Source organism: Pedobacter sp. Leaf250 (assembly GCF_920984735.1).
Lineage (GTDB): Bacteria > Bacteroidota > Bacteroidia > Sphingobacteriales > Sphingobacteriaceae > Pedobacter.
Genome location: NZ_CAKLBU010000004.1, coordinates 230,685 through 271,469 on the forward strand (window position 1 = coordinate 230,685; position 40,785 = coordinate 271,469).

Sequence of the window (40,785 nt, forward strand, 5' to 3'; positions counted from 1 at the left end):
TAGTGAGTGAGAGAATGCTTAACATTCAATCAATAAAACATTCACTAATTCAATCATTATTTTTGGCACGGGAACAAGGATTCGAACCCTGATCAAAGGTTTTGGAGACCTCTATTCTACCGTTGAACTATTCCCGTGTGTATAAAAAAGAGCTAGCCTAAACTAGCTCCTTTTATATTATTATAGCTTAAAATTAAGCTAAGATTTCAGTTACCTGACCAGCACCTACTGTTCTACCACCTTCGCGGATAGCGAAACGTAGACCTTTTTCCATTGCGATAGGAGAAATCAATTTCACAGAAATTGTAACGTTATCACCTGGCATTACCATTTCAGTACCTTCAGCTAATGAAATTTCACCAGTTACATCTGTAGTACGGAAATAGAATTGAGGACGGTATTTGTTAAAGAATGGTGTGTGACGACCACCTTCTGCTTTTGATAACACATAGATCTCAGCTTTGAAATCAGCGTGAGGAGTTACTGAACCTGGTTTACAGATTACCATACCACGACGGATATCAGTTTTCTCAATACCACGTAACAATAAACCTACGTTATCACCAGCTTCACCGTAATCTAAAATTTTACGGAACATCTCAACACCAGTTACTGTAGATTTTAAGTTCTCAGCACCCATACCTAAGATCTCAACTGGATCTCCAGAGTTGATTACACCACGCTCAATACGACCAGTAGCAACAGTACCACGACCAGTAATTGAGAATACATCTTCAACAGGCATTAAGAAAGGAAGATCAGTTAAACGTGGAGGAATTGGAATGTAGCTATCTACAGCATCCATTAATTCCATGATTTTACCAACCCATTTAGCATCACCGTTTAATCCACCTAATGCAGAACCTTGGATTACTGGAATATCATCACCTGGGAATTCGTAGAAAGATAATAATTCACGAACTTCCATTTCAACTAGTTCTAATAATTCTGGATCATCAACCATATCCACTTTGTTCATGAATACAACCAATGAAGGTACACCAACCTGACGAGCCAATAAGATGTGCTCGCGAGTTTGAGGCATTGGACCATCAGTAGCAGCAACAACGATAATTGCACCGTCCATTTGAGCAGCACCAGTTACCATGTTCTTCACATAATCAGCGTGACCTGGACAATCAACGTGTGCGTAGTGACGGTTAGCTGTTGAATACTCAACGTGAGCTGTATTGATTGTAATACCTCTTTCTTTTTCCTCTGGAGCAGAGTCAATTGAATCGAATGAACGTGCCTCAGTTAAACCAGCATCAGCCAAAACTTTTGTAATAGCTGCTGTTAAAGTTGTTTTACCGTGATCGACGTGACCGATTGTACCGATGTTTAAGTGCGGTTTACTGCGGTCAAATTTTTCTTTTGCCATTTTATTTATAACTAATTAGTAGGTTAACTTTTTATTATTTTTATTTTTTGTTATTTCAACACAAAAAACCTTGTCTCTTCTGTATATCTAACAGATTTAACAAAGCTTTATTATACTCGAGCCAACTATGGGAATTGAACCCATGACCTCTTCCTTACCAAGGAAGTGCTCTACCGCTGAGCTAAGTCGGCTTTTCCAATTATCAATCTCCAGGTATCAGTTATTATAAACTGCAAACCTTCAACTGCCAACTGCTCAACTTTATTGGAGCGGAAGACGAGGTTCGAACTCGCGACCTATAGCTTGGAAGGCTATCGCTCTACCAACTGAGCTACTTCCGCTTTTTAATTAGCTAATTATCAAATTAGTGAATTAGCCAATTAATTGTGGGGAGAGAAGGATTCGAACCTTCGAAATCTTGCGATAACAGAGTTACAGTCTGTCCCATTTGGCCGCTCTGGAATCTCCCCTACTTTTTATCTCGGATTTCGACTTAAGAATTACGATTGAGTTTGAACCAAATCTAAAATCTAAAATTTACAATCGTAAATAAAAAGAGCCTCCTATCGGAATCGAACCAATGACCTACTGATTACAAGTCAGTTGCTCTACCAGCTGAGCTAAGGAGGCTTTTAATTTTGTGCAATGATACGAAAAATCTTCATTTTTCATACTATTAACGTGTTTTTTAAAAACTTTTATCTTTTAAAAGAACTAACCTTTTCTTCTTTGGCTAACACCGTTTCCGAAAGGGAATGCAAATATACACACTTATATTTCACTTCAAAATATATTTGAAAAAAAATAGCGAACATTTTTTGTCCGCTATCTTATTAACTATATTTTACTTTAATATTTACTTAATAATCAGTCGCTTCGCTTTCGCTTAAAATCGCTTTATGTTCACTTAATTTTGCACGTGTTTTTTCTTTATGCTTAGTGATTTGTTTTCTTAACGACTCGATTGCTAAATCCGTCGCCTCTTCAAATGATTTACATTGTTCTTTAGCGAAGAGTGTTCCACCGGGCACAATAAGTTTAATCTCACTTATTTTATTGGCTTCGTCCTCTACGTTCTCTAATTTTAAATACACTTCGCCGCTTATAATCTGATCAAAATACTGGTCGAGCTTGTTAGCCTTCTTCTGTATAAAATCTAACAACTTACTGTCTGCACTGAAGTGGATTGATTGAACTCCGATTTTCATTTTTCCTCCTTTTTTTACGCCTTTGGATGGGCTTGTTTATAAATTGTTTTTAATCTTTCGATTGAATTGTGGGTATAAACTTGGGTGGCCGCCAAACTGGCATGACCCAAAAGTTCTTTAATGGCATTTAAATCTGCGCCTGCATTTAACAGGGTAGTCGCATAACTATGTCGCAATACGTGTGGACTTTTCTTGTCATTGGTTGATACATGGTTTAGGTATGAGGTAACAATACGGTATATTAATTTTGGATATGCCGCTGCACCTGTATTGGTAACGATTAAATTAAGCAAATTGTTATTAAAATTTTGCAACTTTTTTTGGTCGGTATAGTTATTTATCTGATTAATAAGCTGTTTATTTACAGGGATGATTCTTTCCTTATTTCGTTTACCCAAAACCTTAATCGTTCCTGAATAAGTATCTACATCATTCTCTTTCAGTTGAATAAGTTCAGCCAAACGCATGCCGGTACCAAAAAGCAATTCAATTACCAAATGATCCCGAACAGATTCAAAACTATTATCAAAATAATTTTCCGAATCGAGCAGCACATCCATCTTTTGTGAGTCGATAAAAACGGGTAACCGTTTCGGGATTTTTGGTGCCTTAATTAAAAGTGTAGGATTTTGATCAACTTTCTCTTCCCGTAACAAAAATTTATATAAACTCCTTAAAGCAGATATTTTCCTGTTGATGGTATTCTCCGAAGTTTTCTTTTCCATCAAATCAACCATATAACTTCTGATATGGGTATGCTTAACTTCAGGGAAATTTAGTTCAAATGTGGTATTGATGTATTCTTCAAACTGATCCAAATCGGTTTGATAGGATGTAATGGTATGTGGAGAATAGCGCTTCTCGTGAGTTAAGTAAGTGATAAAACTTTTTAGCAACATTTAATATCTCCTGCTAGGTATAGATATGAAGTTACAAATAGTTTTGATATAAAGAAATCATTAATAAATTGTTTAATGTAAAGATTTCGATGGGGCAAAAAACAAAAAAGCCTTTAAGAAAAATCCTAAAGGCTTTAAAAATTTATGTCGTGAACAACTTATGAAGTTGTATCTTGATTCATATTCTGAATGTAAACAGCATGTTTAATTTCAGTACGGCGAGCAACGGATTTTTTCTCGTATGCTTGGCGACTACGTAGTTCTCTCAATACACCAGTTTTTTCAAACTTTTTCTTGAAACGTTTAAGGGCTTTATCTAATGATTCGCCGTCTTTAATGTTGATAATGATCATAACGCTGAAATACCTCCTCTCGTGGTTTTTAAATTATTCCCCTGCTATCGGGGCTGCAAATGTAAGTAAATAATTGAAAATGAGAAAGATTTTTGAAAAGAAAATTTTATTAAACATTGATTGATTTATAATGATCTTTAATTACTTTTAATGATACATTATATATATGACAACAGGAAAAAAAACAATCTCCATTATTGCCGTTTTAGTGATCATCGTTTTAGTAATCGTAGGTTACTATCGCTATTTCTTTGTTTTTGCCGATGGGGTGAAGGCTGGAGACTTAAACTATGTGGTTAAAAAGGGTTATATTTTTAAAACCTATGAAGGAAAAATAATCCAGAGCGGCATTAAATCGAGAACCACAGGGAGCGTTCAAAGTAATGAATTCGAATTTTCCATTTCAAACAAAGAACTTGCTGAAAAAATGATGGCCAATAGTGGTAAATTTTACCAGCTACATTATAAACAATACAACCATCCTTTACCATGGAGAGGTTTTAGCGAATATGTAGTGGATAGCATTATAACGGCTGAATAGAATTGGTTTAGGGTTTAGGGTTTAGGGTTTAGGGTTTAGGGTTTAGGGTTTAGGGTTTAGGGTAAACCACTTCAATACTATTATGTTTAAATAAAAAATCCGGAGGTGGTTAAGCACTCCGGATTACTCATAAAATATATTTGGTTTGTTGTTTCTGATTAAATTCTGCTTTAACCTTTCAGCTTTCAGCTTAATTTAATATCTCTCTCGCAATTACAATCTTTTGTATTTCTGATGTTCCCTCTCCTATTGTACATAATTTGCTGTCGCGATAAAATTTTTCTACCGGGAAATCTTTGGTATAACCGTAACCTCCAAATATCTGTACAGCTTCAGTAGCTACTTTAACCGAAACTTCTGAAGCAAAATATTTTGCCATTGCCGATTCTTTCGTCATAGGCAAATGCCTGTTTTTTAAATCAGCTGCCTGGCGGATTAATAATTCGGAGGCTTCAATTTCAGTGGCCATATCTGCCAGTTTAAAACTAATAGCCTGAAAACTCGAAATAGGCTGTCCAAACTGCTGACGCTGTTTCGAGTAGGAAACCGCAGCATCAAAAGCACCTTTTGCAATCCCTAAAGCTAATGCGGCAATAGAAATCCTTCCACCATCCAATACCTTCATGGCTTGTTTAAATCCTTCGCCAACATTACCCAACAAATTTGTCTTTGGCACACGGCAGTTATCAAAAATCATTTCGGTAGTTTCTGAAGCCCGCATACCCAGTTTATTTTCCTTTTTACCTGCAGAAAAGCCTGGTGTTCCCCGCTCTACCACAATTGCAGAAATGCCTTTCGAACTGCCTTGTTCGCCGGTTCTCACCATTACAACAGCCACATCTCCACTTTTACCATGGGTAATCCAGTTTTTTGCGCCGTTGATAACATAATCATCACCATCTTCAACGGCAGTAGTCATCATTCTCAAAGCATCCGAGCCGGTGTTTGCCTCCGTTAATCCCCAGGCACCAATCCATTCAGCAGTAGCTAATTTTGGTAGCCAGCGTTGCTTTTGTTCTTCATTTGCAAAAGCCAAAATATGGCCGGTACAAAGCGAATTATGAGCGGCTAGCGATAAACCTATTGAGCCACAAACGCGGGCCACTTCTACAATTACATCTACATATTCCTGATAACCCAGGCCCGAGCCACCATATTCTTCAGGAACCAAAACACCCATTAAACCTAAATCTCCCAATTGCTTAAACAACTCCACAGGAAAATGCTGTGCTTCATCCCACTCCATGATATTCGGACGTATGTTTTTCTCTGCAAAATCACGGACCATGGCCTTTACATTTTGTTGAGTTTCTGTTTCTGAAAAATTAAAGCTAACGCTCATTATTTTTATATTTAAAGTTAGTTCTGGCAATTATAAACAATTATTTTATAGTTAATTGCCATTATAAATTTGCAGCTAAGCAGAATGAAATGGTATTCAGTTCAATTAGTTTGATGATTAATTTCAAACCTTTAAATTCTGTTGCTAATGAGCCAATTATTTATTTTAACTTTTTTCAAATAATTTAAAAGCTTTGTCTTTAAATCAAAATAAAGAAGAGATGATGGGATATGTGGTTAATGGTATTGTCTTTAATTAAATAAACCCGATTGCAACAAAAATCCTTTTTTGCCTTCCGATAGTTGTTATCTGATGAATATTAGCATGTAAGATGTGTTCATCGGATCACTGATATTCCATCACCAAAAAAGATTGAAGCGTAAAGCGGGACTGACCAAACCGATTGATGCTGAAATTGCTTTACAAATAAAAATGATATACGTTCTTTCTGTAAATTGATCATACCATTTTTTTAAAAAGAGATATATGGCGTTATTTTATCAATAACCTGCTGATTGAGGATTGCGATTTTTTTCAAATCAGCCAGACTTGAATAATTACCATGCTGCTTTCTATATTGAATAATCGCATTAATTTGTTTGTACGAAAGATAAGGATTACCCTTCAAATCGTTGAATTGTGCGGTATTGAGATTAACAACCTTTAATGAAACCGTGCTGATAGTAATTTGATTTTTGATCTCCTCGTAACGGGTAGAATCCAATCCGTAAACTTCCATGAGCTGCTCTTTTTTATAAAAGCCACCCAAGCGCTCTCTATACTTTAAAATTCGATTAGCGAATGTACCACCAATCCCTTTAATTTCATCTAGCTGGGCAGAATCTGCCGTATTGATATCGACAATTACCAGTGGTTTTTTAACATACTCTTTCTTCTCATAAGTAAATTCTCTCTTCGGATAATTACTGGTCTGGTTTTCTATCCTGACGTAAGGAATCAACTTTTTATACATCTCTGGAGAAATGGTGTACATTTTTTGAAGATCTTCTGCTTTGTAAAACTTACCACCTTTGTTGGTGTAGTTTACAATTGATTGCGCTTGTTTACGAGATAAACCCAAACTTTGCCAGCCTTCGGCATTTAAACTATTTGGGTCAAAATTAAATAGTGTAACCTTTCTCGATCCGTTTGAAGTTTCTATTCGATCTCTGGTATACTGAAAATTTTGCTGATCGGTAATTTCTATTTTCTGAATTTTGGCTAAAAGATTTGGATCATCTTTCTCCAGCTGAATAGAATTAACATATATAATAGGTATAAGCTTGATGAAAACAATGATCAGAATCAAAATCAACAAACCATTGAATTCGCCCTTGCTGAAACCAAAATGTTTATTGAGCCAAATTCTCATGTGCGATATGACGTGTGTATTATAAATATAAATCTTATTTTTGGAATTGCAAAACTCTCGGGTTTTGGCTATCAACAATCTAAGAATAATATATGAAGATCATTACTACCTCTGAGTTTGCGAAAGCGACCAAGATAGATAAACTTGGTGTGCCAGGTTTAGCCGGCTTGATGATGGAGATCATGAAACTGAATGACATTAACGATGTTTTCGCTCAAAACCAACACTTTAAAGGCTTAGAATTTGTAGATAAAATTTTGGAAACCATTGGGGTTTCTATCGAATTTGACGAGGACGATTTAAAAAGCATCCCTAAAACAGGTCCATTTATCGCGATTGCAAACCATCCTTATGGCGGTGTTGAAGGCTTGGCTTTAGTTAAACTTTTATGCACTGTTCGTCCTGATGCGAAGGTAATGGTTAATTTCATCCTGAAAAAAATTCCAAACCTCGATGAATTTTTCGTTGCTGTAAATCCTTTTGAAAATGTACAGCATTCATCAAGCATTAGCGGTTTAAAAACAACTTTCGATTTACTGAGAAACGGAACGCCTATTGGAATTTTCCCTGCAGGAGAAGTTTCTACATTTAAATTAGATGCACAACAGGTTACCGATAGAATGTGGCATCCGGTAGTGGGGAAATTAATTGCAAAGGCAAAAGTTCCGGTTGTACCCATTTATTTTCATGGGAACAATGGGGTTCTTTTTAATATTTTAAGCTTTATACACCCTACATTACGCACAGCAAAACTTCCTTCTGAGTTTTTAAATAAACAAGGCTTAACCATTAAAGTAAGAATTGGTAAGGCTATTGCTCCGGCAGAGGTTTCACATATGAACAGCAGCAACAAATTGATGGATTTTTTGCGTGCCCGTACCTATGCCCTTGGTGTTGGTTTAGATCAGGAAAAGAGATTATTCAATCCGCTAAAACTCTTTAAAATAAAGAAAAAACCTGCTGAAGTAATTGAAGAAACATCAAGGGTTTTAATAAAAGCCGAGGTAGAAACGCTCGAAGATTTTAAGGTATGGACAGAAAAGAATTACGAGGTATATATCGTTCCCACTTTAAAAATCCCTAACATATTAAGGGAAATTGGTCGCTTGCGTGAAATAACCTTCCGTGAAGTTGGAGAGGGAACAAATAAAAAAATCGATCTGGATAATTACGACATCTACTACAACCACCTGTTTATTTGGGATAGGGATTTGGAAAATATAGTTGGTGCTTATCGCATTGGCAAGGGCGATGAAATTTTGGAAAGCATGGGCCGAAGGGGCTTTTACCTGTCCGAACTTTTTAAAATGAAAGATCAGTTTTACCCGATGCTGAAACAAGGAATCGAACTAGGCCGATCGTGGATTAGAAAAGAATATCAAGGGAAACCACTTCCATTATTTTTATTGTGGAAAGGTATTTTAAAATACCTGATTGATAATCCACAATACCGTTTCATGTTTGGTCCGGTTAGCATTAGCAACAGTTTTTCAAAGTTTAGCAAAGCTTTAATTGTAGATTACATTACCAAAAACCATTTCGATTATGAAATGGCAAAATATGTGAAACCAAGAAATAAATTTAAAGCAGATTTACTTCCAATATCAACCGATACTTTGGTTGATAGCAGTGAATCATTTAAGGATTTAGACAGTATTATCGGCGACATTGAAAATTCGCACATTAAAATCCCTGTTTTATTGAGGCAGTATATGAATCTGAATGCAAAGATTATTTCTTTTAATATCGATCCGAAATTTTCTGATTGTTTGGATGGCTTCTTAGTGGTTGATACACATAATATTCCGCCAGAGATGCTGGAGAAATTAGGCAAAAACTTATAGCTTTTAAATAAAAATACCCAGACATCCATCTGGGTATTTTTGTTATCAACTAACCTAAACTTTATAAATACTAACCAAATATTTATAGTGCAAATATGAGGTTGCAGTATTAAGAATAAATTAACTTAGCGTTATAAAATTCATTAATTACTCGGTTAAAATCGAAGATGAATGGCTGAATGCAATATTGAGCTAACCCAATATTTTGCGCATCATTAAATCGGTTTGTTCTTCATCGCCCATTTTAAAAATATGTTTGCTAAATGGCACAAAACCATTTTTTTCATAAAAGCGTATAGCCTTGGGGTTTTCTTCCCAAACACCTAACCAAATGGATTTCTTTTGATTTTCGATTGCAATTTCAATTGCTTTATCGTATAGCAGTTGACCAATTTTCTTTCCATGATAATCTGCCAATACATAAATCCGTTCAATTTCCAAAGAATCTTCTTCTTGAAGCTCTGTTTGAGCATCTGTAAAATTCACTTTTAAATAGCCTATTGCATCCTCTTCATCCCAGGCCATAAAAAATTGTGAATGCTCATTATTCAATTCTGATTTCACTTTGTCTACATTAAAACTGGTTTGCAAATAAGCTTCAATAACATCCCTCGGATTGTTTGGTGCAAAAGTTTCAGAGAAAGTTTTGCGGCCTATTTCCTGTAAAATTTTATAATCGGAAATTGTAAGCGATGAAATTTTAATATGGCTCATCAGAGTAAATTTAATTTTAGAAAATCAGATTTATTTAAACAAAAAAAGGTTACAACAATCGCTGTTGTAACCTTTATCTAAATTAACGCTCTCAATCTTTATGATTGTGATGCAAGGCTCTCACCCCTTGCTTCGACAAAAGTATAATTTTCATTTTAAATAACAACAATAAATTACTGTTATTTCATTTTTTTTTAAAAATTGTGTTAATCATGTTAATTTCCTGTAAACCACATTACATTTATTCACATAAAAAAATTGTTGCTTTTAAGTTAATATGATGTAAATTTAATGTAACCAAATATTGAAAATTGAAAACAGGCTATTCCATAGATCGATTTAAATCAGCAATGTTATTTTGCCTGCTTCTATGCGGTTTCTCCGTTGCAGCTCAAAATCGTTCCTTTGAGTTTTACGATGGAACATTTAATTTCAATTTAAATCCTTCATTAATCATCGCTGTCCATACCAAACCTACTGCTGCCGAGGCATTAAATTTTTACAGTCAAATTGAATCAAAAGATATTCAGAAAATAGTTTCAGCTTTACAAGCTTATCGGGAGGAACATCACCTCAACGACTGGATTTATTACCAACTGATTAGGAAAACAGCTGAAGAAATTAGTCCGAAAGCTGAAAATTATTTCGGCTACACACTCTACAAATGGTATTTATTAAGTAAATGTGGTTACGATGCCAGAATAGCAATTGGCAATGATCAGGTTGTTTTTTACATTAGAAATGATGAAGACATTAGTGATATTCCCTTTTTTATCATTGATGATAAAAAATACATGTGTTTAAATTATCACGACTATGGAAAGCTTTTTAAGCAAAGTGTTTATGTTCCTGTTAAAATTAAAATACCAGAAGCCACTAAATCTTTTTCTTACAAGGTTACGCGGATGCCTGAGTTTAAACCTGAAAATTATGAAGAAAAGGAGATTCAATTTAGCTATAAACAAAAGGTTTATCATTTTAAATTGAAAGTGAATGAAGACGTTCAAAAGATATTTAAAAATTATCCTGTGGTAGATTATGAAAGCTATTTTAATATTCCGCTAAGTAGAGAAACCTACAGCTCATTAATCCCTATTTTGAAAGAAAACACCAAACACATGGCCCAGAAAAAGGGCGTAGATTATCTGATGCGGTTTACCCGTTATGCTTTCTTGTATGAAGATGACGGACAGAATTTTGGTAAGGAAAAAAGATTATCGCCAGAACAGACCCTATTAAACAAATACAGCGATTGCGACGATAGAGCAGGATTATTTTTCTTTTTAGTGAAAGAGATTTACAATTTACCTATGATCGCTTTGCTTTATCCTACACATTTAACTATGGCGGTACAGTTCGATAAACCTGTTGGTAATTTCATCACCTACCAGGGCAAAAAATATTCATTTTGCGAGCCTACTCCACAAAGCCAGGATTTGAAAATTGGTCAGATTTCGAACAACTTAAAAAATATTAAGTACGAAATTGTGTATGCATACAATCCCCTAAAATGATCAAAGCAAAGTGATAATTGATGTTAACTTAATATTAACATAACGTAATCTTATTGCTAAAGAGAGAAATTACTGGTCTTTTGAGGTATTTTCGATTTCTAATATCTTTTAGAAGCTAAAAATCAATCGCTATGTCAGCAGTAATTTACAACGTAATCAAAGAATTTTTTGTTGAAATCCATGGTTATCCGGTTAAAGCAAGGATTATGTCGCCAATTAGTGATGAAAATAGTTTCAAATTTCAAATCAGTCACTATTTCAAAAGCAAAAGTGATTCGGATGCAAGCGAACCCGCTTCTACATTTACCTCATACGCCAATGCAGAAAGGCATTTATTAGCTTATTTGGAAGCATTTCAAAACACATTGGATTTAGGTGGTGAAGTAGCTGAAGGCAGTAAGTTTTAGCTGTTTTTCTTATCACCTTTTTCTGTTGGCAATTCCTCATCCATCAACTCCTGTTCGTATTCCTTTTTATCTTTATGGTTTCTAATAACTAAGAAGATAACCAAAACGATTACAAAAACAATTACAGCGACTACAACTGGCAAATTTATACCCATTACAATTTATTTAGTGATCATCAGATCAGAATGAAGATACGTGTAAATATTCTTGATGTTAACACACCATGCTAGGCTTAACATAATCATAATGTTAATTTAACTTCTCGAAATTTTATCTTTGGAGAAATCCATATTTTTAAATGAAGAAGAATAAATCCAAGTCGAAAAATCAATCGACAAGCAAAAAACTACGTAAAGAATTAGAATCAAAATTAGCATTAGCATTTAACGAAGTGGTAAGCCAATTTGGCAAAGCAAAGAAAACAGATAAATTAATCGAGAAACTTGCCAAGCAACTTTCGAAAAAGGTTGCACTTACTAAAAAAGATGATTCCATCACTCCGTTCATTAAAGAGGAAGATAACCTATCTTCACCAATTGAACAGGGGATTGAAAATAAAGTTGCGAGTAAAAAAGCTAAATCTGATACTACAAAAACAATATAAAAAAAAGGGCCAGAAATAAATTTCTGGCCCTTTTTTTTTATAGTTTAACGTTGTAATGTTTGTGATTACTTAACTGCTCCTGGAGTTGTGTAAGCCAAAGCTTGAGGATTGAAATGTGCCCAACCTGCAGCCCAGTTCTCAGATCCAAAAGCACCTTTGAAAGCTACACTAGTAAAACCGCTAGCCAATTTCGCATTTGTAAATAGTGCACCTGATGCAGCTGGTGAGTTTGCTACAACTGTAAAGTTTGGAGTTCCAACTCTTGTAACCGTAGAAGTATTTGCAACTAAGTCAGCAGAATATTTATATGGATCAGTAATTAATGCAGCAGCTAAACCAGTTGCGTCGAAAACATTCGCAGCAGTTAATATTGGTGTAATTACCGCTAAGGCTGCTGTATTTGATGCTTTAATCTGATTTGATTTACTATTGCTGTTATAAATTAAGTTGTTAGCAAAAACAGATCTGCCAGCTGATAAATTTGTAGAAGCAGCTGCAGCACCTGCAAGCAAAGCATCATCATAAAAAATACCTTCTGTGTAACCTACAAATACTGAATTAAAAATGCTAATGGCAGAGTTACGACGAATTTGTGCTGCATGTTGATAGTTTGCATTGATACTTGTAGTACCTGAACCAACCGGACCTAAGATAGTAACGTTTGAGAAAACAGCTGAAGTTTGAGGTGTAGAATTATCACCGGCAGCGTTGTTATCAGATTCAAATCCATTTGAACCAGAAACATCGGCAGTGTTAGCCAAACGTTGTGCTAAAGCAAACTGAATCTTACCCGAAAAACCATTATCTGTATCAAAATCATCATCCCATGAATCGATTGCCAATAAGTGAGAACAGTTAACTGAACCACCAAACCATTCAAAAGCATCATCACCAGAACGATAAACTTCTACATAATCAACAGTTGTACCCGAACCAACAGATCCGAAAGTGATACCATTAATTTCATTATCAGGGCTTAAAGCAATACCAGCATATTCTACACGTACATATTTAAGGGTACCAGAATTATCTGCATTATCAGTACCACCATGTTTACCTTTTTCCGAATCGCCAGAAATACCTTCGATTGAAACTGAAGTACCAACATTATTCTGTGCTTTACCTAAAAGGATTAAACCACCCCAATCGCCTTCTTTACGGGCACCGGCAGCAACACTAGAAGTAAATACAATTGGTTTATCTACCGTACCGGTAGCATTGATTTTAGAACCTCTGCTAATAATAAGTGCGCCTTTAGTAGACTTATCGCCTTTAATAATTGTTCCAGGCTCGATTGTTAATGTAGCATTGTTTGTTACAAAAACATTTCCTTTTAAAACATAAATTTTACTTGCAGACCATGTAGTGCTTGCGGTAAGGTCACCAGTAATCTCTACAGTATTTGCATCCGTTGGTGGGTTAACATCACCATCGTCAGTAGTTTTTGAGCAACTTGCTAATAAACCCAAAACACTAAGGGCGCAAAGTAATAGTTGTTTTTTCATCGTTTTTTATTTTACTTTTTTTACAAATTTATGGTCTGCATATAACTGAAGCATTAACCTATGTTTAAGCTATTGTTAAGTGCCGAAATTTTAATAGGAATTAAACTTAAAAGGTATAAGAGAATGATAATGAGTAATTACTACCTGGCTTGTAGCTTGCTATTGTTTCATCAGTAGTTGCACGGTCGTATTTATCGTTCAAATCTCTATCGTAATATTGCGTGATCCGCTGATTTAAAATATCTCCGGCATTGAATTTAATTTCACCTTTATTTTTAATCACTTTTAACGACAATTGAAGATCAATTACATCTCTCGGAACTTCCCAGATCTCAGGAAATAACACCCCACCGGCAACCACTAACCTGCGACCAACTTTATTGTACAATGCATTGAAGTTTAACCTATCATTTAAGAAACTATGTTGTAAACCCGCATTGATAATATATGGTGCTTGTCCAACCATTGGCCTGCTTGTGCGCAATAAATTGATACCACTATTATTAATTTCTACTTTTGATTTGATTAACGAGAGATTAGTGTAGAATGTAGTTTTCTTCATGAAATCTGTATTCGATATAAAATCTAAGCTCTTACGGAATTCGAATTCAATTCCATACACATTTACATTATCACTATTAATGTAGGTTACAATTCTGCTCGAGCCCGAATCTTGATTATATGATTCGATTGCGCCGTGAAACTTTTTGTAGAAACCAGATACTGAAATGATTTGACCAGCTTGTGGATAAAATTCGAAACGAACATCGGCGTTATCAATCTTCGCTTCTTTTAAGTTTGGATTACCTTGTTGAAGTGATAACAATTCGTAATCGTAAATTGCGGTAGAAGCTAATTCTCTAAACTCCGGACGGGCCAAAGTACGATAATACGAAGCTCTTAAATTAATTTTTGGCGTTAAACTATAAGTATAATTCGCTGACGGCAAAAAGTCAACATAATTATCATCAACAGATGTTTGTGGCGAAGGAATCTTTGCATCTAACTTAACGTTAAATTGCTCTACTCTTAATCCCCAAACCAATCTCGATTTTTCTCCAAATTTATTATTCAACATTAAGTACCCCGCATTGGTAATAGATGATGCGGTGTAAGCATCAGCATCACCAGAAATATCATCTAAAAAGTATGCGCCACTGTTTATTGCGTCAGTACCATAAAGTGTACTCAATGGTCTTTTGCTAATCTCATCAGCATTTTCAGCAGCAGTATTTGCTCTTAAACCTACAAATCTGGCATCGAAAGTTCTATCGCGATAAATTGAACTCAAACCGGTTTTAAACGTAGCCAATTGCCCAAGCATTTTGAATGGAAGCGAATAGTTAACACCACCACTGTAATTATTCTCATTTAATTTTGAAAATAAAGTAGAGTTTTCCTTACTTAAAGTTCCTGTACTGGCAACATATGCGTAGTTATCACTTCCAATATCTGCTGGATTTCTTTGATAAGAAACTTTCTTTTGATCAGGCTGATCGTTAAGAATATTGGCATAACTTACTGACCAATTAATCTTTGAATTATTTTCACCTAAGCCGTGATTACCTTCAACCGTTGATTTAAATAAAGATTTTTGCATCAAATCGAATGCAAAATAACGGGTATCGCGATTTCTATCGAAGTTGAAACCGGTTCTGGTTAAATATGAATCATCATAGTTTCTATTGTAAATGTTCTTGAATGTGATTTTACTTTTACCATAAGTGTAAGCAAAATTGGCAAGTGCACCTAAACTGGTAGAAAAACGGTAAATATTATCATGATAATCAACATTCACGTAATCCCTGATAACATCGTTGTTAATGGTTTGGGCATTTCTATATGTTAAAGAGAACAAGGCACCAAATCTATTGCCGTTATCTTTGAAGTTTTTAACCCTACCTAATGTAAACTGGTAATTTTGTGTTGGTAGCGCTGTATTATTATAGATATTCCAGTTTCTTGGCAGTGCTTTCATTCCAGCGGTTTGCTGAGCAGGAGTTAAGCCATTATTAAAATTAGCACGAGATGGAAAACTAGCAGGCAATGCCCGATCTCCATTATCAAATCCAAAATAATCAGAAATATTTCTTTGGCCACTTTTAAAATCTTTGAATGTAGATTCAGTATTATAACCCGCTCCTACCCCAAAGCTGATAAAGTTGTTATCTGGAATATCTTTCGTTGAAATTTGAATTGAACCTCCTGTAAAATCTGCAGGAAGATCTGGAGTAGCTGTTTTGCTGATCACTAAATTGTCAACCAGATTTGATGGAACAATATCAAAAGAGAAAGCTTTACGGTTTGGCTCTGTACTTGGTAGAGAGGCACCATCAAGCATTGCATTGTTATAACGATCACTTAAACCTCTAATAACAACAAATTTATTATCCTGAACAGTGGCACCACTTACTCTCTTTAAAACATCTGATGTAGTTCTGTCTGGCGATTTTCTTATCTGATCGCTTGAAACGCCATCTGAAACTACTGCACTATTTTTCTGCTTAGCATAAAGTGAATTTACAGACTCTTGTCTAAAGCTCGCTTTAACCACAACCTCACCAAGATTCTGACCGCTTGCTTCACTTAAAATTACATTTAATGAAGTAGTTGCCGGCGATTTAACTTCGATATCGGAAACCTCTTTACTTTGATATCCTACGTACGAAAATTCTAATGTGTATTTTCCGTTGGCCAAATTCTGAAGAAGATACTTCCCGTCTACATCTGTAGATAAGCCTTTGTTTGTACCTTTTATTTTAACTGATACCCCAATTAAGGTTTCGCCAGTTTTTTTATCGGTTACCGTTCCAGAAATTTTACCTGTTTGTGCATAAGCTATTATGCTTACAAATGAAATCAGCATTGTCAATGCCGACCTTTTAAAAATTGTGATTAAGTCCAATTTGCCTGTGTTTTATTTTAGGCAAAGCTATTACCACAATGTTAGCTCTATGTTAGATGTTAATTAAGCTTTGTTTAGCTAAAGGTTAATTTAATGTTACCCGCTTTTTGATTAGTATTTTATACCCACTTTCTTGCATATAAAGTGCAATAACCAAATCGGACCAATTAACAGGAACTTAACATCATCTAAAAATGATGGCTTCTTACCTTCAATTTTATGCCCGATGAATTGACCGACCCAGGCGGCTACAAATATAGCAGCATAAATGGCATAAGCTGTACCACTACCCAAACCAACAGCCTGCTCTATCTTTACGATAATATAACTCATTAAACCCACTACCCAAATCATCAAGAAAAATAATACTGGAGAAAGTGTGAAATAATAATATAAACTGAAAGCCAATAAAAACGATGCCCAATTGAAAAAGCCATTGTAACTGCCTAAAAAACCAATATGAGGAAATGGAATTTGCCAAATCAAGCCGAGTAAACTGAAAACGATTAAAGGAACACAAATCCAGTGAACCAGTTTATTGGTTGAATTTTGATGGCTCTCCGCATACTTATCAAAAAGTACATCAACAGGGCGTTTAGGTTCAATTTGTATCGTTGGCTTGCTCATGATGTAAAATTATGAAAAAATGTTGGAGATACTGTTATCATAAGCGTATCGTCATTGCGAGGTACGAAGCAATCTATCTCGCAATGACAGAAATGGTAAATCATTCCGATAAGATTTAGTGAGAAACTTTATAATCTATGGAAAACCCAAAACAAAAAAAGCGATGGAAAATCCATCGCTTAAATATATATCATTTCGTGAGGTCGCAAACTAAAATAACATTAACACAATCAATTTAATCTCATAATCTGTGTAATCAATCGCATTAGCGTAAAATCAGTGTAATCACCTTCTTTACTTCGCAAAAGCTACCGAACGTGTTTCGCGAATAACGGTTACTTTAATCTGACCAGGATAAGTCATCTCTGTCTGAATACGGGTTGAAATATCAGCCGCTAACAATTCTGCCTGTGCATCTGTGATTCTTTCACTTTCTACAATAACACGCAATTCCCTACCTGCCTGGATGGCAAAAGTTTTTTCTACACCTGGATAAGAAAGTGCCAACTCTTCAAGATCTTTCAATCGTTTAATGTAGCTTTCTACCACTTCTCTACGTGCACCCGGGCGAGCACCTGAAATCGCATCACAAGCCTGGATAATTGGCGAAATCATCGACGTCATTTCAATTTCGTCGTGGTGAGCACCAATGGCATTGCAAATTTCTGGATGTTCTTTATATTTTTCGGCCAGTTGCATACCCAAAATAGCGTGTGGCAATTCAGGATTATCATCAGGCACTTTACCAATATCGTGAAGTAAACCAGCACGTTTTGCCATCTTCGCATTTAAGCCCAATTCTGCAGCCATAGTAGCACAGAAATTAGCTACCTCACGCGAGTGATGTAAAAGGTTTTGTCCATAAGATGAACGGTAACGCATACGGCCAACCATACGAATCAGTTCTGGATGTAAACCGTGGATACCTAAATCAATTACTGTACGCTCGCCGATTTCTACAATCTCATCCTCAATTTGCTTTTTCGTTTTAGCAACAATCTCTTCAATACGGGCCGGGTGGATACGACCATCCGTTACCAAACGATGCAAAGCCAAACGGGCAATTTCTCTTCTCACCGGATCAAAACCAGATAAGATAATGGCTTCAGGTGTATCATCAACAATAATTTCGATACCAGTAGCCGCTTCTAAAGCACGAATATTTCTACCCTCTCTGCCAATTACACGACCTTTAATTTCATCACTTTCAATATGAAAAATAGAAACCGAGTTTTCAATTGCTGCCTCGGTTGCGGTACGCTGAATGGTTTGGATCACCACTTTTTTCGCTTCCTTGCTGGCAGTAAGTTTTGCCTCATCCACAATATCCTTAATTTGGATCATGGCTTGCGTACGGGCAACTTCCTTTAAATTATCTACCAATTGGTTTTTTGCTTCTTCTGCAGATAAGCCGGCAATAGTTTCCAATTGAGTTAAATGTTGATTTTTTAATACTTCAACTTCTTCTTGTTTTTTAACAGCAAGTTCTGTTTGTTTCTCTAGGTTAACTTTTTGCTTATCTAGCTCCTGCTCTTTTTTGTTGAAGTTTTCCATGCGCTGATTTACCGATTGCTCTTTCTGCTTCATGGTATTTTCACGCTGGTTTATCGTGTTATTTTTTGCATTCACTTCTTGCTCATGCTCTGCCTTCAACTGCAAAAATTTCTCTTTTGCTTCTAAAAGCTTATTCTTTTTTAAAATCTCTGCATTGTTTTCTGCATCTTTTAAAATCTTTTTAACCTTATTTTGGGCTGCTACTTCCTGCCCCTTCAATAAGTTACGCAGCAGGAACCTGCCCACCGCTATACCGATACCTAAGCCTGCTATTAGGGCAAATATGTATCCTAGAATTTCCGTTATCTCCATTTTGTTTTTTAAGTAAAAAAAAACCGCAACTAATTTTTTTAAAGTCTCATCATTTTAAACCTCAACTAAGCATAATTGGGATTTAAGCCATTTTCAGGTGCATAAAGCAGATGAAATACGCCCTCTTAACCCCATAGATATTGAAGTGTTAAGTTTTATAAATTTGAAACTCAAAAAACTAGCCGCGGCTATGTTTTTATGCTAATAATTATAAGCTATCGTCATGCTGAATTTATTTCAGCATATTATTAATTAAATTTTGGCTTGCGCCAAATGACGAATACTTAAAAAGAACGAACCTTTTTATTTTGTGAAAAAACCATTGAGTAAAACATCCAATTCTTCAACCTTATCGGCAACAGCGGTATCCTGGCTTTGTACTTTGTTTTCCGTTCTTAATACGGCGGTTGCATAATGCAAAACTGCCATAGAAAGAAGATCCTGCTTATCTCTAACCGCATAATTATCTTGATAATCCTTAATGCGCTCATTGATCATTTTAGCTGCCCGTCTCACAATTTCTTCCTCTTCTGTATTTACCTTTAACGGATAAATACGATCGGAAATGGTTATTTTAATCGAGATTTCTCCCATTTGTTAGCTTAGTTTCTGATTAATCTGCATCATTTATTTTTTTAACAATGCAATACTCTTATCAATCTCCCGCACAAAATCGTTAATTTTCTGTTTTATATCAAGCGATTTTTCACTTGTGCCCTCTATACTTTTAGCCAATTTTGTAACCCTTAATTTTTCATCAAGTTCTACATTTTTAACTTTTGAAGTATCAAGCGCAACTTTTAACGATTGATTTTCAAGCTTTAATAAATCATTTTCTTCTTGTAGTGCATTACATAACTCAATTAATTGAGCTGTTTTATGTAGTACTTTATCTAATTGATCTGCAACAGAAGTCATGAATTTATTTCTAAAAATACGAATTTAAATTTTATTTCCTAATTTCTGCGCCCGCTTGCTGGGTTAAATTCGCGATTAGTTTTTGCATGGTATGCTCAATCTGCTTATCGGTTAAAGTTTGCTCCTCATCTTGCAAAATAAAATTCAGTGCATAAGATTTTTTACCCTCGGGTAATTTATCACCTACATAAACATCAAAAACACCTACCTCTTTAATCAGCTTTTTATCTGTTTTAAATGCAATCCCTTTTAAGGTATCGAAGGTTACGGCCTGATCTATTAATAAAGATAAATCTCTACGCACCTGAGGATATTTCGAAACCTCTTTGTTAACGATTTTATTTTTCTTTACGATATCAAGAATTCCTGCCCAATCAAAATCTGCATAAAAAACAGCTGCATTCACATCAGCAACTTTACGATCAGCCTTACTTACAGCACCAAAACTTACTATGGTTTTATCGCCACGGAAATACTTAATGCCATAGGCAAAGTAATCATCATTCAAAGTATCGGTTTGATAACTGGAAATTCCTAAGCGGGAAATGATTGCATCAACAGCAGATTTTAAATTATAGAAACTTGCTGATTTAGAATTTTGGTTCCATTGTTCGCCTTGCTTTGCTCCAGAGATCAACAATAATAACCTCGGGCGCTCCACATATTTTTCATTGATTAGATGATAAGTTTTGCCGAACTCAAAAAACTTTACATCAGCATTCTTACGGTTCTGGTTATAAGCAACGCTTTCCAAAGCTGGCATCAACAGGTTTTGGCGCATCACATTTAAATCGCTACTTAAAGGATTCAAGATAAAAACTGCCTCATCCAGATTTTTAGAATAGGTAGATTTTGTTAAGGAGTTGCACATGATCTCGGCATAGCCATTTGCCGATAGCAGATCAGCAATTACATTGTGCGTATTTTCTTTTTCAGGCTTAACACTATATGATAATGATGCATTTACTTTCGATGGAATTTCGATATTGTTGTAACCATAAATCCTCAAAACCTCCTCCGTAATATCGCATTCACGTGTTACATCTACCTTAAATGATGGAACCCTCAACGCCAGCGTATCATCAGATGTACTGGTTGCGCTAATGCCCAGAGCAGTAATAATATGCTTGATTTCTGCTGATGGAATATTTGCACCAATTAATTTATTAATATTGGTATAACTTACCTCGAACTCAAATGGCTTGACATGGCTTGGATAGATGTCAGAAATGGATGAGGAGATTTCTCCACCTGCCAATTCCTTAATTAATAAAGCTGCATATTTTAAAGCCGTAACGGTAATTTCCGGATCAGTTCCACGCTCGTAGCGGAAAGAAGCATCTGTTTTCAACGCAAATCGCTTTGCTGTTTTACGCACCGAAACCGAATTGAAATAAGCACTTTCTAAAAAGATGTTTTTTGTTTCGGTATCAACACCTGAAGTTTTGCCACCAAAAACACCTGCAATACACATCGGCGCATCGGCATTACAAATCATCAAATCATCCGCACTCAATTTACGCTCTACATCATCAAGAGTAACAAATGGTGTTCCTTCTGCAACTTTCTTTACAATTACTTTTCCGCCATTGATTTTATCGGCATCGAATGCATGTAGCGGCTGACCTAAACCATGCAAAACATAATTGGTAATATCCACCACATTATTAATCGGGCGAAGACCAATCACTTTTAATTTATCTTTTAACCAATCTGGCGAATCTGTAACGGTAACGCCAGAAATTGTTAAGCTACTGTATCGCGGACAAGCTTCCGAATCATCAACCTCAACGGGGATAACTAAATTTTCGTTATCCGTTTTGAATGCAGAAAGATCGGGCATTTCATATTCACTTCTGAAATATGCGGCCAAATCTCTGGCCACACCTAAATGCGAAGCCGCATCGGCACGGTTTGGCGTTAAACCAATTTCGAAAACGTAATCATCATCCATTTTAAAATGATCTTTGGCACGAATTCCGATTTCGGTATCATCAGCTAAGATCATAATCCCATCGTGAGATTTCCCCAAGCCAATTTCATCTTCGGCACAAATCATTCCCTGCGAAACCTCTCCCCTAATTTTCGATTCCTTAATTTTAAAAGGCTCGCCCTCCAGAGGATAAACCGTTGTACCAACTGTTGCAACTACAACTTTTTGTCCGGCAGCAACGTTAGGCGCACCACAAACAATTTGTAAAGTTTCTTTTCCGCCAGCATTTACAGTGGTAACACGTAAACGATCGGCGTTAGGATGTTGAACGCAGGTTAAAACCTCGCCAATAACAAGTCCTTCAAGCCCACCCACAACTGGCTGAACTTGATCAACACTTTCTACCTCCAAACCAATGTTAGTTAGGATCAAAGAAAGCTCGGCAGGCGTTTTATCTATTTGAACGAATTGTTTTAACCAGTTATATGATATTTTCATTTATTAAGATTTGAGATTCGAGTCATGAGATTTGAGATATATCATGCCTAAAATAGCTATTCAAGAATTATAAAACGCAAAGATAATATTTAAAGACGAAAGGTTTTAGAAATTGAAAAACAGAATGATTTATAATTTTATTTATTAAGACTACCTTTTTTTTAAATTTAAGGAAGATTATTCCATGAGGAAATTGCTTTCCCGAAAAGTCTAGCCCGACTGTCGTACCCACGCCATCTGTGGGAAGGCAAAAACAATAATAGGAGCGTCATTGCGAAGCCGGGATTGTGTAAGCTGAAGCAATCTATTTTTTTGTTGGATATGCAACACTAATTAGGTTTGTATTAATGAGGAACTAAACGATCGCATTGCTATCGCAGTAAGATTGCTTCGTACCTCGCAATGGCGAAATCATTATGGAAAGTGTTCGCTTGAGCTCGATTATAATTGGTGTTAGTCTAAAGATTTCTCGGCTCCACCCAAACCAAAAACACTACCTACCAATACTCAAATTTGATAAAATTACAGCACAAGCACCTGCCCCAATAACCACCATAATTACCGAAGCAATTATTAATTTCAGACCAGGTTTTACAGATTCATTCTTGGTAGATTTTACAATCACCTGAATCACCCCAACAATAAACAGGATAACCACTGCAAGCCAATAAAGTATAAATATTTCCATGTCTTATCCGTTTGCAAGCAATACAGCACAGGCACCCCCACCAATTACAACCAAGATAATGGAGGCAATAAGCATCTGCACACCAGTTTTAGTCGGTTGGTTATTTGACGATTTTACAATGATCGTAATGATGCCCGCTATGAATAAACCAACAATGGCAAGTCCGTATAGAAATAACAGAATAATAATCATATCAATTCATATTTAGTTTTTCCCTTATGGTATCAATTTTATGATCACGATAAAAAATATTCATCGTTTCAAACGGCACCATTTTATATTTATCACTTACAATATGAACGCATGATTTTTTAACAGCTCTAACATCAAAATCAAGCGGATCCATAAAATTCATAATGATAATCCGGAAGAGATTATCGTAGCTTAAATGATCAGACTTTACTCTTGGCAAACAGCACATTAATTCTCCAAACGTATCTTCGGCGCAATCTACTGATACACCCGTACTAAATAAGTTTAACATGTGTTCCTTAAGCTTTTCATCATGTTCAAAAACGATAGTATTCTTCGAGTTATTCAATAAATCTTCCGGATTGATCAAGTGAGTCATTGGAATAACCTCATCGCCAATTTTTAGGGCATAAGCCATACAAAGTGCATCAGGGTTACATGGAACAGGAATTAAATCCTGTGGCGTAAATATGGGATATTGTTCGTAAATCTTCCTGCGAACCTCTGTTAATGTTATTCTCCCCTTCTGATCATTGTAATAATCATTTCGCCCTGCCACTTGCGTTGGCTGAAAAGTTACCCCGCGAACGCAGCGCTGTTTAAGTGCATAATCTAAAATATCGCCAATCTCATGGTCATTCAATCCATTCTGAAGCGTTACCACTAATGTTGTAGAAACATTAAACTGGTTTAAATGATCGATAGCTTTCTTTCTCACCTCGGTTAAATCTTCACCCCTCATTTTGGTTAAAACTTCCGGACTAAAACTATCAAACTGCAGATAAATTTCAAAATCTGGCATGTACGAAGCCAGCTTTTCGACGAAATGAATGTCTTTTGCAATTCTAATCCCGTTTGTATTCACCATTAAATGTTTAATGGGTTTGGTTTTGGCTAAATCCAGTATTTTAAAAAATTCGGGATGTACTGTGGGTTCGCCTCCAGAGAGCTGAACCACATCTGGCTCACCTTCATTTTCAACTACCACATCCATCATTCGCTCAATTTCTGCCAATGTTCGGTGCCTGCCATAATGTGGCGACGACATGGCGTAGCAAGTCGGACAAGCCAGATTACAACGATCGGTTACCTCGAGCACAGTTAAACAGGAATGTTGCTCATGGTCGGTACATAAACCACAATCGTAAGGACAACCATAATGCACCTTCGTGTTAAACTTCAGCGGCATTTCTGATTGCTTATTGTAATTCCTGATTTGCTTGTAATATTCAACATCATCCGCAATCATTACTTTACTATCGCCATGGGTTTTACAGTTTTTGAGCATAAAAACCTTGGCATCCTGAAACACGATTTTGGCATCGCAAAGCATCAGGCATTCAGGACATAAACTTTTGGTATAATCGTAATAAATATAATCTCTCGTATTAGCCATAATGTTGCGATCTGATAAAAATAGACTTCGATATTCTGATGATGAATTGATAATAATACGCAAAAATCAGCAATGCCGACCAATGAATACTGCTTAAATTTAAGAATAATGGTTGATATGGTTTTATAAATTCAACCAGAAAACGAAAAAGAAAATACAGAATCATGAACAATTTAAATCGATCTCCATTGATGAGCTTTTTATTTTTTATGGATCTGAAAAAGATAAGAAGTACCACCAAATAAAACATTTCATAGAGCATTATGGGATGCCTCTCAATACCATCGCCTAAATCCATACCAAATAACGAAGAGGTTGGAATCCCATACGTTGGCTCATCAATACCCATCGAAAAACATCCAATTCTCCCTATAAATAAAGCAGTTAAAATTGGGATAACATAAATATCTCCAGAAGCTATATTTACGCTAATGATCTTTTTAATAATTTCCACACCAAATAAGCCACCCAACAAACCACCTACAATGGTTTTGCTTTGATAAAGTACAGAAAAACTTAAATGGGCTACTACTTCTGGTGTTTCCAAAACGGCCACCACACGCGAGCCAATTAAAGCGCCCAACATGGCACCAAGCATAATCCACAATCGGTTTTCATCTGATATAGGATCTGAAATACCTTTCTTTAAATAATAGTAAACCCTAACACCTATAATAAAAGCAAGGGTTTCAAAGAGATAATGGTAGTGATACAGATTACCAAAAAGCTCGAACTGAAAAGGGAAAGGCGAATTAGATTTCAATATTTATACATTTAAAACCAAAGTCTGGCGAAAACCGGCAAATGATCTGATGGATATTTTTTATCCTTACTATCGCTTAAAACAGCAAATTTTTGAACCTTAAAGCCTTTATTCACAAATATATAATCAATTCTGTTTTTTAAATCGCTGTTAAAATCGAAAGCATTAAAGGTTCCATTCGGACCATAGGCCAGCTCCTGGCTGATTTCTTTTGCATCGGTTAAAAATGATTTTATGGTTGTGATGGCTTCGGTTTCGGGCGTTACGTTTAAATCGCCGGTAAATACCACGGGTAAGGCTGGCGCAATCTGCTGTATTTTTTGCTTCAATAATTTAGCCGATTCAATTCGGGCCTGCACACCAATATGATCGTAATGCGTATTAAATACCAGGAATTCTTTTTTATTGATTTTATCGTAAAGGCGTACCCAGCTGCAAACCCGGTTCAAAGCAGCATCCCATCCTTTCGATGGCACATCTGGCGTTTCTGAAAGCCAAAAAGTTCCACCATCCTTTTTGGTAAAGCGATCTTTATCAAAATATACAGCAGAAAATTCGCCTTTGCGTTTGCCATCTTCGCGACCAACGCCAACCACATCAAAATTTGAATTTTCCAGTAAGGCATCAAATTGTTCTGGTAAAGCTTCCTGTACACAAAGTATATCTGCGTCGTGAAATTTCACCAGGGCCTTCACATTATCTTTTCGGTTTGGCCAGGCATTTACACCATCAGATGCCACATTTAAGCGAATGTTATATGTGATGATATTAATGGGCATAGCCTTTTTTTGGGCCAAAGCCATCGTAGAGAGTAATACGAGTGAAAGTATAAGTTTAAAACTTTTCATAAGATGATTTAATTTTCAATTTGCCAATATTACTAATTTAGTGTTAATAGCGTTTTAAGTAGTCAAATTGTTATACAATATCTTTAAAACAATTCATGCTTTGTAAAAACCTTAAAATAAATCAGGGTAACAACTGCCATAAATCGATGTTTTAAATTACATCCTCATCTTTATAACTGTAATAATTATGGTTAGCGAAGATTAAATGATCAACCACATAAAGCCCAAGCATTTTTCCTGATGCCACCAGGTCTTTTGTAATTTTATTATCGCTTTCGCTGGGTTTTAAATTTCCCGATGGATGGTTATGTGCCAGAACGATGTAGGCTGCGTTATTTTCTAAGGCTACTTTAAAGATAATTTTTGGGTCGGCCACCGTTCCGGCCTGGCCACCCTTGCTAATTAAATGCTTCCCGATAATATGATTGGATCGGTTGAGCAATAAAATCCAGAATTCTTCATGATTGAGATCGGCAAAGGTGTGGTGGAGATATTTATAAACATCGCTCGATGCTGTAATTTGCGTAAGCTGTTCTTCCTTGGTTTCTTTTCTTCGAAGCCCCAGCTCTAAAGCAGCCACTATCGAAATGGCTTTAGCTTCGCCTATGCCTTTAAATCTGGAGAGATCCTGTATAGAAGCTTTACCCAACTTGGTGAGGTTGTTTTCATAAAAAGCCAGAATCCGCTTGCTCAAATCTACAGCAGTTTCAGTTCTATTTCCAGAACCAATTAAAATAGCAATCAATTCGGCATCAGTTAAATGCCTGCGACCATGTTGCAACAATTTTTCTCTGGGCCGGTATTCTTCAGCCCATAACTTTATCCCTAACTTTTGATCGTATGCTTCCATAATTTTTTACGCAAAAAAAAGGCATCCCAACGTTTGGTTGGGATGCCTTTTACTAATATCGTAAAAAACTTTAGCTTATGCTAAACCGTTAACGAATTTCGTTAATTTCGATTTGTTGTTAGCTGCTTTGTTTTTGTGAATGATGTTCTTTTTAGCTAAACGATCTAACATAGAGATTACTTTAGGCAATAAATCTGAAGCAGATTTTTTATCTTCTGCAGCACGTAATCTCTTGATGAAAGTACGGGTAGTTTTTGCCTGATATCTGTTACGTAAACGTTTTGTAGCGTTTGCTCTAATTCTTTTTAATGAAGATTTATGATTTGCCATTTCTATTTAGCCTTTTATTTTTTCTTAATCGTTTCCTATAATTCGGGTTGCAAATATAGAGTTTATGTTTTTAAATTACAAAAGAATTTAATTTTTTTATCCACATCAATACCTGCCCCTTTTTCAGCTACAAAAATACGTTAAATTTATTCATTAATAACACATTAGCGCAACGTAATAAAAATAAACTTCTATACAGAAAACATGCGTAAAAATACTATTTTTGGACAAAACGATTTTGAGTGAAAAAACGAATAGCCATCTTTGCATCCGGTTCTGGCTCCAATGCCCAAAAACTAATGGAGCATTTTAAACGCAGTAACGACATCGAAATTTCTTTAGTGTTAACCAATAATGCCGATGCCTATGTTTTACAAAGAGCTGATAACTTTGAAATTCCATCGCATATTTTCGATAAACAGGAATTTTACAAAACGGAAGAGATCATCGATTTACTCAAGAATTTAGATATTGATTTTATTGTACTGGCTGGTTTCTTATGGCTCATTCCTCAAAATTTAATCGCAGCCTACCCGGGAAGAATCATTAATATTCACCCTGCAATTTTACCAAAGTTTGGCGGAAAAGGAATGTATGGCGATCATGTACACCATGCTGTAATGGCAGCAGGCGAAAATGAAGGCGGCATTACCATTCATTATGTGGATGAAAATTATGATGAGGGCGAATATATTTATCAAGCCAAATACAAAATAGACAAGGGCGATAACCTGGAAATGGTCAAATTTAAAGGCCAGCAATTGGAACATTTGCATTACCCCCGAATTGTGGAGACTTTGGTAAAGAAGATAAAGAAATAATTATTAACAACTTTTCGAACTCATCCTTGATTCCATATCCACTTCAACCTTTATTTTGTTGGCGGGGAATTAAAGGCGAATGGTTTATGCTATTGAAAAAATTACTGAAGATACTACAGAATAAATTACTCTTTACCGAGCAAAACGCCCGAAACATTCCAGGCGCTTGAACTCGAACCCTGCGGCAGACCCATTGGAATGGTCACTTTTATCGTGTGGTCTCCTGCCTTTAAATCTCCCAAACTAATTATATTCGGGTTGGTAACCGTTCCTGGACACCAATTAGAACGGCTTAAATCGGATGATGATAATCCGGTTTCGAAATTGCCAGATGCCGGGTTTGACAGCCGGTAAGAGCCACAATCCTGTCGCCAGGGAATAAATGCAAAAGCTTCTTTCCCATCAAGCCAGATCGTATTTTTACGGGGCACAAACTCATCTCCGCCACCCCAGCCGCCATGACCAGTGGTGATATAACGCAATTTGGCATCTTTAACATCTTTAATTAAAGTGAATGAAACTTCCAGGCCTTTATCACTACTGAACATAGTTGCATATTCCTGTCCGGCCATTTCCATCACATTTGTCGAATTAAATAACGGCAAAATCAGGGCTTTATCCACCTTCTCCCGCCCTGCATTGTGCAACGTAATATTCAATGAAATTTTATGTCCGCCCTTATCATAATTGCCAATAAAAACCGCAATCCAAACTTCCTTTCCATTAACAAGTGGAAATAATTCTGAAACGTCCTGCCTGTAATAAACCCGATCTGCCCATTTCTTATCCTTCAATTTTAGATAGTTGTATTGCCCAACCCCAAATGGCGTGAAAAACCGCATCACTTCAATTACCGGACTGTAATTTGGCGTTGCAACTACACCCTGGTAGGTTTTACCATTTCCGTTATCGTAAACAGGCAAAACTTTAACAGAATTTTCAAGCGCATTCATTAAACTAAGCGGCTTATCCGTAGGGATAATAAACACAGAACCTGTCCTGTCGTAAGCATCGCCTTTTGACTGCTCTGTTAAATCCACAAATACATTTGTATTAGCAGTTAATTCTGGGAATTTCACCTTCCGGGCGATAACCGTTCCGCCGGCAAACCTGAAAATAGAATCCGTAGACTGCGGTTTATCTATAAAATTAATGGTTTGATTATTAAACACACTTAGGGTGGTAAATCGACTCTTCCAAAGCAAATCTTTATACGATAAACCATCTATAAGCCTGAGCCTGGTCAAATCTATTGGCTTTATGCTTTTTACTTCTTCAATTTTAGTAGCCGTCGTAAAACTGTTGCCATTGCGCACCTGCTCTAAAACCAAACCTAGGTCTTGCCCCAGAACCGTTGGTGCGGCCTTTATACTCGCTTCTGTTGTATACCACAATTCAATGGTATTCGAGTTTACAATGGTTTTTGCCTTTTTGCAAGTGTAACCTAAAATCACTTTCGTCTCATTACTGAATTCGAAAACCTGTTTCGCAATAGTAGTGCTATCTGAAGTGGAAAGCTGATCATTTTTACTTAAATCGGCCAGCTGAAACAGGATGTTCCCCGGTTTGGTAATCAGGCTTTGCTCATGAGGATATTTGGCCTGCTTGGCCAATATACTTTCGTTCGTTAATAAGTTCTGCTGCTCAGCGGCAATTACAACCGTTGGGTTTCGGTCTTCTTTCGGCTTCCCATCTGCAGAACGCCAATAAACTATCTTGTAAATAGCATTAACTTTTAATGCCTGCTGTGCCTGGCTGTAAGCACTAATAAGAACCGAAAAAATAAAGATGTACAGTTGCTTCATAAAATCGAAAACCCAAATATAAGTAATACCTGCCAGCGAAGCGATTTGTTTTTAGTGTTGAATCTATATTAGCGTTCCAAATACTGATTAATCTAATTTATATTCAAATCATATTTCAATATAAACACTATTTAAGTTGATATTAAATACCTGACAACCCCAACTCGTTCAAAAACTCTTTATGCCTTTTTTTGACATCCGTAATTTTCTTTTCGATTTCTACAAGTTGCTTATTCACTTCAGCTACAGTCTCTGTGCACCTCATCCAGTACCTCAAATTAAAGGTATGCATGTCTCTAGCTTTTTGGATGACTGAATTGATTTGTGATGCACAACTATGGTTGTAAAATAAAATCGCAATGACAATGAACTGAGGGAGATGAATAAAAGTCCTTCGACAAGTTCAGGATGACAAGTTGAAGTAGGTTTTTGAAGGGATTGCTTCGGCTCGTCCATACCTGGGCCTCGCAATGACAATGAACAGAGGGGTTAGATACAAAGCTTTCATCATCGATCACGCTGCTTAAAATGCATTGCAAAAAATCAGTTCAATCATATTTTCAACTGGCACAATTACGATTATCTTTGTACAATAAACAATCAGAAAAAACGGTCTAAGTCAATAAAGATAAAATAGAAGCACCTAAAATTAAATGAGATACAAAAAGCTGATCTTCCTTTTCATTTTAACATTTTCAACTGGCTTTAACCTGTTAGCGCAGCAAACTACAGATACGCTTACCAAAGAAAGTTTAGCCATCAACGAGGTAAAACTCATCAAAGATCAGCAGCAAAAGCAAATAGACTCCCTGGTAAAAATTCAGCTGGAAGAGCAACTCCGAAATGCAGTTGGCGACAAATCTAAAACACGTGAACTTGAAGAAAAGCTCCGAAAGATCGCCATTAGTGATTCGCTTAGAAATATTGCACAGGCAGAAGAAATTAAAAAACTCAAAGTTCATGCCCAAGGTTATCCCATAGTGCTAAATCATGATACGTTATTCAGTATATACACCAGAACGGGATCTTTTAGTGCACGTGAAAGGGCCTCAGCTATTGCTAAAAAAATCAACAACCTTTACGAGGATGCCTTTTACACTCCAGATTCATTACAAATAAAATCTTCAACAGATAATTTCGATATCGTTTATAAAAACCAGGAAATTATCATGACGATTTCAAATTTAGATGGCTTATGGTTTGGGAAAACAAATGCGAAACTGGCGGAAGAATACCTGATCACAATCAAAAGATCCATAAAAAGTGAAAGGGAATCACATAGCCTGGTAAACTGGGCGAAAAGAATTGGCTTGGTAATTTTGATTCTCATCCTACTCATTATCATGGTGGCGCTGATTAATTGGGTGTTCAGACAAATTCAAAAATACATCATCACCCGTACGCAAAAGCTAAAAGCCGGACTAAAACTTGGTTCCATAAAAGTTATTCCTGCCAAAGATCTTGAACTCATTTTTCTAAAGATAAATGGTGCAGTTAGACTACTTGTTACCTTGATCTTGATTTACCTCTCACTGCCTTTGCTTTTTAGTGTGTTTCCAGAAACAGAAAGCTGGACAAGCACTTTACTTAACTGGATTTTAGGTCCATTAAAAATTGCTTTAAATGGCGTTGTAACTTATTTACCGAACCTGTTTACCATTCTGGTGATCTACTTCATCTTTAAATTTACCCTTAAAGCAATCCGGTATTTTTTTAATGAAGTAAAACGAAGCAATATCCAGATCAATGGTTTTCATCCCGAATGGTCGGTTCCAACTTTTAACATTTTAAGATTTATTCTTTATGCCTTTATGCTGGTTATTATCTTCCCTTATTTACCGGGTTCAGGGTCAGCGGCATTTCAAGGGGTTTCTGTTTTTCTGGGGATATTAATTTCTCTGGGTTCATCGAGTGCCATAACCAATATTGTTGCTGGATTAGTGATTACCTATATGCGCCCTTTTCGCATTGGCGACAGGGTAAAAATTGGCGAGGTAATTGGCGATATTATCGAAAAGACAATGCTGGTTACCCGCATCAGAACGATCAAGAACGAAGACGTAACGGTCCCAAATTCAATGGTACTTTCCAGCAGCACCGTAAATTACTCTAGTCAGGCTAAAATTAACGGACTTATTATACACTACGAAGTTACGCTCGGTTATGATGTGCCTTGGCAAAAAGCTTATGAAATGCTCATAAATGCAGCGCTGAAAACCGATTTCATTATATCAGAACCTAAACCATTTGTATTACAAACCAAGCTTAACGATTTCTACGTTTCCTACCAGATTAATGCCTATACACATGAAGCAGGCAAACAGGCCCTGATTTACAGCAGCCTCTTGGAACACATTCAAGACGAACTTAATACCGCTGGCATCGAATTGTTATCGCCAAATTATAACGTGATACGGAAGGAATAATATATTGTTGCTCGTTTAAGTTTATTCGTTATTGCAAAAAACAAGACAAGAATATTTGCTTTTAATATCCTTCAGCTGAAAGACAAGTTTACTTCGAATGTTCTTCAAATAACATAATCATTTTTTACCTGCTTAACATACCAAAAAAACCATCGCGTTTTACTACCTTTGCGGCTCAAAATTTACAGTAGAATGAGTCAACCCATTAAAATCAAAAACGCTTTAATTTCAGTATATTATAAAGATGGTTTGGAACCATTGGTAAAATTATTAGCCGCCCAAGGTGTGCAATTATTCTCTACCGGTGGAACAGAGCAATTTATCAAAGATTTAAATTTACCAGTAACGGCAGTTGAAGATTTAACAGGTTATCCGTCAATTTTAGGTGGACGTGTAAAAACTTTGCACCCAAAAGTTTTCGGTGGAATTTTAAACCGCAGGGCTTTAGCTGGCGATCAGGAACAGATTGCAGAATATGAAATCCCTGAAATCGACTTGGTTATTGTTGATTTATACCCTTTCGAGGAAACCGTAAAAGCAGGTGGAACGCCAGAAGAAATTATCGAAAAAATTGATATCGGTGGCATTTCACTTATTCGTGCTGCTGCGAAAAACTTTAACGATGTGGTAATCATTGCATCGAAAAACGACTACCCTACTTTACAGGCACAATTAGAGGCGCAAAATGGCGAAACTACTCTGGCACAACGTAAAGCCTTTGCTAAAACAGCTTTCCATACTTCTTCTCATTACGATACGGCAATCTTCAACTATTTCAACCAGGAAGAGCCAATTGAAGTTTTCAAGCAAAGTGTAACGGATGCTAAAACCCTGCGTTATGGCGAGAATCCACATCAGGGTGCAGTATTTTATGGCGATTTAGATGCCATGTTTACTAAATTAAACGGAAAAGAACTTTCTTATAATAATTTAGTGGATGTAGATGCTGCCGTAGCTTTAATTGATGAATTCGAAGATCCAACTTTCGCAATTTTAAAACATACAAATGCTTGTGGTATTGCTTCTCGCCCTACGGTTAAGCAAGCCTGGATTGATGCATTGGGATGCGATCCGGTTTCGGCTTTTGGCGGAGTATTGATCACCAATGTAGAGGTTGATTTAGCAACGGCTGAAGAAATTAATAATTTATTTTTCGAAGTTTTAATTGCGCCATCTTATCAGCCCGAAGCGGTGGAATTGTTTAGCAAAAAGAAAAACCGTGTGATTTTGCAACGCAATAACGTTGATTTGAGCAAAAAACAATTCAAAACTTTATTAAACGGTGTAATTGAGCAGGATAAAGATTTAATTATCGAAGGTCCGGAGCAGATGACAACAGTAACCGAAAAAGCACCAACAGAACAGGAATTGAAAGATTTGCACTTCGCCAATAAAATTGTAAAACACACTAAATCAAATACCATCGTTCTGGTTAAAGATGATGTGTTGATAGCAAGTGGTGTTGGTCAAACTTCACGCGTTGATGCATTGAGACAAGCCATTGAAAAAGCGGCATCATTTGGTTTCAGCGTTAAAGGAAGTGCAATGGCTTCTGATGCTTTCTTCCCTTTTCCTGATTGCGTTGAAATTGCTGCTGATGCAGGCATAACAGCAGTTTTACAGCCAGGTGGATCAATTAAAGATGCAGATTCTGTAGCGAAAGCAAATGAAAAAGGCATTGCAATGGTAACTACTGGTGTGAGACATTTTAAACACTAAAAAGGTAAAAGGCGGAAGGTTTAAGGTTTAGCATATCTGTCATCCTGAGCTTGTCGAAGGACAAACAACATTGTCATCCTGAGCCTGTCGAAAGAATAACAAAATTGTCATCCTGAGCTTGTCGAAAGAATAACAAAATTGTCATCCTGAGCCTGTCAAAAGACAAACAACATTGTCAGACTGACACTTACTCGGGATTTTGAAAAACCAAACCCAGGTAAAATAAACCCGATTGAAGTGATAATACTTTTTGATGCTGGTTTAGTCATCCCATGAATATTAGCATGTGGCAGGTATTCACCGGATGACTTTGATTAGTTTCCTCAAAAAGATTATAACAAAGAGCGGGACTGTTTGAACCGATGAATTACAGGTTTTGATTTTCATATAATTTAATTGCAATGAAATGCATAATGAAAATCAAACTTAAAACAATAAAAATCCTATTTTTACATTAGGAATAGTATAGATTTAACAAATTAAAGAAAATATAACTCATACATGGGATTATTCAATTGGTTTACGCAGGAAGTTGCCATCGATTTAGGTACTGCGAATACCCTGATTATACATAACGACAAAGTGGTTGTAGATGAACCATCTATTGTTGCTTTTGATCGTACTACAAATAAAGTAATCGCTATAGGTCGTCAGGCGATGCAAATGGAGGGTAAAACCCACGATAATATTAAAACTGTTCGTCCACTTAAAGATGGTGTAATTGCTGATTTCAATGCTGCTGAAGCGATGATTAAAGGTATGATCCGCATGCTGAACGGTGGTAAAGGCTGGATGTTTCCATCTTTACGTATGGTGATTTGTATTCCTTCGGGTATTACAGAAGTTGAAAAACGTGCTGTACGGGATTCAGCTGAAATTGCCGGAGCTAAAGAGGTTTATTTAATTCACGAACCGATGGCTGCTGCAGTAGGTATTGGAATTGATGTAGAAGAACCAATGGGCAATATGATCATCGATATCGGTGGTGGTACTACAGAAATCGCGGTAATCGCTTTATCGGGTATCGTTTGTGATCAATCTATCCGCGTTGCGGGAGATAACTTCGACTCTGATATTGTGAATTACATCCGTCGCCAGCACAACATTATGATCGGTGACCGTACAGCTGAAAAAATTAAAATTGAAGTGGGCGCAGCTTTACCTGAATTACAGGATGCTCCAGCTGATTTCGCGGTTCAAGGTCGTGATTTAATGACTGGCGTACCAAAACAAATCACGGTTTCATACACTGAAATTGCGCATTGTTTGGATAAATCAATCTCTAAAATTGAAGAAGCCATTCTAAAAGCGTTGGAGATTACACCTCCGGAACTTTCTGCCGATATTTACCAGACTGGTATTTATTTAACAGGTGGTGGTGCTTTGTTAAGAGGTTTGGATAAACGTGTTGCTGCCAAAACAAAATTACCAGTTCACGTAGCCGAAGATCCACTTCGTGCCGTAGTTAGAGGAACTGGCATCGCCCTTAAAAACATTGGCGGTTATAAATTTTTAATGCAATAATCAAGTTTTACGTTGTAAGTTTTACGTTTTACGTTTTTGACTTACAACGTATTACCTATAACTTAGAACTTAAATGCGTAACCTTTGGATTTTCATCAGCAGATACAACGCATTTTTCCTGTTTATTATCTTTTTTATCATAGGAATTTATCTTACGGTAAAAAACAATGCCTATCAGCGTAGCGTAACCCTAAATTCTTCAAATGAAATTGTGGGCACCGCTTATGAGAGGTTAAATGTTTTTAAGAGATACCTTAATTTAGGAATGGTAAATGATAGTTTGGCTGCCGAAAACGCCAGATTAAAAACACATTTACTAAATCTTACTACTGTTGATACAGCAAAAGATGTAAAAGTAATTGATACTGTTACCAATCAACAATATACCTATTTAGCAGCAAAAGTAATTAAAAACTCCATCACGCTTCGCAATAACGTGATGACGATTAATAAAGGCAGTTTAGACGGAATAAAAAGTGGAATGGCCGTTATTGCGCCACAGCGTGGTGTGGTAGGCTTGGTTCGCGATGTTTCTGAGCACCTGGCAACCATCCAATCACTATTACATAAAGACACCCGAATCAGTGTAATGCTCAAAAAGAATACCGCTCTAGGCTCTTTAGTGTGGGGAGATTCGAATTTTGACATCAAAAAAGCATTGATCAAAGAAGTACCCAATCACATCAAAATGGTGGTGGGCGATTCTGTAGTTACATCGGGCTTTGGTTCTTTTCCAAAAGGGATTTTAGTGGGTAGGATTACAAAACCAAATGTACCCACCAATGATAACTTTTTATCGGGAGAGTTAAATTTATTTACCGATTTTAGTACGTTACAATATGTTTACGTAATAAAAGATAAACGAGCCGAAGAGCAAAAAGCTTTGGAGAGCTTAATTAAGCCAAATGAATAGTAGAATAATAATTGTAAATATAATCAGGTGGGTTCTGCTGCTTTTTGTTCAGATATTTCTGCTCAAAAACATGGGCTTTTATGATCTTTCTACACCTTTTGTATATGTACTTTTCTTATTGCTTCTCCCTTTTGGCATACCCAATATTTTATTATATACTTTAGCTTTTGCAACTGGCTTAACACTGGATGCATTTTACGATACCATGGGCGTTCATGCTACAGCATGTGTAGTGTTGGCCTTTGTAAGAATTTCTTTTATTTCCATCAGTTTAAACCGAGATGCAATTGACGACCCTGAACCTTCGTTAAGTTATATGGGTTTCCAGTGGTTTTCTCTTTATGCTTTTCTTTGTGTGCTTGCTCACCACTTGGTGCTGTTCTTTTTAGAAACATTTAGGTTAACCGAAATTGGCTATACCTTAATGAGATGCGGCTTAAGTTGTATCTTTACACTGCTTATTATTTTATTGGTAGAGTTTATATTCTATAAAAGAACATCCCGCTAATGGATCAATTATTTAACCGAAAATATATCGTTCAAGGATTATTTATTGTAATCGCCCTTATTTTACTAGGGAAATTATTTTATATCCAGATCATTAGCGATGCTGCTTTCGTTTCTGCAGAAAGTAACGTTTTGCGCAAAATTTATAAATATCCTGCCCGAGGTGCAATTTTAGATCGCAATGGGAAAGTGATAGTTCAAAATGAGCCTGTTTACGATTTGATGGTTACTCCAACCGAGGTTAAAGCATTTGATACACTTGCTTTGGCACAAGCCTTGGAAATTTCCGTTGATGATGTTCGAAAAAATTTACGTAAAGCCAGGGGAAAATCCACCTATCAATCTACTCCATTTTTAAAGCAGATTTCTGTTCAGAGTTATGCCCGTTTACAGGAAATTCTTTACCGTTTTCCTGGCTTTAGAACGCAGGATAGAACCATCAGGCATTATCCTGATAGTGTTGGCGGACAGCTTTTTGGTTTTGTAAAAGAGGTGGATAGTGCAGATATTGCCAAATCGGAAGGTTTCTACCGACCAGGAGATTATAAGGGTAAAAGTGGAATCGAACGTTCTTACGAAGATATTTTAAGAGGCGAAAAGGGTGTTGTAAATACAGTTTACGATGTGCACAATACGCCTCAGGGAAGTTATGCCGATGGCAAATATGATATTAATGCCGTTTCTGGTGAGCGCTTAATTTCGGGCATTGATATGCGGATTCAAAAACTCGGGGAAGAGTTAATGATGAATAAAGTGGGAGCAGTTGTGGCCATTGAGCCCGCCACAGGCGAAGTGCTGGCTTTTATCAGCAGCCCAGGTTATGATCCCAACTTATTAGTGGGAAGAAGCCAGGGGAACAACTACATGAGTTTAATCGGAAATCCCTATAAACCCTCTATGGTTCGGCCTATTCAGGGTAGATATCCCCCAGGATCTTCATTTAAGCCAATTGATGCACTGCTTGGTTTGCAGGAAGGTGTAATTGATGTTAATACCACATTCAACTGTCCGGGTTATTACATGGCCGGAAATCATAAGGTAAAATGCGAACACGTTGATGGAAATATCAGTATGCGTAGAGGCATTGCCAGATCATGTAACACTTATTTTTGTCACGTATTTCAAAAGTTGATTACCAGAAATGGCATGAAAAACCAGCGTCAAACCTATCAGGATTGGCGTGATAAAATTGCAAAATTTGGTTTTGGTGAGAAACTGGATATCGATTTACCTTTCGAAAAAGCTGGATATTTTTACAATTCCGATCACTACGATAAAATTTACAATAACCGCTGGGGCTACACTACGGTGATTTCTCAAGCCATTGGCCAGGGAGAAATTACGGCCACACCATTACAGATTGCCAATGCAATGGCCATTATTGCCAATCGGGGTTACTATATCAAACCTCATTTAATTAGAGCAATGGGCGATAAAATTAAAAAGGAATATGTTGATAAAAATTACGTAGGCATAGATACAAAGCATTTCGAACCGGTAATTGATGGCATGCAGGATTGTGTGAACAGTCCGTGGGGAACAGCAATTTTATCAAGAATTCCTGATGTAGTGCTTTGCGGCAAAACTGGTACGGTACAAAATCCACACGGGAAAAACCACTCGGTGTTTATTGGTTTTGCGCCGCGTGACAATCCTAAAATCGCCATTGCTGTAATTGTAGAAAATGCAGGTTTTGGAAGTACCTATGCTGCTCCAATTGCCAGTTACATGATCGAAAAGTATTTAAAAGGAACGGTTACGGGATCGAGGGCTGCACAAGTAGAATGGATGAAAAATCAAAATCTTTTGCCTGTATTAAAAGATAAAACAAAACCTGTAAAAGCCATTACCAAGGCCGATAGTTTATTGATTCAAAAAGCCGATTCAACCAAAAAAGTTAAGGATAGCTTAAGAATAAGATCTGCAACCATAAAGCAAAGTGTTGCCACTAAGCCAAAGCCAAATAAAACAGTTCAGTTAGAAAAACCTGTAACCGAAAAATAAGATGCAGCAACAACAGGGAAACCGTTTCTTTTTTAATGTAGATTGGATTACCGTTTTAATCTATATCGCCCTGTGTACCATTGGTTTTGTTAATATTTATGCTTCAATATATAATCCAGATAAAGCTGGTGTTTTTGATTTTACAAGCAGTTATGGCAAACAGCTTATTTATGTAATTTCAGGATTAATTTTGGGCTTATCCATTTTATTATTCGATGGAAGGCTTTTTAATGTTTTCTCCCCATTCATTTATGGGGGTACTTTGGTATTGCTCCTTGCGGTATTGGTGATTGGAAACAAAGTTGCGGGTAATCAGGCCTGGATTGCCATAGGATCATTTAAATTGCAGCCAGCTGAATTTGCCAAATTTGGTACCGCTTTATTATTGGCCCGCTATGTTGGAAGTTTTAATCCCAAATTCAGGGATTTTAAATCCATTGCAATTGCTGCCTTAATTGTGGGCGCACCACTGCTGTTGATTATGCTTCAACCTGATACCGGTTCAGCACTCGTTTTCCTTGCCTTTATGTTCCCCCTTTACCGTGAAGGTTTATCGGGTTATTTTCTGCTGATTTTTTTAGGGATGATTGTGTTATTCGTAGCCGATTTTCTCGTTCCCACTTGGATATTGATCACGATTATAACCGTAATTGCAGGACTTTTCATTTACAACAACCGCAGGAAACAGAAAATTATCTTCTCTACAATTTTAGTTACAATTTTTGCCATAGGTTATCTTTTTCTAATCAAAGTAGCTTACGAAAAAGTGTTGGCGCCACACCAGAGAAGCCGCATTGAACTGATGCTAGGCTTAAAGACAGATAACAGAGGTGCAGGTTACAATGTTATTCAATCACAAATAGCTATTGGGTCGGGACAGGTTACAGGTCGTGGCTTTTTAGAAGGTACACAAACCAAATACGGTTATGTACCCGAACAAAGTACCGATTTTATTTTTTCGACCATTGGTGAAGAATGGGGCTTTTTAGGTTGTGCCGTAGTAATTGGTTTATATAGTTTTTTACTACTGAGGTTAATTAACCTGGCAGAAAGACAGAGATCTACTTTCTCTAGAGTGTATGGTTATAGTGTGGCTTGCATTCTTTTCTTCCACGTTTTCATTAATATTGGAATGACCATTGGCATTATTCCAGTTATTGGCATTCCACTGCCTTTAATCAGTTATGGAGGTTCATCACTCTGGAGTTTTACAATTCTGCTGTTTATCTTTTTGAAACTGGATTCGAATAGAATGGGATTTTTTTAGAGGCAAGGAGTTGTTAGTGGAGATTGCAATCTTGATTAACCTCGTTAATTGGAACAAGAAAAATGAGATTGCCACAGCTGATGAAGGATCAGCTTCGCAATGACGAGTTCGAGGCGGATTTGTGGATTAACTCTAATTTCCACAACACCAACCATGAACGCCAACTATGAACGGTCGTCATCCTACCATTGACGTTACTTTCAACTATCTATAATTCAATTAATTGCATTTTTAGTTCATTTGCTTTTTTATGAAGAAACATGATTTGCTGCTGTTTGATTTTTTCTTCATATTTTGCTAT

Annotated in this window: 36 protein-coding genes and 5 tRNA genes; 13 read left to right on the forward strand and 28 right to left on the reverse strand. The window is 36.5% G+C overall.

Features of this window, described 5'->3' with window-relative positions; translation table 11 throughout:
* Nucleotides 1-63 precede the first annotated feature (63 nt).
* From LUA91_RS05455 to rpsU, 9 genes are all read right to left on the reverse strand, one after another.
* Nucleotides 64-137 (reverse strand) — tRNA-Trp (locus LUA91_RS05455).
* Nucleotides 138-193: 56 nt separating this feature from the next.
* Nucleotides 194-1,381: an elongation factor Tu gene (gene tuf / locus LUA91_RS05460; RefSeq protein ID WP_231425013.1), complete on the reverse strand. Its 1,188-nt coding sequence runs from the start codon at nucleotides 1,379-1,381 to the stop codon at nucleotides 194-196.
* A 119-nt stretch (nucleotides 1,382-1,500) separates the two neighbouring features.
* A tRNA-Thr gene (locus tag LUA91_RS05465) sits at nucleotides 1,501-1,572 on the reverse strand.
* Between the two features lie 74 nt (nucleotides 1,573-1,646).
* Nucleotides 1,647-1,722: transfer RNA gene (locus LUA91_RS05470), tRNA-Gly, on the reverse strand.
* A gap of 46 nt (nucleotides 1,723-1,768) precedes the next feature.
* Nucleotides 1,769-1,851, reverse strand: a tRNA-Tyr gene (locus tag LUA91_RS05475).
* 87 nt (nucleotides 1,852-1,938) lie between these two features.
* Nucleotides 1,939-2,011 (reverse strand) — tRNA-Thr (locus LUA91_RS05480).
* Nucleotides 2,012-2,241: 230 nt separating this feature from the next.
* Nucleotides 2,242-2,589 carry a ribosome hibernation-promoting factor, HPF/YfiA family gene (hpf, locus tag LUA91_RS05485; RefSeq protein WP_231425014.1) on the reverse strand — a complete coding sequence of 116 codons (348 nt, stop codon included), beginning with the start codon at nucleotides 2,587-2,589 and terminating at the stop codon, nucleotides 2,242-2,244.
* Between the two features lie 14 nt (nucleotides 2,590-2,603).
* Nucleotides 2,604-3,488, reverse strand: coding sequence for a tyrosine-type recombinase/integrase (locus tag LUA91_RS05490; RefSeq protein ID WP_231425015.1), 885 nt, complete (start codon nucleotides 3,486-3,488; stop codon nucleotides 2,604-2,606).
* Between the two features lie 158 nt (nucleotides 3,489-3,646).
* On the reverse strand, nucleotides 3,647-3,841 hold the full coding sequence (gene rpsU / locus LUA91_RS05495; protein ID WP_010601088.1) for a 30S ribosomal protein S21: 195 nt from the start codon (nucleotides 3,839-3,841) through the stop codon (nucleotides 3,647-3,649).
* Nucleotides 3,842-4,007: 166 nt separating this feature from the next.
* Between rpsU and LUA91_RS05500 the strand changes: the two genes are divergently transcribed.
* Nucleotides 4,008-4,382 carry a hypothetical protein gene (locus LUA91_RS05500; protein WP_231425016.1) on the forward strand — a complete coding sequence of 125 codons (375 nt, stop codon included), beginning with the start codon at nucleotides 4,008-4,010 and terminating at the stop codon, nucleotides 4,380-4,382.
* 190 nt (nucleotides 4,383-4,572) lie between these two features.
* Here the strand turns inward: LUA91_RS05500 and LUA91_RS05505 are convergent, their stop codons facing one another.
* A complete protein-coding gene (locus tag LUA91_RS05505) occupies nucleotides 4,573-5,724 on the reverse strand; it encodes an acyl-CoA dehydrogenase (RefSeq protein WP_231425017.1) in 1,152 nt (383 codons plus the stop codon).
* Nucleotides 5,725-6,196: 472 nt separating this feature from the next.
* The gene (locus LUA91_RS05510) at nucleotides 6,197-7,096 is read right to left on the reverse strand and encodes a ComEA family DNA-binding protein (RefSeq protein ID WP_231425018.1); all 900 of its coding nucleotides are present in this window, start codon (nucleotides 7,094-7,096) and stop codon (nucleotides 6,197-6,199) included.
* Nucleotides 7,097-7,188: 92 nt separating this feature from the next.
* On the opposite strand from LUA91_RS05510, the gene LUA91_RS05515 reads away from it, so the two are divergent.
* Nucleotides 7,189-8,940: a lysophospholipid acyltransferase family protein gene (locus LUA91_RS05515; RefSeq protein WP_231425019.1), complete on the forward strand. Its 1,752-nt coding sequence runs from the start codon at nucleotides 7,189-7,191 to the stop codon at nucleotides 8,938-8,940.
* Nucleotides 8,941-9,132: 192 nt separating this feature from the next.
* Here the strand turns inward: LUA91_RS05515 and LUA91_RS05520 are convergent, their stop codons facing one another.
* Nucleotides 9,133-9,654, reverse strand: a complete 522-nt coding sequence (locus tag LUA91_RS05520; protein WP_231425020.1) for a GNAT family N-acetyltransferase — start codon at nucleotides 9,652-9,654, stop codon at nucleotides 9,133-9,135.
* Nucleotides 9,655-9,965: 311 nt separating this feature from the next.
* Here LUA91_RS05520 and LUA91_RS05525 point away from each other — a divergent pair, with 311 nt between their 5' ends.
* Both LUA91_RS05525 and LUA91_RS05530 read left to right on the forward strand, forming a co-directional pair.
* Nucleotides 9,966-11,168, forward strand: coding sequence for a hypothetical protein (locus tag LUA91_RS05525; protein WP_316796504.1), 1,203 nt, complete (start codon nucleotides 9,966-9,968; stop codon nucleotides 11,166-11,168).
* Between the two features lie 131 nt (nucleotides 11,169-11,299).
* The gene (locus LUA91_RS05530) at nucleotides 11,300-11,575 is read left to right on the forward strand and encodes a hypothetical protein (RefSeq protein WP_231425021.1); all 276 of its coding nucleotides are present in this window, start codon (nucleotides 11,300-11,302) and stop codon (nucleotides 11,573-11,575) included.
* Here LUA91_RS05530 and LUA91_RS05535 read toward each other — a convergent pair.
* Complete coding sequence (locus LUA91_RS05535) at nucleotides 11,572-11,730, reverse strand: hypothetical protein (protein ID WP_231425022.1); 159 nt, start codon at nucleotides 11,728-11,730, stop codon at nucleotides 11,572-11,574. The two genes, LUA91_RS05530 and LUA91_RS05535, sit on opposite strands and share 4 nt — an antisense overlap.
* A gap of 143 nt (nucleotides 11,731-11,873) precedes the next feature.
* On the opposite strand from LUA91_RS05535, the gene LUA91_RS05540 reads away from it, so the two are divergent.
* The gene (locus LUA91_RS05540; protein ID WP_231425023.1) at nucleotides 11,874-12,179 is read left to right on the forward strand and encodes a hypothetical protein; all 306 of its coding nucleotides are present in this window, start codon (nucleotides 11,874-11,876) and stop codon (nucleotides 12,177-12,179) included.
* A gap of 65 nt (nucleotides 12,180-12,244) precedes the next feature.
* On the opposite strand, the gene LUA91_RS05545 is transcribed toward LUA91_RS05540, so the two are convergent.
* The 14 genes from LUA91_RS05545 to rpsT all read right to left on the reverse strand — a co-directional run bounded on the left by LUA91_RS05545 (nucleotide 12,245) and on the right by rpsT (nucleotide 27,498).
* Nucleotides 12,245-13,684 (reverse strand): hypothetical protein, encoded by a 1,440-nt coding sequence (locus LUA91_RS05545; RefSeq protein ID WP_231425024.1) that lies wholly within the window; start codon nucleotides 13,682-13,684, stop codon nucleotides 12,245-12,247.
* 106 nt (nucleotides 13,685-13,790) lie between these two features.
* A complete protein-coding gene (locus tag LUA91_RS05550) occupies nucleotides 13,791-16,550 on the reverse strand; it encodes a TonB-dependent receptor (RefSeq protein WP_231425025.1) in 2,760 nt (919 codons plus the stop codon).
* Nucleotides 16,551-16,700: 150 nt separating this feature from the next.
* The gene (locus LUA91_RS05555) at nucleotides 16,701-17,216 is read right to left on the reverse strand and encodes a DUF962 domain-containing protein (protein ID WP_231425026.1); all 516 of its coding nucleotides are present in this window, start codon (nucleotides 17,214-17,216) and stop codon (nucleotides 16,701-16,703) included.
* Between the two features lie 294 nt (nucleotides 17,217-17,510).
* A complete protein-coding gene (gene rny / locus LUA91_RS05560; RefSeq protein WP_231425027.1) occupies nucleotides 17,511-19,082 on the reverse strand; it encodes a ribonuclease Y in 1,572 nt (523 codons plus the stop codon).
* A gap of 303 nt (nucleotides 19,083-19,385) precedes the next feature.
* On the reverse strand, nucleotides 19,386-19,676 hold the full coding sequence (locus LUA91_RS05565) for a cell division protein ZapA (RefSeq protein WP_231425028.1): 291 nt from the start codon (nucleotides 19,674-19,676) through the stop codon (nucleotides 19,386-19,388).
* Nucleotides 19,677-19,709: 33 nt separating this feature from the next.
* Entirely contained in the window at nucleotides 19,710-20,000 is a 291-nt protein-coding gene (locus tag LUA91_RS05570; RefSeq protein WP_231425029.1) for a hypothetical protein, read from the reverse strand.
* 31 nt (nucleotides 20,001-20,031) lie between these two features.
* Entirely contained in the window at nucleotides 20,032-22,431 is a 2,400-nt protein-coding gene (pheT, locus tag LUA91_RS05575) for a phenylalanine--tRNA ligase subunit beta (RefSeq protein ID WP_231425030.1), read from the reverse strand.
* A gap of 493 nt (nucleotides 22,432-22,924) precedes the next feature.
* A complete protein-coding gene (locus tag LUA91_RS05580; protein ID WP_231425031.1) occupies nucleotides 22,925-23,119 on the reverse strand; it encodes a hypothetical protein in 195 nt (64 codons plus the stop codon).
* A gap of 3 nt (nucleotides 23,120-23,122) precedes the next feature.
* Nucleotides 23,123-23,311 (reverse strand): hypothetical protein, encoded by a 189-nt coding sequence (locus tag LUA91_RS05585; RefSeq protein ID WP_231425032.1) that lies wholly within the window; start codon nucleotides 23,309-23,311, stop codon nucleotides 23,123-23,125.
* A gap of 1 nt (nucleotide 23,312) precedes the next feature.
* The gene (locus LUA91_RS05590; RefSeq protein ID WP_231425033.1) at nucleotides 23,313-24,707 is read right to left on the reverse strand and encodes a radical SAM protein; all 1,395 of its coding nucleotides are present in this window, start codon (nucleotides 24,705-24,707) and stop codon (nucleotides 23,313-23,315) included.
* Nucleotides 24,700-25,470, reverse strand: coding sequence for a prolipoprotein diacylglyceryl transferase (locus tag LUA91_RS05595; RefSeq protein ID WP_231425034.1), 771 nt, complete (start codon nucleotides 25,468-25,470; stop codon nucleotides 24,700-24,702). The genes LUA91_RS05590 and LUA91_RS05595 overlap by 8 nt, the downstream gene beginning before the upstream one ends.
* 11 nt (nucleotides 25,471-25,481) lie before the next feature.
* Nucleotides 25,482-26,318, reverse strand: coding sequence for an endonuclease/exonuclease/phosphatase family protein (locus tag LUA91_RS05600; protein ID WP_231425035.1), 837 nt, complete (start codon nucleotides 26,316-26,318; stop codon nucleotides 25,482-25,484).
* A 151-nt stretch (nucleotides 26,319-26,469) separates the two neighbouring features.
* A complete protein-coding gene (gene radC, locus LUA91_RS05605) occupies nucleotides 26,470-27,168 on the reverse strand; it encodes a DNA repair protein RadC (RefSeq protein ID WP_231425036.1) in 699 nt (232 codons plus the stop codon).
* 75 nt (nucleotides 27,169-27,243) lie between these two features.
* Nucleotides 27,244-27,498, reverse strand: a complete 255-nt coding sequence (gene rpsT, locus LUA91_RS05610) for a 30S ribosomal protein S20 (RefSeq protein WP_010603296.1) — start codon at nucleotides 27,496-27,498, stop codon at nucleotides 27,244-27,246.
* Nucleotides 27,499-27,740: 242 nt separating this feature from the next.
* Between rpsT and purN the strand changes: the two genes are divergently transcribed.
* Nucleotides 27,741-28,319, forward strand: coding sequence for a phosphoribosylglycinamide formyltransferase (gene purN / locus LUA91_RS05615; RefSeq protein WP_231425037.1), 579 nt, complete (start codon nucleotides 27,741-27,743; stop codon nucleotides 28,317-28,319).
* A 125-nt stretch (nucleotides 28,320-28,444) separates the two neighbouring features.
* Here purN and LUA91_RS05620 read toward each other — a convergent pair whose 3' ends face one another.
* Nucleotides 28,445-30,124, reverse strand: a complete 1,680-nt coding sequence (locus tag LUA91_RS05620) for a PNGase F N-terminal domain-containing protein (protein WP_231425038.1) — start codon at nucleotides 30,122-30,124, stop codon at nucleotides 28,445-28,447.
* A 653-nt stretch (nucleotides 30,125-30,777) separates the two neighbouring features.
* Between LUA91_RS05620 and LUA91_RS05625 the strand changes: the two genes are divergently transcribed.
* The 7 genes from LUA91_RS05625 (at nucleotide 30,778) to rodA (ending at nucleotide 40,484) form a co-directional block, all read left to right on the forward strand.
* On the forward strand, nucleotides 30,778-32,550 hold the full coding sequence (locus LUA91_RS05625) for a mechanosensitive ion channel family protein (protein ID WP_231425039.1): 1,773 nt from the start codon (nucleotides 30,778-30,780) through the stop codon (nucleotides 32,548-32,550).
* Between the two features lie 192 nt (nucleotides 32,551-32,742).
* Nucleotides 32,743-34,269, forward strand: a complete 1,527-nt coding sequence (purH, locus tag LUA91_RS05630; protein ID WP_231425040.1) for a bifunctional phosphoribosylaminoimidazolecarboxamide formyltransferase/IMP cyclohydrolase — start codon at nucleotides 32,743-32,745, stop codon at nucleotides 34,267-34,269.
* Between the two features lie 501 nt (nucleotides 34,270-34,770).
* Entirely contained in the window at nucleotides 34,771-35,793 is a 1,023-nt protein-coding gene (locus LUA91_RS05635) for a rod shape-determining protein (protein WP_010601761.1), read from the forward strand.
* Between the two features lie 73 nt (nucleotides 35,794-35,866).
* Entirely contained in the window at nucleotides 35,867-36,706 is an 840-nt protein-coding gene (mreC, locus tag LUA91_RS05640; RefSeq protein WP_231425041.1) for a rod shape-determining protein MreC, read from the forward strand.
* Nucleotides 36,699-37,214, forward strand: coding sequence for a rod shape-determining protein MreD (locus LUA91_RS05645; RefSeq protein WP_231425042.1), 516 nt, complete (start codon nucleotides 36,699-36,701; stop codon nucleotides 37,212-37,214). The genes mreC and LUA91_RS05645 overlap by 8 nt, the downstream gene beginning before the upstream one ends.
* Complete coding sequence (gene mrdA, locus LUA91_RS05650) at nucleotides 37,214-39,217, forward strand: penicillin-binding protein 2 (protein WP_231425043.1); 2,004 nt, start codon at nucleotides 37,214-37,216, stop codon at nucleotides 39,215-39,217. Before LUA91_RS05645 ends, mrdA begins: the two co-directional genes overlap by 1 nt.
* 1 nt (nucleotide 39,218) lies before the next feature.
* Nucleotides 39,219-40,484 carry a rod shape-determining protein RodA gene (gene rodA / locus LUA91_RS05655; RefSeq protein WP_231425044.1) on the forward strand — a complete coding sequence of 422 codons (1,266 nt, stop codon included), beginning with the start codon at nucleotides 39,219-39,221 and terminating at the stop codon, nucleotides 40,482-40,484.
* The last annotated feature ends 301 nt before the right edge of the window (nucleotides 40,485-40,785 follow it).

Bases quoted from the DNA above. Each gene is read 5' to 3' on its own strand.
- LUA91_RS05590 (WP_231425033.1), bottom strand. From the start codon at position 24,707: ATGGCTAATACGAGAGATTATATTTATTACGATTATACCAAAAGTTTA.
- LUA91_RS05555 (WP_231425026.1), bottom strand. From the start codon at position 17,216: ATGAGCAAGCCAACGATACAAATTGAACCTAAACGCCCTGTTGATGTA.
- LUA91_RS05620 (WP_231425038.1), bottom strand. From the start codon at position 30,124: ATGAAGCAACTGTACATCTTTATTTTTTCGGTTCTTATTAGTGCTTAC.
- rodA (WP_231425044.1), top strand. From the start codon at position 39,219: ATGCAGCAACAACAGGGAAACCGTTTCTTTTTTAATGTAGATTGGATT.
- mreC (WP_231425041.1), top strand. From the start codon at position 35,867: ATGCGTAACCTTTGGATTTTCATCAGCAGATACAACGCATTTTTCCTG.
- purH (WP_231425040.1), top strand. From the start codon at position 32,743: ATGAGTCAACCCATTAAAATCAAAAACGCTTTAATTTCAGTATATTAT.
- LUA91_RS05645 (WP_231425042.1), top strand. From the start codon at position 36,699: ATGAATAGTAGAATAATAATTGTAAATATAATCAGGTGGGTTCTGCTG.
- LUA91_RS05580 (WP_231425031.1), bottom strand. From the start codon at position 23,119: ATGGAAATATTTATACTTTATTGGCTTGCAGTGGTTATCCTGTTTATT.
- LUA91_RS05530 (WP_231425021.1), top strand. From the start codon at position 11,300: ATGTCAGCAGTAATTTACAACGTAATCAAAGAATTTTTTGTTGAAATC.
- LUA91_RS05535 (WP_231425022.1), bottom strand. From the start codon at position 11,730: ATGGGTATAAATTTGCCAGTTGTAGTCGCTGTAATTGTTTTTGTAATC.
- LUA91_RS05550 (WP_231425025.1), bottom strand. From the start codon at position 16,550: ATGCTGATTTCATTTGTAAGCATAATAGCTTATGCACAAACAGGTAAA.
- LUA91_RS05515 (WP_231425019.1), top strand. From the start codon at position 7,189: ATGAAGATCATTACTACCTCTGAGTTTGCGAAAGCGACCAAGATAGAT.
- LUA91_RS05600 (WP_231425035.1), bottom strand. From the start codon at position 26,318: ATGAAAAGTTTTAAACTTATACTTTCACTCGTATTACTCTCTACGATG.
- LUA91_RS05540 (WP_231425023.1), top strand. From the start codon at position 11,874: ATGAAGAAGAATAAATCCAAGTCGAAAAATCAATCGACAAGCAAAAAA.
- pheT (WP_231425030.1), bottom strand. From the start codon at position 22,431: ATGAAAATATCATATAACTGGTTAAAACAATTCGTTCAAATAGATAAA.
- LUA91_RS05505 (WP_231425017.1), bottom strand. From the start codon at position 5,724: ATGAGCGTTAGCTTTAATTTTTCAGAAACAGAAACTCAACAAAATGTA.
- LUA91_RS05565 (WP_231425028.1), bottom strand. From the start codon at position 19,676: ATGGGAGAAATCTCGATTAAAATAACCATTTCCGATCGTATTTATCCG.
- LUA91_RS05635 (WP_010601761.1), top strand. From the start codon at position 34,771: ATGGGATTATTCAATTGGTTTACGCAGGAAGTTGCCATCGATTTAGGT.
- LUA91_RS05545 (WP_231425024.1), bottom strand. From the start codon at position 13,684: ATGAAAAAACAACTATTACTTTGCGCCCTTAGTGTTTTGGGTTTATTA.
- rpsU (WP_010601088.1), bottom strand. From the start codon at position 3,841: ATGATCATTATCAACATTAAAGACGGCGAATCATTAGATAAAGCCCTT.
- LUA91_RS05585 (WP_231425032.1), bottom strand. From the start codon at position 23,311: ATGATTATTATTCTGTTATTTCTATACGGACTTGCCATTGTTGGTTTA.
- LUA91_RS05520 (WP_231425020.1), bottom strand. From the start codon at position 9,654: ATGAGCCATATTAAAATTTCATCGCTTACAATTTCCGATTATAAAATT.
- LUA91_RS05625 (WP_231425039.1), top strand. From the start codon at position 30,778: ATGAGATACAAAAAGCTGATCTTCCTTTTCATTTTAACATTTTCAACT.
- radC (WP_231425036.1), bottom strand. From the start codon at position 27,168: ATGGAAGCATACGATCAAAAGTTAGGGATAAAGTTATGGGCTGAAGAA.
- mrdA (WP_231425043.1), top strand. From the start codon at position 37,214: ATGGATCAATTATTTAACCGAAAATATATCGTTCAAGGATTATTTATT.
- tuf (WP_231425013.1), bottom strand. From the start codon at position 1,381: ATGGCAAAAGAAAAATTTGACCGCAGTAAACCGCACTTAAACATCGGT.
- LUA91_RS05510 (WP_231425018.1), bottom strand. From the start codon at position 7,096: ATGAGAATTTGGCTCAATAAACATTTTGGTTTCAGCAAGGGCGAATTC.
- rny (WP_231425027.1), bottom strand. From the start codon at position 19,082: ATGGAGATAACGGAAATTCTAGGATACATATTTGCCCTAATAGCAGGC.
- rpsT (WP_010603296.1), bottom strand. From the start codon at position 27,498: ATGGCAAATCATAAATCTTCATTAAAAAGAATTAGAGCAAACGCTACA.
- hpf (WP_231425014.1), bottom strand. From the start codon at position 2,589: ATGAAAATCGGAGTTCAATCAATCCACTTCAGTGCAGACAGTAAGTTG.
- LUA91_RS05570 (WP_231425029.1), bottom strand. From the start codon at position 20,000: ATGACTTCTGTTGCAGATCAATTAGATAAAGTACTACATAAAACAGCT.
- LUA91_RS05490 (WP_231425015.1), bottom strand. From the start codon at position 3,488: ATGTTGCTAAAAAGTTTTATCACTTACTTAACTCACGAGAAGCGCTAT.
- LUA91_RS05500 (WP_231425016.1), top strand. From the start codon at position 4,008: ATGACAACAGGAAAAAAAACAATCTCCATTATTGCCGTTTTAGTGATC.